A 57,671-nucleotide genomic window follows, 5' to 3' on the forward strand; every position below is an offset into this window, starting at 1 on the left:
AACCGCAAAATCCATTTTGATTATGGCAAGCTCGCGTCTGAAGCACTTCATGCTGGACGAGATTGCGGATATGACGATGGAAGATGAAATGGATTTAGCATCGCTCGGTGAGAAGAAACGCGCTATTTTCGTCTGCACGCCGGTCAACGACACCAGTTTCAATTACCTTGTTTCCATGATGTATATGCAGGCTTTTCAGCAGCTTTACGACCGCGCAGAACGGGAATACGGCGGCAGACTGCCGCGCCATGTACGGTTTATCATGGACGAGTTTTACAATACACCGCCACCGGATCGTTTCGACAATGTGTTGTCTACCTGCCGCTCCTACAATCTGTCCTGTGCAGTCATTTTGCAGGACATCGGACAGCTCAAGACCATGTTCGAAAAGGAATGGGAATCGCTGATGGCGCAGTGTGACGAGTTTCTGTATCTCGGCGGCAATGATACCGCGACCCACAAATATGTGTCCGAACGGCTGGGCAAGGAAACGATTTTTTCAAAAACGACCTCGCAGACCAGAGGTACGCATGGTTCGTCCAGCCAGAATGACCAGAAGGTTGGTACAGAGCTTATGACGCCGGATGCCATAAGCCGCATGGAAAATCAGTATTCGATTTTGTTCATGCGCGGCGAACGCCCAGTGTTCGACGAGAAATATGTGCTGCAAAAGCACCCGAATGTACAATGGCTTGCCGGTGACGGCAAGGCAAAAGCGTATTCACCACCGGAACATATTCCGTTCCACAAATATCATGTTGAGATTCCCGCCGATGAAATCGACGAGAAATACAAGCCAGAGGAAATCGGAGGTGTTCTCTTTGAATACTTCGTTATTCCTCCACAATCCCCCCAAAAAGGAGAATGAATTATGAAAAACAAGCTTACTCAGAAAGCTGCTGCACTGCTGTGCAGCAAAAAAGCACTCAACCGCGCCCGCATTGCGCACCGACTGCTGTCCATGACGGCAATCATCGCCTGCCTTGCTGTTGTACCGGCATTTGCAGATAATGAAGCGCTGAATGCGGTAAACAAGCTCAGTGACACGATCTTTGCACTGATTAAGGCTGTTGGTCTGATCTGCACAGGCTGGGGCGTGCTTCAGCTCGGTATGTCGGTGCAGTCGCACGATGCTTCGCAGCGCACGCAAGGCGTTCTCTGTATTCTCGGTGGTCTGCTGATTTACTTTGTAAAGGCAATCCTGACCAGCATTGGTGCAGCCTGATCCCCGAAGGAGTTGATTTCCTATGTGGGTAGTAGATATTATTGAAAACTGTATCACCTTATGGAACTCCACACTGTCCTCTATTTGGAGTATGCTCACGCAGTCCCCGGAAACCTTTCACAACGGCGCGGTCTGGGATGCAATTACCAAAATCTTTACCGCATTACAGGGAGCAGGCTACGGCCTGCTCGTCCTGTTCTTTGCCATGAGTTTCTTTAAGCATACGGTTTCGTTTCGTGAATTTCGTCACCCGGAGCAGATCATTGGTTATCTGATTCGTTTTGTCGCTGCAAAGGTACTGATTTCACAGGGCATGGAAGTGATAAAACTGATATTTAAGATCAGCGGCAGCTTTATCGGAGATATTGCAGCGCAGATGGGCGGTCTGACAGAGATTGCCGCCACTTTGCCGGAAAATATACGAAACGCGATAGAAGATGCTTCGATTATCCCACAGATATTCATTTATCTGGTGTCGCTGATTTTGTCAGCAGTCGTTATTGTGCTGTCTATCAGTCTGCTGATGACGGTTTACGGACGCTTTTTCCGTATTTATATGTATGTTGCGCTGGCACCGCTGCCCATGTCCACTTTTGCAGGTGAACTTACCAGCCGACATGGCCGGACTTATATGCAAGGCTTAATCGGCGCGTGCATGGAAGCAATCGTAATCGTTATTGCCTGCATCATATTTAATGCCTTTACATCGGTGGATGGTTCGGATTTTCCAATCAATTTTGGTGACAGCGGCGTTGGACTGGTGCTGACTTATATGCTCAAGGTTATTATTCAGATGGTGATTCTGGGCAGTATGGTCAAGGCAGCAGATAAAACCGTTAAAGAAATGTTTGCGCTGTAACAAGGAGTGTGAAGCGTTATGGAGTCAAATGTAAATCGAGAGATACGCAATTATCACGAGGGCGTAGTCATGGGCCTGAGCGTGCGGCAGACGGTTTGCGGTCTGCTTGCCGCAGGTCTGGCCGCAGCCGCGAACTTCGGCTTACAGCCGTTTCTTGGAACAGAACTTGCGAGTGTCGTATGTATTCTGGCGGCGGCAATTCCGGCAGCAATCGGCTTTGTGTCCTTTCATGGTCTGCCCTTTGAAAAATTCGCTCTTTCATGGCTGCGCACGATGTTTATGCATAACGGCTGGTATGTATACCGTTCTGCTAACTTCTATGCACAGTTTACGCCGGAAGAGCAATCTAAAAAAGGCAGGAGCCGCAAGAAAATAAAGCAGAAAATAAGTGAACACAGTAGCGAGGTAGAACAGAATGAACAAAACCAAACCGATTAAAGAGAAAAAAGAAAAGCAGGAGAAAACCACAAAGCCGGTACGCCTGCCGCGCAGCGTGCAGCAGCTTATTCCTGTTAAGCGCGTATTTCCGGACTCAATCTGGCAGGTCGGCAACAACGAATTCAGCCAGACATGGTCGTTTTCCGATATTAACTATGCCGTAGCCAGTCTGGACGATCAGCGCACCATTCTGGACAGCTGGGGGCGTGTACTGAACGGTCTTGCGGCAGACAGCCGCATGAAAGTCACTCTGGTAAACAGTATATTCGACAAGGAAGCCAACGCAGGAACGCTGTTCCTGCGCAAGCAGCATGACGGTATGGACAAATACCGCGCAGAACTGAATCAGGTGATTATGTCCAAGGCGCAGGGCAGTAACGGCATCGTTCAGCAGAAATTTATGACCCTCACTGCCAAGCGTAAGAATATTGCCGATGCCCGGCAGTTTTTCGGTCGTGCCGGCAAAAGCCTGAGCATCGGTATGCAGCGCCTTGCGTCCTCTATCCGCTTACAGGACAACAGCAGTCGTTTCCGTATTCTGCACGACTTTTTCCGTCCAGATCACCGCATGACAAAGGCAGATCTGGACGAAATGATTGCGCGCGGGCAGAACATTGCTGATGTTTTCTGTCCTCTGGCACTGCGTTATCATAAAGATTATATCCAGACAGATCAGGGCTTTATGCGCGTGCTCTTCATCGAGGAGTTCGCATCGCGCCTGTCCGATGAGCTGATCCACGACCTCATGGGACTGCCGCGCCAGATGATGCTGTCTATGGACATCGAGCCGGTCAACACCCAAGAAGCACACAAGCTGCTCAACGGTCTTGCACTGCGTGTCGAATCCGATATTGGCCGCTGGCAGCAGCGACAGAACAATAATAATAATTTTTCGGCCGAAATCCCGTATGAGTTCCAGCAAATGCGCAAGGTTGTTGCTGACTACATGGACGATATTACCGAGCATGACCAGCGTTTAATGCTGACCACCATCACCATCGTACACTCCGCAAAAACACTTGAGCAGTTAAATGCGGACACCGAGAGCTTGCAGGAAATTGCAAGCGGTTTCGGCTGCAACCTCACGAAATTAGCCTATCAGCAGGACATCGGTCTGGATACTGTCCTCCCGTATGGTTTGCGCAGCGTACAGCAGCAGCGCACGCTTATTACGGACAATGTTTCTATCCTTACGCCGTTCTCTGCGCAGGAAATTCAGCAGATGGGCGGCATCTGTTACGGAAACAACGCTGTTTCCGGCAACCTCATTGTTGCCAACCGCGCAAATCTGCTCAACGGTAACTGTATCCGACTGGGCGTATCCGGTGCAGGCAAGTCTTTCTCTGTTAAACAGGAAATTGCTTATGTGCTGCTGTCCACGCGCGATGATGTGCTGGTGCTCGACCCGGAGGGCGAGTTTACGCCGATGGTCGGTGCTTTCGGCGGCAGCATGATCGACATTTCCGGTTCGTCCGCAGTACGCATCAATGCACTGGATATGGAAAAAGGCTATGCCGATGATGGTAAAGATCCGTTGCCGGACAAGTCTGAATTTGTCCTGTCCCTGTTCGAGCAGATCATGCAGGACGATCTCAAAGCGCAGCATCGTTCCATTATTGACCGCTGCGTACAGGCTGTTTATCGTCCCTATATCGCCAGTGGATACAAGGGCGATGCTCCGACACTGACCAACCTGCAGGCCGAGATCAAGCGTCAGCCGGAGCCGGAAGCGCAGGAGCTTGCGCTTGCAGCGGAATTGTTTATCTCCGGTTCGCTATCCATTTTCGCGCAGAAAACCAATGTTGACCAGAATAATCGCCTGACCTCTTACAATATCCTCGATCTCGGTGAGCAGCTGCTCCCGATGGGTATGCTGGTTATTCTGGAGAGCATTTATAACCGCGTGATTCAGAACTGGCGTGCAGGTCGGCGTACATGGGTATTCGTAGACGAGTTCTCAATCTTCTTCCGCTATCCGTTCGCCACGAACTTCTTCCTGCGAATGTGGAAGCAGGTTCGTAAGCGCGCCGGTTACATGACCGGCATCACGCAGAATGTGGGCGAAATGCTGACGAGCAAGGATGCCTGCTGGATGCTTGCCAACTCTGAGTTTCTTATCATGCTTTCGCAGTCCGCATCCGATCGCGCGGCACTGGCCGAGCTGCTGAATATTTCGGACACGCAGCTTTCGTATGTCGAGAACGCTGATCCCGGCTGCGGCCTGATGAAGTTCGGCGGCGCGTTTATTCCGTTCGTCAACAGCTTCCCGGAAGATACAGAGCTGTATAAGCTCATGACCACCAAACCGGCAGACCGGGAGCAGGTAAAGCCGCATGGTGTATAAATACAAGAACAAGAGCGATGCTGCCAAGGTTCACTCTGCGCCTACAACCGGGCGTAGAGTGTCTTACAGCCGCAGTGATAACAAGACCTATCGCAATACAGGAGGAGCAAGCACTCGTGCGGGCGCGGAGCTGCGTGCTAAGCAGACTTTCGGAGTACCGGGTACAGACGGTGCCGAAAAGAAAAAGTCCCGTAAAAAGCGCCTAATCAAGCGCTTTGCGATTGCAACAGCCGTCCGCACGATAAACGATAAGAAAGCCGCACAGCACAGTGCGGAGGTAGAGGCAACTGAACAGATTCAGCGGCGTATGCACGATGCAGCCTATGTCGGAGTAAAACTTGCCGCCAAGCCGGTACGCAAGGCGGCACGATCATTATACCGAAGCGCGGACAGCAAGCTAAAAGATTATCGTGTACGCAAGTCCGTCGTTCGTACCGCACAGCGGTATCGCAGTGCAGACGGCAAAGCGCGTATACGACTTACCTACAAGTCCACACGCGAAAATAAGAATATCCGCCGCGTTAGGGTAAAGCAGTATCAGAAATACCGTATCCGCACAGCGCATGGTGCCATTACGCCGCGCGGTGCAGTACGCGAACAGTTCATGCGCCGTCAGCGCACGACCGCTGCTGTGCGAGCCAAAGCCGCAGCAAAGAAAAAAGCAGCGGTACAGGTCAAGCAGCGGCAGAGTGCGCAGTACCGCACGCCGCAGAGTACGGCATCTAAGGTGTACAGTTCAGCGCGGAATAAAGCAGGTAGCAGCGTATACGGCCCGTCCCATTCTGCACAGACAAAGATACGCACTGTACAGCAGCGTAAAGCCGCAGCCACCGCTTATAATGCGCGTGTGCAGAAAGCTGCTGCGGAGCGCAGCGAAAAAAGTATGCGCTACCGCATCAAGGCGCGCAAAGCCGGTGTGAAGAAAATGAAACGTCAGCAGGCCGCAAAACTCGCCGGAAAGACCTTGCCGACTAATGCAAACGGTATAGTGAAAAAAGGATTTTCGGCAGCAATGAAGTCCGCTTTTCAGTTTACTGTGCGGTTTGCGAAATCTAAAGCGCTGATTCCGATTCTCGCAGGTGTGCTGGTTATGTGCATGATCGCGGCTCCGGCTGCGATGGTCGCATCGGTGCTTGGCCTTTTCTTTGCCGACGCGCAGGCGGCAGAAAACGACAAGCTCTCGACCGTCCAGACGGCCTATGTCAATGCGCAGTTTGCATGGAGCGAAGAAGTGCTGTCCGGCGAAAGTTACGATCAGGTTGTCTATGAGGGTAACTATGCCAACGATGTTGAAGTGTTAGCTGTGTTTGCAGTTAAAACAACCGAAAAAGACGGCCTTGATGTAATCGAAATCGACGATAAGAAAAAAGCGATTCTGGCGCAGGTATACAAAGATATGAACCCCTATACCAAGTGGATTACGGTCGTGAATAAAACCCGTATCCTTCATGTGCAGATCAATGCACTGACTGCTGACCAGGCTGCGGACAAGTACGGATTTACGAAAATGCAGCGCACAACGCTGAAGGAGCTGCTGGATAAGTACCGCAACGATCTGCAAGGACTGCTGAATTCGATATTCGGTTCGGCTGCGGCAAACCTATCCCCGGAAGTTCTCGCCTTGCAGGCACTTGTAGAGAAATACGCCAAGCAGTACGGTATCTCCGATCATGTGGGCACACTGCTGGCGATTATTCAAGTCGAGAGCGGCGGCGTGTTGGCTGATGTTATGCAGTCCTCGGAGAGTGCCGGACTGCCGCCCGGTGCAATCAAGGACAAGGAAGCATCTATCAATCAGGGCTGCAAATACTATGCCGAACTGGTTAAAAGAGCAAAGCAGCTCGGTGTAGACGGTGACAGCATTGTACAGGCGTACAACTACGGCGGCGGTTTCCTTGACTATGTAGCGAAAAACGGTAAGAAATACTCCTTTGAGCTGGCGGAGAGCTTTGCAAAGCAGCACTCTGGCGGTGTGCGTGTTACTTACAAAAACGCTATTTCTACTGCGAAAAATGGCGGCTGGCGGTACAATTACGGCAATATGTTCTATGTTATGCTGGTTCAGCAGTATACCGGCGGCGCAGCTTACGGCAGTGAAACCTTCCAGAAGCTCATGACCGAAGCAAAGAAATACATCGGTATGCCTTATGTGTTCGGCGGTTCTACTCCGCAGACCTCGTTCGACTGCTCCGGCTTTATCTGCTGGGTCTACACGCAGTCCGGCGTATGCAATCTCCCGCGAATGACAGCGTATGGTATCTACTTGCGCTGCACACCAATCTCGGCCTCGCAGGCACAGCCGGGTGATCTGGTATTCTTTGCGAACACCTACGATTGCCCCGAACCGATCTCGCACATCGGTATCTATGTAGGCAACGGTAAAATGTTGCATTGCGGAAATCCAATCGGTTACGCAGACCTATCCAATTCGTACTGGAAATCACATATGTATGGGTTTGCGCGCCCTAAATAAGCAACAGGAGGTATCTATGAACTGGAAAGAAAAACTGCGTAAAGAGTGTGAACATCTTAACGAAGTGAGCGGTTTTTATTCGTTCTCTGTTATGCAGATACAGCAGGATAAGGAATATTTCGGACGATTTGGTGGTCAGGAACTGGCCACCAAACATCAAGAAACATACAAGAGATATAAGTATTTCAAAAGGGATTTATTAGTGTATCTTTTCCTTTTTATCGGTGGGTGTATGATGACTTATCTTATAATTGAAGATGCTCATTCAGCTTATCCCGTATTGGTTGCGGAAAGTTTTTGGGAAATCATTAAGATGTGGGTACTGAAAATCGCGATTATCTGCGAAGTTATTTTCGGTGCAATCTTAACTATTGTGTCGGTATCGCGCGTTCGTTTCTTCCGCAGACGGCTGCGCGTGATTGAGGAGCTTATGAAGTCTGATAATTGCGCAGAAGATAAAATCGTACACTGCCGAAAGCATTGAGATTGCTACCGTTAAGATTAACGGCCAAAAGCGAAAAGTCCCCTCGTTCTGAGCGAATGCTTGGAACGAGGGGTGTTTTTTCATTTTATTCAATATTCTCCGCGACCTTGCGCAATTCATCAGCTGGAATTGTACCGTACAAGTGATACAGCACATCGTCATGCGTCCAGAAGATCGTGGTAGCTCCGTTCTTGCTGAAAAGCGTTGCCGTTTCTCCATGCAGCTCAAACTCGGTCGATTGCACATCTTCGGTATCGAGAATTTTTTCGGTCTGCGTTTCATCGGTAAAGATAGTGCAGGACAGGTCGAAAAAGTTTCCGTCCTCGCCCTCATATGTGACAGTATACAGCTGCTCTCCGGCGTTTTCCTCCGCCTTGCTCATGCCGTCCGGGATATAGGAAAGCGTTGGCGGAAACGCATATGCAATGCTTTCGGGCATATCTGCACTTTTGCTGAACCGATAATCTGTCAGCTCGTTGAACACACGCACGACGGTTTCAATGATTTTCTCGCGGTAAGCGTCTACTGTCATAACGCCGCCGAACGATACGGTGCATACCAGAAGAAAAATTGCGACAATACGCTGCAACAGCTTTATGTGGCGATTGAACTGCGCAGAATGGCGCTGCTCACGGATCAGTTTGCGCATCTTTCGGTCGAATTTCCCGGAGAACTTGTGCTCCGGTATCTGCGGCGGCAGTGTCTCGGATAGCCATTTTTCGCGTGCAGCCTCCGCGTGATGATACAGCATATCATCGGTTATCTTCATCGGTATCTTCCTCCTGTATCTGTAATGTGCGCTGCAAAGCCTCTTTCGCGCGCTGTACGGTTTTGCGCACTGCTGCCTCGGTCATATCCAGTGCTTTGGAAATTTCAGAATAAGAAAAGCCGTTGTCGTAGCGCAAAAGCAGCACTTCGCGGTAACGCGCAGGCAAAGCAGCGATTGCCGCGGCGATCGCATCACTTTCCGCCATATGCTCGATTTCGTTCGCCGCTACGCTGCCAATGTATGTCTCGTCCAACGGCAGGACAGCGGTGCGGCTCTTGGAGCGATAGAGGTCGATTGCTTTCCTCTCGGTAATAGTAACGATGAGTGAGCGCGTTTTGTGACTCTTTATTTCGGAAATCGTATCAAGAATTTCGACTATTTTTAAGAAAGCCTGATGCACGACATCTTCGGCATCACTGCTGTTGTGCAGGATCTGGTTTGCAGCATAGTACATCAGATTACGATATTGCCGGTATATCAGCTCGAACTTGGATTTATCTTCATCGGAACTGATGGCTGCGAGATAAATTAGCATTTGACACCGCCTTAGTGGATTTTAGCAGATTATAGCACAAAGCGTTTCTAAATGCAATTTCAGGGCAATGAAAAAATTTTTTGCGTTGGTGTCACAAATGGGTATCCTCGTTCGTTACCATGTACAAACGAACAGATATTACCCGAAAAATTTTTTTGGCTGATGTGTCACAAACGGGTGCTCTCGTTCGTTACAGTGAATAAGAAAAAATGAAAGGGGCTTTTCTATTATGAACAGCAAAGTAAAAACTCTGATTTCTGGCGTATGTCTGTCTGCTTCTTTGCTCGCAGCAGCAATGCCGCAGGCAATGGCGTTGGAAGATAGTGCGCACACCGAACAGACTTGTGCGGCACAGACCATTGTCGCACCCTGCATGGATTACATCAACGACGCCGACATCACTTTTTCCATCTCCGGTGGCAAGGCGTATGTAGATGGCTGGGTCCGCGGACAGAACGGTATCGCTACCCGATGCAAGATCACTGCGAACCTGCAGGTGAAGAATGGACTGTCGTGGAGTACTGTGAAGACCTGGTCTGATGATCAGAATGGACGCAAGGCATCTATCAGCGGCAGTTATTCCGTATCATCTGGCAAGACATACCGCGTATCAGCTGTGGTAACGGCATATAAGGGTTCGCTGTCGGAAAGCAAGACGATGATTTCCAAGACAATCAAGGCTTAATGCTGATAATAAGATCGGAGGTGATTCCAATGGTTTATTAAAAATCCACATAAAACCGAAAAAGTGCATATCTCACCACGCAAGCGGTGTATTGGGCTTATATGGATAATTATGTTATCCACGGTTTTGGATTTTGATGTAACATAGTTTTCGATAGATATCATAATAACAGAAAACAAAGGTCGGTGTAATTACTTTACAACAATCTTAGAGCATAAACTAAAATGCGGAGGTATACTATGAATAAGTTTAAGAAAATGCTAAGTGTAGCGCTCGCAGGTTGTATGGCTGTTTCTGCTCTGATGTTGAACTCCGGTGCGGTTGCAACCGATATGTCTGATATCGAGGTTTCCGAAGAAAGCTCGATTAGTCCACGTATCTCTTTTCCCTGTGATCTGACAGGTCTTGCGGCTGGAAAGGAAAAAGTGGGATGGACAAAGTTGTCCCTTGATGCGGGAGATAAGATTACCTTCACTGGCGTTTGGAAACCAGATAATGCGGGTTTAATCATCACCATATATCGCCTTAATTCCAACAATCAGTATGTTTGGAACAACAGTTATGCAACGCTGATGACAAACGAATCTTGGACTGCAAATATCAGATCTAATGGTATTTACCAGATAACAGTCAAACCGACTTATATGATTAGTGGCGGAAGTGTGATAGCGGACTTCAAGTAAAACTGCCTTAAAAAGTTGAATTAGCACTGAACATTTACTCATAGAGTGTGGGTGTCATATGCTTGTGGTATGAGGTGATTCCAATGTTTTGTTAAAAATCCACATAAAACCGAAAAGGCTGGACACCTCACCGCATCAGCGGTGCATCGGACTTATGTGGATAGATATAGTATAGCCGATTTTCCAGATCGGCGCAAGTGTCCAATGAAAGGTATGGAGCCGTACATTATCTGTATGGCTATCACAGAAAGCATGAGAACAGGAGGTCAACATGACTAAGTTCAAGAAAATGATGAGCGTAACGCTCGCAGGCTGTATGGCAGCTTCGGCGTTGATGATGAGCGCAGGTGCAACGCGCAGAGACGGAAAAGCCGATGATACGGAACTTTCCTCTGCAGCAATGATTGTTTCTTCTGTCCCGCAATCCGATGAAGAAATCCTTGCTGAATATAACGAATATCAGAAAAATGGTGCATTTTCGTTAGATGAAGACACTACTGATACATATTCGACTGTGACAGAAAATGATGAGAGTGCACCGTATATCGTATCATCTGAACCGATTTCGGATGAAGAAATCGAACAGAATATGAAGAAATACAGTCAGAATTTGTTGGTCGATGTGCAAGCGCGTGGTAATAGTATCCCCACATCCGTATACGACTTGGGAAAAGAAACTTATACTGGAACATTCAATTTTAAGAACTACACATACACAAACTATTGTTTCCTGAATCCATATGGATACCTTAATGTAGAAGTATCTGCTACAACTGGCAATAAGAAAGACACCAGCTATACAGTCGCACTCTATAAAAAAAAGAAAAATACTTTTGTAGATGGAATTGACGTGAATTACGGTGAAAAAGTACATATCGTATTTCCGAGCATTGATGCAAAGGAAAAATATTATATTAAACTGACAAAGGGTGACACTGGAACCTATGCCAAAGGAACCATTTTTCTGTCGTAATCAGGTTGTACATTGGACAAACAAAGGAGCTTGAGTTTTTAGCGCCGACTGTCTGATGCTCAAGATAAATACGAAGCATCATAGCGATATATATTCGGCAGTGCTCCGCAAGACATACCGCGTATCTGCCGTGGTAACGGCGTATAAGGGTTCGCTGTCGGAGAGCAAGACTATGATTTCCAATACAATCAAAGCCTAATATAGACATAGATTAAGAGGTGAGTCCACATGAAAACAACTTACTATGTTATCAAAATTTTGTATGTTGTTGAATTATAGGCGTTATTTTGGTGCCATGGATGATCATCTGTGATCTATTTTCTATTGATTCTTTTCCGGTATGGATTCTTATTCCATCGTTTATAGCGTCAATATATAAAGAATCTCTGAAAAAGAAAAATGGTGAATTATCAATTTTTAAGCACAATGTCGAAGGCTATTATGGGTTATATATCCTTGTAATGACAATCGTTCTGCTAATAACCGGTGGCTTTTGGATAGATATGGTGAAGTGAAAATAATAAGCTGAGGTTTACCCTCAGCTTATTATTTTTGAGCCAGAATCGTTCGAACTGTTGCAAAGTCTTGTTGTATGTAAATCGCAGAATACCTTTATCTCTATGACTAATACATCACAACTCTGGCTCTGCTAAATCGGCCGATTTCCGTGGAGAACTGTGTCTCGTAAGTTTGTAGTTCAGTTCGTTAAGGCGAGAGATCTTCTGCTGATACTCGTCCTCCAGCGGCCATGGCTTACCGAGGTTGACCTTGGCTTCATCAAGCTGCTCATGCAGGCGAGCAAGGCTCTGCTCGTTGTCACCGATAAACTTTCCGATGTCATTCATAGCGTTGTTCATACGCTGGATGCAGCCGGCCACATTATCACCCGGTTCAACCATACGCTTGGTTGCACCATGAATACAGATACGCACCTCGTCCATGAGCGAACGCTTCAGTTCCAGCTTAAAGCCGCAGTACGAACCGATAGAGCGTGTGTCATCATATGACAGCTTGCCTTCCATGTTCTGCGAAATCTTCCTGCGTTCATCCGCTATCATGGTCAGCAACGCTTCACCGGCCTTGTCCTTAGCTGTGTAAGTTTTTCCGTTCAGTTCGATACGGAAGGTTGCGCCCTCTGTCTGGGCATGATTTGCGTCCAGCGTTGCCTGATCTCTTTTCAGCGCCGCAATCATGTTTTCTTTCTTAACAATGCTGTGCGGCAAGTTCACATTTACATCGTCCTCCAGCTTATACTGGTCATTGTGGTATGCAGTGCGCAGGACGGATAGTTTCTGCACATAAACATCAAGTTCCATGCGCTCCTTGATCTCTGGATCACCGGCAGCAAGCGCCTTAACCTCGGCATAAGACAGCGCAGCATCGTCAATATCATCACAGGTGCGCGCCGGAGATTTGCCGGTTACGACCTGCGAGATAAACTTCTGCTTGTTCTCGACCGTCTGCCAGTTGTAGCTGTCGAATGTACCCTCAGTAACATAACGATAGATATGTACCTTTTCATTTGTATTGCCCTGACGGAGAATACGACCATCACGCTGCTCTACATCACGCGGACGCCATGGGCAATCGACATGATGCAGTGCAATCAAACGCTCCTGCACATTAAAACCAGCGCCCATCTTGGCAGTCGAGCCAATCAGCACGCGGATTGCACCAGATTTCATTTTGCTGCTGAGTGCGTTCTTTTTTGCGGGAGTGTCCGCATCGTGAATATATGCGATCTGGTCAGCCGGTACACCCTTGGCGATCAGCTTATCCCGAATATCGTCATACGCACAGAAACGACCGCTGTCCTTGCCTGCCGCAGAGGGTGTTGCAAGGTCGCAGAAGATAAGCTGTGTGCCTTTGGTCGGCTTGCTGCTTTCCCATGTATCGAACACGTTTTCCACGACCATATTGAGCTTGCTGCCCGGATTGTCCAGCAGGGACGGGTCAGCCAGCCGCTGATCGAGCGCGAGCTTGCGTCCGTCATTGGTGATAGCGAGCATATTGTCCTCGTAGGGTGCGACTGCACCGCTGCGAACGCGATCGGCGCGTTTGCCGAGTTCCTGCACCATGGCTTGCTGTGCCGCTGTCGGCTGTGCCTTTACATTGTGGTATTCCACTTCCGGGCGTTGGAGATCAAGCATATCGGCGGTCTGAATATCTGCCGCCTGCCGCCAAAGGTTAATCAGTTCCGGCAGATTGCAGAACTTTGCAAAGCGCGTTTTCGTGCGGTAACCGGTTCCCTCTGGTGCCAGTTCCATCGCTGTAACGGTTTCGCCAAAGTTAGACGCCCAACTGTCAAAGTCGGCCATGTTGACACTTTCCAGCGTATCGTTCTGAAGATAGCGCATCATTGTGTACAGCTCGGTCATGGAGTTGGAAACCGGCGTGCCGGTTGCAAAACATACGCCATGATAATCCGTTTTCTCGTTCAGATATTCGCACTTGGCGAGCATATCTTCACTTTTCTGCGCTGCACTTGTGTTGATACCGCCGACATTGCGCATTTTTGTAAACAAAGCAAGGTTCTTAAACTCGTCTGCTTCATCGACAAACAGCCGGTCAACACCGAGTTCTTCAAAGGTAACAACATCGTCTTTTTCCTTTGCGTCCATCAGCTTTTCCAGACGAGTTTCCAGCTTCTTTTTCGAGGATTCCAGCCGCTTTACAGTGAAGTTTAAGTCCTTGTTCCGCTTTGCATCGGTCAGACTGAGTTCCAGAGTATCAAGCTGCCGCTCGATGTGCCTGCGCTCGTTTTCCGGCGATAGCGGTATTTTTTCGAACTGTGTATGGCCGATAATGACCGCATCGTAATCGCCAGTGGCAATGCGTGCGCAGAACGCCTTGCGGTTCTCCTTAGTGAAGTCCGCTTCTGTGGCAACCAGAATATTTGCACCGGGATAGAGCTGCTGAAATTCTGTGCCCCACTGCTCGGTCAGCGAGTTCGGCACGACGAACATCGGCTTGTGAGAAAGTCCGAGCCGCCGCAGCTCCATTGCTGCCGCAGCCATCGTCCATGTTTTGCCAGCACCGACACAGTGCGCAAGCAGCGCATTGCCGCCGTAAAGGATACGGGCAACTGCATCTTTCTGGTGAGAATATAGCTGAATACTTGGATTGATACCGGGCAAAGTGAGGTGACTGCCGTCAAATTCGCGCGGACGGGTGGTATTAAAATGTTCGTTGTAATAACCCACAAGTTGTTCGCGGCGCGCAGGATCATCAAATACCCAGTCCTTGAACGCCTGACGAAGTGCGTCCTGTGCGTTTCTTGCCTTAATGGTTTCCTTGGTATTCGGAATACGCTTTTCCTTGCCGTCTATGATTTTTACATCACTGACCTGCACATCGCGCAGATTGAGTGACAGTTCCAGAAGTTCGTAAGCATTCACGCGGGAAGTGCCGTATTTCGTATATGCCAGCGAATGAGGGTCTTTATCTACACTCTTATTGGATACATACCAGAGCTTTGCAGCATCAGAATACGAGGTTTTAATCTTGTTCAGTGCATAGAACGGCGGATGCAGCACATCGCGGATGAAATGATCGATGTCCTCCGGCGGTATCCATGTTGTGCCGAGCTTTACATTGATGTCCGCAGCGGTCAGCGGCTCCGGCTGGACACGCTCCAGCATTTGCACATTAACAGCAAAATCCGGGTCGCTCTGTGCGGCAAGGCGTGCAATATCAAGTTTGGCGCGTACATTGCCCGAAAGATACTCGTCCGCAGGCTGCCATTCCTGTGTTTGTGGGTCGAGGAAAATCTGCTGACGCAGTGCAGTGGTAATCTGCTCCTGCGGCATACCGTCAAGCAGTGCGGACATATATGCAAAGTCGATTTTGCCGCGTTCTGCCAGCGACAGTCCGAGCGCGTCCTCTGGCGTATCGGCGTGTGTTGCAACAATATGCGGACTGATTGTGCGCTTGCTGAAAATGGCGGTCTTGCCGATTACATTCTGCTCATCGTCCAGTTTTTCCAGTGCAAGCAGCAGCGGATACCCAGCATCTTTTCGAAAAGCCAGTTTATTGCCGCGCTTATGAATATTGCCGAACTCCTTTACGAATGTATCGTAGTTCTGCGTGAGGTCTGCCTGCAAAGCATGAAGTTGCTCATCGTCACAGCCGTCACGCTGGGCTTCGATCAGATTACGCACAGCATCTCGAATACCGATCATGCTGATAGCACGTTTAACAGCAGTAGCGTTCATTTCGGACGGTACAAGATTGCCGTCTGCTTCTTTGAACATTAGTTTACCGTCCTGCACAGCATAGGAGAACGGACGCAGCGCTGCCATCGGCGTGTTCGACTGGAACACATCAGCGGTTTCTGGTGCAGGCGGTTCTTGCGTGTTCGATTGGAACACATCGTCCTCAATGAGCGTGTTCGACTGGAACACATTCTCGTGACCGAGGTGAAGAACTGCTGCGGAGAGCAGATCTTCCAGTTCGACATTCGGATCAGGGACGCAGGCGGTATCCTTACCGTGTTGAGTTGTGACCTCCTGCATCGTACCCAGAATCATTTCCGGGTGCTGCAAGAAATAATTGTTCAGCTCCATGCCGTCTGCATTTTTGCCGGTTTCCGTCCATGCGGGCAGCTGCTCCGGCGGCGTGTCACGCTTTTGCAGGAACAGAATGTCGGTGGTGACGCTGGCTCCGGCATTTGCCTTGAATGCCGTATTGGGCAGACGAATTGCACCGAGCAGGTCGGCACGCTCGGCCATTAAGCGGCGTGCGGCAGGGTTTGCCTTGTCGAGCGTACCCTTTGAGGTGACAAAGGCCACAATGCCGCCCGGACGAACCTTGTCCAGCGTCTTAACAAAGAAATAATCGTGAATTAGCAGGTGGTCTTTGTCATACCGCTTATCGTGCAGGCTGTAATCGCCAAACGGCACATTGCCGATGGCAACATCGAACGAGTTGTCTGCAAACTTGGTATTCTCGTAGCCGGTAATCTTAATATCGGCGTTCGGATACAGCTTGCGGGCAATCCGTCCGCTGATGCTGTCCAGTTCGACACCGGTGAGCTGACTGCTTACCATGCTCTCCGGCAGCATACCGAAGAAGTTGCCGACACCCATGGACGGCTCCAGCACCTTGCCGCCCTCAAAACCCATCTGGCCGAGCGCAGTATACATTGCCTTGATAATGACCGGCGAGGTGTAGTGCGCGTTCAGAACCGACGCGCGTGCGGCCTTGTATTCGTCCTCAGTGAGCAGACTGCGCAGCTGCTCGTAGCGGCGGTTGTTGGGACTGAATGCGCTTGCCATGCCGCCCCAGCCGACATACTGAGAGAGCACCTGCTGTTCCTCGGCAGTCGCAGGACGGTCTGCGGCTTCCAGACTTTTCAGCAGGCGGACAGCCGCAAGGTTTCGGTCAAATTTTTCTCCAAGCGTGCCGATGCCGAGGTTGTCATCGGTAATATGGAAAGTGGGCGGATTGCGGCGCAGCGCATTTCGGTATTCCTCAAGCGAGGCTTTTTCTGCCTCCTGCACCGAGGGAAACTCTGTCCACTTGCCGTCGATCATAATGGATACCGGCTGTGCGCTATCCGTTTGAGCAGTTTCCTGCGTGTTCGATTGGAACACATCGGGTGCCGCATTGCGTTCGTCCTGCGCCATCAGCCGCGCAAGGCTTTCTCGGTTTTCCGACCGGAAAATCGGATAAGGCTGCGCCGGGTCGCGGAGCTGTATATTGAGTTTGCCAATCTCGGTGATTTCGAACGGCCTGCCATCCAGATAAACGGTATCGCCTGCATGGTAGTCCTGCGTGTTCCAATGGAACACATTCTCCGGTTCCGGCATACTTCCTGCTGCTTCACGCAGCATCGGCATAATATCATTATAAGCCGGATACTGACTAAGGAAATCCAGCAGGCCGCCGTCACCGTCACCAATATCCTGACGCTCGGTGAATGTTCTGCCATCCGGCAGCAAAAGCGTAAACTTGGTTTTACTGTAACCGGCATACTGGTATGCTTCTTCATATCCGGCATCGAAAGCATTTTCCAATGAACCATACTTTTGCTCGATGTTTTCCCGACCGGAAACAAAATCCTCGTCCGCTTTTCTCATTAAGCGGTCAAACTCAGCAAGGGGATAAACCTTGCCGTCCTCAAACGCACTGCTTTCACTCCATTCACAGCGCACCATGATAGAGTTGTCGGCTGGTGTGTTCGACTGGAACACATTCTCCGTTTTCTCATTCGGGTGCAGTTCGTAATAGTGATATTCTGCATCGGAGATCATCGCGTCGAAATAGAGGCTCGCAAAATGATCGTTGAGTTCATGCAGATTATCAAACGAAACGCTGTGAACCGTTTCACCATCTACGGCGTAATTGATGCAATAAGTGTTCAGATCGGCGCTGACCTGTATTTCATGCTCATCGTCCTCCGTTGTGCTGTATGCCAGACCAACATCAGAAAGGTTGGAGAAGTCAGCCATTGTATCAAATTCCTCGATACAGTAATCGTTGATCAACTGCTTTGCGGTTTTGAGATCGCTGTCCTCGGCAGTATGCGCTTCGGCGCTCTGTACCGCTTCAGTCAATGTGTTCCCATCGAACACATCATTGTCTGGGTCAGACGCGGCCAGTTCTGCGCGTTCTGACGGAGAATTGCCCTCGAACACATCGCGCTCCGGCGGCGTGTTCCTTTGGAACACATTCTCCTGTGTCTGTTCGGTAAGAAACTCCGGTACATCGGCAAAGCCGATGCTGTCCACATAGTGCGCGGTATCCTGTCCATTTCGATGCAGCACCACAATATCCGAAACTGACAGGCTGTGACCGGTGAAGTCGGCAGGACGGTTGATATTGAACTGATCATAAATGCTGTCCAATGTGGTATCCGGGGTGAGCGGTGCGGAATATTTCAGCTCGTAGTTGCTGCGGTTTATCGTCATGCCGTCCGCATGAACCCCGTCGTAAGAAGTAAACAGCAGTTTTGCATTGGCTGGATCAGCCGTAAGCTGGTAGATCTCATAGCGGTCGCTGTCCGGTTCTTCCGGCGTGTTCGATTGGAACACATTCTCCGCAGGAACAGACACAGCTTCTCTGGTGTTGAGAGATCGTTCGATCTGAGCGATACTGTTAAGGACTTCGGCGTTCTGCCAGCCTGCCACCTTAGTATAATCCTGAATAATGGTGTCCTTGCCGTCTACGCACTGCACAAAATCCAGACTGCCCGGAAGATCTTCGGTATTCATTGCTCCCAGCGCTTTTCTCTGGTTGTTCGGGAGTTTATGGTAAGCGTTCAGAGCATCTTCAAGAGAATGAAATTCCTTGATGTCCAGAGCGCCGCGTTTCTGAATATCCTCTGCAACATAGAAATGGGCAATGAACTGCTTAGGCTGCGTCGGCTCAGCACTCCGCGTGTTCGATTGGAACACATTCGCCTGTGTTTCAGCAGAAGTATCGCGGAATGCCCGCAAGCCGTCTGCACCGAATTCAGTTTCGTAAGCGTTTATAGCATCTTCTGCTTCATGGTCAATGGAACGCATAGTATAGACATGGCGCTCGGTGCTGTTACCTTTGGTGGCGGCAATCGTTACATCATGCTTGTCGCGCAGCTTCTCCACATACCGCTCCAAGCTGTGCGCCGGGATGCCGCACATCTCCACACGACCAGTACCGGGAAGTTCGCGCGTGGTAAGATTCAGTTCCAACAGAGCCGCAGCCTGTTTGGCATCCTCACCAAACATTTCAAAGAAATCGCCTACTTGAAACAGTACGATACTGTCTGCGTAAGACGCATTCAGTTTAATGGAATTATAGTCGTTCAGTGTGTCAACCGGCGCTTGCTGCTTTTGTGTGTTCGATTGTAACACATCGGCTTGCGGCGTTTGTCCCACATCCGCCATGACACGCTGAATGAACGGGTCACGGTTCAGCTTTTCCGGGTCAACCACTTTGCCGTTGACAATGCCGCGTTCAGCAAGCGCCTCGCGGATTGCGATTGGGTCAATATCCGAAAAATCGTCTGGCTCGGCGGCAGGCGGCTCGTTCTGTGTGTTCGACTGGAACACATTTTCCGGTTCGGAAATCGTTACGGTATCTGTTCGCTCCTGCGCATACCGGCGCTGTTCCTCCGGTGTCAGATAGCGGTTCTGCCGGATGAGCGTACTAATCTGGTGATCGACCTGACTCCACGACAGCGTTATCCTGTCGTATACCTTTCTGTCGATACTGCGCTCGAATGCAATACCCTTGCCATCGTGATTTTCGCTGTAACCACCGTAAGCACGACCGCCCCAGCCGTACTCGTTTTTCAAAAATTCAATACGTTCTTTCTGCGTATGATTTTCCGCATAAAACTCAGAAATGCGCTTTTTGCCGTGCTCTATGCCGCTGCCGCTGCGCAGCATTTCGTCTATTTCGTCCTGCGTAATAAAAGCAGCGCGCACCGGTTCAAAACCGTCTGCGGCAGCATAGAGCGCTGTCATGTGCTCAGTACGCTGCAAGCGTTCTGCCGCATCTTCGGAACGCTGCACATTGAAGCAAAAGCGGCAAAGATTGCTGTTTTGCTGCACAGCGCGTGCGTAGTCCGTCATTTCACCGGTCAGTACAGTGCGCTGTGCAGGGTCACTCAGCGCTGCGGTCAGCTTCTCGACAGCCGGAGGGAAAACATCGTTAGCAAATTCCTTTGTCTGCGCAAAAAAGCCTTGCTCCCGCGCTTCCTCGCTCATATCGTGATAGGTGTGCCAGATTTCCGATGCAAGCTCGAGATATTCGTTAGGCTTTGCATCTGTCAGTTCTGCTGCACTCGCATACTGACCGTTCTTCAGCAGCGTGGAGATACGATTAGCTGCATCTTCATAAGTCAGTACAGCAGCACGCGGCGTGCGGGTATCGTGACCGCGTGCAATACGCAGACCGTTGCTGTCAAACCAGAGGGAATGGTCAATGTTATGGACGCGCACGCCCGCACCGCCTACGCGGTATTCCCGCCGCAGGAATGCAGCAGCGTCCGCTATGCTGATATTCGGCTGCATGAAAAAAGCCGCGATACGCTCGCGGCTATGGGTACTGTTGCTACCTGCGGTCAGCACGCGGTTGATTACCTCATCGGAAACATCGGGCGTGTTCCAATCGAACACATCAGAAGCAGGTGCGGCAGGCTGTGTGTTCGGCTCGAACACATTGCCGCCATCGTCCGTCAGCGACATCTGCTCAAAAGCAACAGCAGCAGGCTTTTCCGGCTCTGCTGCTGTTTGGCTGTTTAATAAATGAAGGTTTCCTCGATGATCTGCGTCACTTCGTGCTGAATGTTGCCCATCAGACCGATCCACTGCATCGGGTCGCGTTCTTTCAGTTCCTCTGTCACGCCATGATGCTTCGCTTTCTGTGCTACCAGCGACTCGAATTTGTCCATCGCGCGGCGATCCAGCTTGTTCAGATAGTGGTTCAGCTCGCAATTCCGAAGCAACTCCATCAGTTCCTCCGGCAGGTACTGCTTCATGTACCTCAGACGCGCTGCGCCCCATTCGCCGTACTCCGGCTTTACCAGATCGGGGTGCATCTTGCCGTCCGGTCCCTCGTGGTAATATACTTTCTTCGGCAGTTTTGCCATCTATAACAGCTCCTTCCTTTGTCGGTTCAGATACTCTTTCGGTACCTTTATTATACAACATAGAAGGCTGTTCCGCAATACGCTTTCGCGTTGTAAATCGAAAAAGTTTACAACCGTCCAAGTTCTTCATAGACTGCTCAATCGAGCGTAATGCCGTTTCAGACGCTTCCTGCGTAATCTGTCCAACAAGCGCAAGCTCGTCCGGCGAGAGGTTCCCAGTCGAGATGTCCGAGCTATACTGCGCCGGATCAAAGCCGCAGCGCCGCAAGACACAGTAAGCAGTTGACTTGACCGCAATACGGATCAGATCGGTGTTGTCAGTGTATTCACTGGCTTTCTTATCTGCAAAGCACTGGGCGGACAGATACAGGTTAATAGGGAAATCAAAATCGGTCTGCATATTCTCGCCCAATGCGGCAGAGATACCGTCCAGAACTGTATCGTATGCATCGTTCCGCATCTGCCAGATATACGGCGGTGCGACAGACTGGTCACGCGGCGAAGTATCCGAAATATCGAACAGATACTTGATACGCGGCTGATTGCTGCTATTATCAACGATACCGATGCCGTTTGAGCCACGATTGACGCGGCGGTGCAGACGATCATTCCAAAGCGGCAGCTCGGCACAGGCTGTTGCATCCGGTCGCTGTGACCAGATCAATACCTGCGATTTGAAATCATACTTGTACAGTCGTGCTGCTGTGTCGAGAAAGCTCGTCCATTTCTCTGGGGATGCAGCAAATTCCGCAAGCGTCTGGTGATAAAGCTCATCAAGCTGCTGCGGTGTGAATTTTGGCATGGTGTTCACTCCTCATTTCAGAAAATAAAAAAAGTGTTCCAATGGAACACATATCAAACGGCGTCGCGCAGGGCAGCTTCTAAGCGGCGAATATGCCGCCAGATTGTCATGCGGTAGGTTTTTTCGTCATGCGCAATTTCGGCTACGGTTTTACCCTTGATGAAATATGCAATAAAGCAGCGGCGCTGTACAGCTGTCAGCTTGCCGCTGTGCAGCAGGCGCGCAGCTACACGAAAAGCAAAGCGAAGCTGTTCTTTTCGCAGCAGGCTTTCCAACGGCCCCGGTTCTGGAGATGGAACCAGAGCAGCCAGTCCGCTGAAATCTTTATCAGCTTTCCAGTATCCATGATAATTGTCCGAATGGTAATCATGGTACAGTAGTTCATCCGAAAGCTCTTTGATAATCCGAAAATCTTCAGCGCTATGCTCCGGATGAGCGCGCAGATATTCTGCCATTGTGATTTCCTTGGTCGTGCCATCTTCAAAGCAATAAATAATGCTGGTGCTATCCTTGTTGGCGTTCCATTCCTCTTTGCTTAACATATGTAAATTCGATACCTCCTACACAGCGGCAAGGGATTTTGGGTACAAAAAAAGAGCGTCGGAAAAACCGATGCTCTTAAAAATAGCGTCTTACTGTATGTAACTCTCGTAGGCTTTCGCCCAGTTTATATTGTAGCACAGATTGAGCGAACAAAACGAACAAATTGCTTTTTCTTCGCTTTTTCTCTCACAAACAGAGTATGATATAGAGAGTATAATTAAAAGAGTATAAATGGAAGAAGTCTAATTATTTTGCACCATTTTGCATAATGCCGTTTGTGCAGTGTGACCAATTTGCAAAGCGCCTTTTTTGTACCCACCCCATGAAAAAAGGTATATGGTGAGGAAAAACAAAAAATCTGGTCGAAAAACGACCGGAGATGCGAGAAACAGCCTATAAGAAAGCCGGAAATCCTGATTAAGAAAAGAAAAAGGCAAGGGCAATAGCCGTATCTCCGAATGTTGGAGTTACGGCTGATTATGCCTTTACCGGTTCGCTGGCGGATTGTTCAGATTGCTTTGCTTCCTCAGCTTTGCGGCGCTTTTTGATTTCTTCTTTTTGTTTAAGCCAGATTTCCTCCCACAGAGGGATTATATCGGACTGTTGCGGCTGTGCATCGTCTTTTGCCTGCTGCTGTACCAGGTAATCATACAACACAGTGCGGCAGTAAGCGACCGAATTTTGCGTGCTGCGCGCGAGAACATTCTCTTTTTCACTAAGGAAATGAGAAATATTGGGACGAGCAACACGCGCAACAACCGCTTGACGATCTTCCAGCGGAATATCGTTGTTTTTAATCTTGATGTCTTTCTCATATTTCAATTCAGCCAGCGCTTCGACTGCCATTTCCACATTTCCCTGCGCGTAATGGAGTTCCAGCGTGTCCGCATCAATCTGTTCACGAATATCTTTGATGCGCTCCTCATGCGACACAGGCGGCGCGTTCTTTGTTAAGCCGGAAGATTTACGGACGGCGTTCTTGCGGTGCTTACGCGGCGGCTGAGAGCCGTCTGCGCCGAACAGACGCTTGATCTTTGCACTGGCCTGCGCTATGTAGTCGCTGATCGTGCGCTCGCTGGATACCGAGCCGTCCGCATGATGGTTCACGAGGTACGGTGCTTCGCTATCCGGCTGGTCGAGCAATTCGTACTGATATTCAAAGCTGTTCTCCTCGCCGGTCGGGTAACGATGCTGTTTGAGCAGGCCAGCCAGCTTGAGCTGCCGCCAGATGGAGGAAAAGCGCTTAATGTGCTCCATGCAAAACGCCTGTACACCAGCCGGGTTAAGAGAAAAATCCGGGATATTGATAAGATGCGCGACCACGCCGAAAAGACCCTTAACAGCCAGCGGAATACGCTTGCTGCGCAGGATCAAGTTTGGAATTTGCGTGAAATCACGCTTGCTCTCGCCGGACAGAATGATACGGCAGTCACCGGTTACAAAGTCTGCACCGGCAATAAAAGCGTGCGGCGCAGCCGCAGACGGCTCCTGCATCAGCTCATAACGATGAATAAACGCACCGGAAGATGCGCGCGCAGTATAATGTTTGAGATAACCGGCGGTAAGCAGCTCACACCATGCCTTGTCCATGGCGTAGTTAGTGCCGCAGACCTTTGCCAGCTCGCGCTTAGTCAATGCCCAGTCCGGCATACCGACATAGCTGGAAATAACGAGATAAAGCCCCTTTGCCGTCAAAGACAGGGACTTATCTCGCAGTATGCAGTTGTAGCCGATGGTAAAGCCGGTGTTGGACATTAAGGGAAACCTCCTTGCTACCCTGCGTTAGCTGCAAGGTAGCGATTGAGTAAAATACGCGCATGATCGGCAGAAATACCGCCGCCGATATTGTTAGCAACCTGCTGCCAGGGCAGGCCATCTATGTAGCGCAAAGCTATGATTTGACGCACGAGGGGATCGTGAATTGTGTTGATATATGACCAGATTTGAATGTAAAGCGCTGCACTATCTAAGACGCGCTCTTTGATCTGCTGCTCCAGCACATCAATCATGGATACAAACTTGTCTGTGCGGTCGCTGCCGCGCAGCAAACCGATATGAGGTAAACCGCTGATGGACGATGTGCAGCCGGTAAGAAGTGCGTACAGCTCTTGCAGACGCTCTAAGTCGCGGGAGATTTCAGAGTTCAGCAGTGTAAGCTGTTCTAAATCGCTTTTCGTCACCGGCGTGCACCTCCTTTGTGTTCCGATAGAACACACATTTTAGATCATAACATCACGATCATCATCGACATAACCTGTCGGCATATCATTATAGACTGGGATAGACGGCTGCGGCTGCTGCGCGGGTTCAGCACTGTGAGGGAAGGTAATGCTGTGATTGATGCCCGGTTCCAGATTTACATTGACCGAACGAGCAACCGGGCGGAAGCCAGTCGGCGCAGTTACCTCAGTGATAATGTAATCACCTGCGGACAGACCGACAATAGATGCAATGCCGTCTGCATCGGTGCCGTTATGCAGGCTGACCGTTGCACCGTCCATCGTATACAGGTCGTAGACGGCGTTTGCAAGTACATTGCCCGTAAGGGTATCTACGGCCACAATCTGCAATCCACTGCGTTCCTGCTCGTTCTGCGGCGCGGCCTGCGGCACTGGTGTTTCCTCCGGCTCTGCGGTCTGCGGCGGCTGTTCCTGCTCACGCGCGATACGCTGCTTTTTGGTTTCGCCAAACTGCACATTGTCACACTGGATTTCATAGTCTACACGGGTCTTGCCAGTGTTCTTATCTGTCCACATATGCGAGGTGAGCTGACCGATCACGATAGCCAGCGTACCTTTCTGAAACCACTGTGACACAAACTCTGCTTGCGCGCCATAAGTCACGCAGGGGATAAAGTCGGTAACATCTGCGCTGGAACGGCGGCTGACAGCAATGCGAAAGGTTGTGACCGGCTTATTGCTGCGCGTGTAGCGCATTTCTGGTTCGCCGGTTAAGCGGCCCATGAATACGCAGTTGTTGATAGAAATACTGCTCATTTCGTCCTCCTTATCTGATGAAAAGCCAGAAAATTCGTAAAAATACCATGATTAAAAGAAAAAACGGTGGGAAAAGCTGCACTAAGCGTTTCGGCAGCGGCATATCGTCGTGCGCGATCAACCAGAGCGCATAGCTTGCCATTAAAACAGTGATGAGGGACGCGAGGATCATGTAAAACAGTTTCATTGATTTACCATCATTTCACGATATAGGTGATCAGACTGATCTTTCATATTTTGTAGTTCATCTCTGCTTTGCTGGAGTTTGTGTCCATCTACGTAACTCACACTATTCACAATAAAATGTGTGTGCAAATATTCCGTATCAGTGTGTGTAGCAATCAGCACCTCAAAGTCCGCCCATTCGGGAAGTGCTTCGGCCAGTTGATACGCAATCTGATGAGCCTGTTCAGGCGAAATGTTTTCGTCTTTGGCGAAACTTTGAATGAAATGTTTATACGTTCGCCCACCATTTTTCCCCCATAGACGTTTTGTTACTTCCATTTCATCTTTAACCGTAAACGGTGTACAATTCCAACCGCTCAACAAATTTTCACTGGTTTTTCGTTTGTCCATTACACGGGTAAGTACGGTTCTAATGGGTGATTTACCGGATATTGCTTTGATAATAGGCAATGTTATTCACCTCGATCATTGTTGAGGAAACAGATTAGATGCGGCTGGCGATGCAGCATGATACACGCGGGATCGTAATCTGTAATACAGCGGAACGCAAAGCGTATATCGCGCTCTTGTCCATATGAGAAACGCAATATGACCAGATCGCCATTATCCTCGTGGTACGCGATTACAGCGAGATCTTCCGGTGCAAGGCAGGTGCGAGGGATTTTACGCATCGTTCACACCTCCGTTCGCTTTGCGGCAAGAAGCAAGCTGCTCGATCAGCTCCGACCGGCGCGCAGATGCGATACTGTGCTTGATGCAGTCCGGTGTAGCACTGGACTGCTTTTCAAGATCGGACGATGTTGCAGGCACGCTGTAAATGATAGATAACTCAGTCATCAGGGTTATCCTCCTTGTGCAGCAGCATAATATTGCGGATAATAACAGCGATATGTGCGGTTGGATTTCGCAAATAGCGTGAATGATATGCTTCACTCTTGATAAAATCCCGCGCCAGCGCTGCTTTAAGCTGCTCAATATCATTAGCGTTTTGCAGCTTGACCGGTAGCTCTACGCAGCAGTCCAGTTCGGACGGCGTGCCGCCATCAGGAATACAAAGATAATTTAAGTGATAAGTATAAGTCATAGCAATATTACTTGATAATCTTCATCATGTTGTAGCAGTACAAAGTGGCTTTGGCATCTGCAAGGCTGTTGTGTGCTGCACCCTCCCACTGGTAATCAAAATGTTTTGTACAGGTAGAGAGCGAAGCGCGTCTGCGAGTACCGCCGTTGGCGTTGAGGTAGTCCACAAACATCTGCATGACATCAATTACGGTTAGATGCTCGGTCGGTATGCCAATGCGGTCAAGAAAACCGAGGTCGAACGATGTATTATAACCGATGCAGACAGACATCTCGGAGAAAATCTCTACAAGCTGCGGTAACAACTCGTGTGGATACGGCGCGCCTGCGACCATTTCCGGCGTAATACCATTGACTTTCTGCGCTTCTGGCCACTCCGTATGAAAGTACGGGCGCACCAGACTGTCGAACAGAACGGTTCCGGCATCGTCGATCACGCTGATTTGCAGCAGTTCATCGCTGTCGGTTAAACCGGTCGTTTCGGTGTCGATTACGATGGCCTGCGCTTCGGGTACTGCGGCCTGCGGCATTGCGGCGGCAAGCAGCGAGAGCACCTTTTTTATACCGCGCTGCTGGGCGCTGTCGCTGATCCGCTTCTCGCGTGCAATGAGGCGTTCTTCTTTTTCGCGCAGACGAGCAACGCGAGAGGCTTCGGCTTTCTTGCGGAGCGGCTCCAATACCTCATCCAATTCGGTCTGTGTCCCGTTGTGTACCTCATCGACAGTGTAAAAGATTGCGCTGTTGATCTGGCAGGAATTGACCCACATTTCGATTCCTACTGCATCAGCATTGAGAGCCTTGCCAAGTTGCGCCCACTGAAGTTTCGTGTGGTACATACTTGAAGGGAAATCGGTTCGTACTTCCATAGGTTGTTGTCCTCCTCATAGTATTATAGTCTTGCACATGGTCATACGCCGGGCTTGGAAAACGCAGTCAACAAGGGGATAGATCGTTTCCTGCGCTCCCGGCGCATGACCACGAGCAAGGCTCGTGGTTTAATATAAATTGTTCAGTGCGTTGAGGTCAGCGGTAAGCTGCGCGGTGCTGGTGCCGAGCAGTTTTGCAAGGCGTGGCAGCTTGTTATCCGGCAGACAGGTAAGCTGCTGGACAAGTCGTGCTGCATCACCAGGCAGCGTGTTCGATGGGAACACATTGTCCGTCTGCGGCGTTGCCGGTGTGCTCTCCGACTGCGGAGCAGATACTTCCGGTTGTGCGGTGGTGTCAGGCGTGTTCGACTGGAACACATCATCGCCGGTCGGCAATTTACCGGTTTGCACAAAGCAGGTAAATGTAGCCTGCTGTTGTTCTGTATTCAGCTTACTCAGCTCATAGGCAGTGGAAATCGGCAGATTGTCAGCCTTAATTTCTTCCATTAAAGAGGGAATGAGGTTGTTCAGTATACTGTCATACTTGGCTACGCGGCTGGAACTGATGTTAAGACTGCGTGCGACCAGATCGCGTACACGACCGTTCAGGCCTCGCTCTGCCTTAGCCTGTCGTTGCAAGTCGCGCATACGGCGGACTTCTTCGAGCTTGTCCCATGCGGTTTTCACGCGCTGGGAGTTGGCGGCGATGAGCAACATCGGTTCGCGCACGGCGCGGTCGGCGTCCTCGATCTGTTCTACGGAGCAAGGCAGAAACTCGTACTCTGTCTTGCCCTCGTCCAACAGCATACCGACCGCTCTGTGGCGGCGGTGGCCGGACAGGATTTTATATTTGCCATCTTCCAACGGAGTAACGACGAGGTTGTTCAGCACGCGGCCTGCAAGCTCGATAGCGGTTTTCAGTTCCTCGATCTCCTGCATTGAGTAAAAATTATCCTCGCTGGGGACGAGCTTGGAGTAGCTGATACGCTCAATGGTATGTTCTTTAACAGGTGCAGCTGCCATAGAGGTATCCTTGTTCAGCATATCGGTAATAGAAAATCCCATATCACTCAACCTCTTTTCTCTGCGGACAGAAACTCGCTGACGAAATCGAGGTAATCACGCGCGGCGGCGCTGGTCTTGCTGTATTCGATAATCGGCTTGCACTCAAAGCTGCTGCCAACTACCTTGCCGCTGTACCGGATATGCGTCTTGTAGACGGGACAATCCAGATTTTCACGCAACCAGTCCTCGCCGGTCTGCTCTCCGGCCTGACGCTGGAAGCAGGTGATAAGGCAACCGGCAAGCCGCAGTCCCGGATTAAGTTCCTCGCGGGTGATCTCAATCTGGTTCTTCAGCTCGATCAGGCCGTCAAAGGCGTAGCTGTCAATCTTGACCGGAATAACAGCTTCATCAGATGCAACAAGAGCATTTACCGTCGAAATGTTGATGTCCGGCGCGTTGTCGATTAGACAGTAGTCGTACAGGTCTGCAACCTTGCGGAGTGCAGTGCGCAGGCGTGTCTGCTGCGGACGAGAGCTGTCCATCATCACCTGCATATTTGCGGTGAGCAATGTCATATTCGCCGGAATAACATCAATGCGGTCGTACTTGGTGTGCTGAATAACCTCTGCCAAATCGGCATCGCGGTCAAGCATCAGATCGGCAATGCTCTGGCGGTCATAGCTGTGTACGCCAAAGGTCTTGGAGCAGTTTCCCTGCTTGTCGTTATCTACGACCAGTACACGCGCATTATACTGCTGCGACAGCGCATAGGCCATGCTGACGGTGGTCAGTGTCTTAGCAACGCCGCCTTTGAGGTTGATGATAGATACGGTTTTCATAAAATTATCCCCTTTGTAGTCGTGTGTTCCATTGGAACACATGGTTTCAGCAGTTTCCACGCTGCTGTTCCTGATTAAAAGAAAAATTAGTTTAGTGTGTTTCGACCAAACGACGGTCGAGCAGTTCGTCAAAGGTGACGGGAATTTCTTTGCGGTATGGGATACCGTTCGGTACGCTCATTTCAAGGCAACAAAACGGCTGACCCTTGAAGATGCTTAAATGTATAGACACGCCATTAGGCCATTTCATCCAGAGAATATCATACTCTCTGGAGAAAAAGGTCTGGTTAAAGGGCGGAAGCGAACAAATTCGCTGCTCTTTGAGTTTTTCGGCTACCAATTCGTAAAAAGCCAGATTCCGGGCACGAATGGATAAGCTATCGGAAAGTTGATAAGGCATCAATCGTCCTCCTGTCAGTCTGCGTGTTCCATTGGAACACATTCAGTTTTGCACGATGAAATTTCTTTCGCTATGCCGCGTTCAGTCAGCTCGGCTATTGTAAATCTAAATACCCTGCGATTACGCTGATGCTTGGTATCGTCAGACGGAGCGTAATCGTACTGCGTGACGGTCAGCAGCGGTGTGCCGGGAATGAGGGTCGTAAAGTAAACCTCGTGATACGGCCAGCGGAGCCAATAAGACGTCCTGATATGCTCAAACAGAACATCGCTCATCTTGGGCAGCTCGCACCACGGCAGGTTTGCGATCTTTTCTGCGGCCAGCTTGTACAGGCTGCGCTTTGTAGCGTGTAAACGATACGGCATAAGTTTCTCTCCTTAATCGGCCTGCTCAGCGATGGCTTGCAACTTGCTTACGCACTTAGCTGCGCAACTGGGGCAAATACGATACTCCTTAATGTGCTTCTCGGTAGGCTCACCGCAGAAAATGCAAGATGGCTCATATTTTGTGATAATGACTTTCTGCCCCTCAGTGTAAATCTGCATTTTTGTGCCGGTTTCCCAGCCGAAAGTGTCGCGCAGCTCTTTAGGAAAAACAATACGTCCCAGTGCATCAAGTTTACGGATGATACCAGTATCAGTCATGGCGCGGCTCCTTACCTAATACAACGGGCGGCACGATGCGCACTGGAGGACGCCCTGCCTTTACCATCTTTGCAATTGCGGATGCACGATCAGGGTCATAAACCTTGCGTCCACCGATGTAAATGTCACCGGTGTAGCCGCGCTCCAACTCACTCTTTACTGTGTGAGCATTAACACCGATGTCCGCTGCGATGTTCGCTACCTTATATCCGGAAATCCACATCTCGTAAATACGCTGACGCATTGCATCGGTAATTGCTCTTTTTACTTCGGACATTTTTGCACCTCCATTCGGATTTTTTGTAATAAAAAAACTTACCTCGAGGACTACTCCTTTGCGGTAAGTTAATTATTGCATTTTAGGTGAAAAATATAACCAAAAATGAAGGATTGCCAAAAGCCTCCTGCAAAATGAGAAAAAGGCAGGTTACCCTGCCTTTGCTCAGATATTCTGATAGAACAGTCCGTCCCTCGTGCAGTACCACAGCAGCATGCCGTGTCGAATATAGGGCAGACGCACGTCTAATCCCCATTCCGGGTACTGCTTTTTGACGATCATCGTGTCTCCGCTGAGAAATGCAACGAACGAGATATAGTGCTCGCGGTGCATTTCATGCGGTGCGGTGATATACCATTCTCCGTCGCTGTGCTCAATTTGCAGTGCATTTTCCTCGTCCGGTTTGTGCATAACGAGGTTGGTCAATTTTGCACCGCAGCAGGTCACATCTGCGTCATCGGTCGAGAACAGCAGATTGCCGCAGGTCGGACAGCGGTAAAACCGCATTTTCTTCATATTGCCGTTAGTCATATCGTTTTCCTCCAGATCGCCTCTCAGCAGGGCTTCGGTGTCCACGCCGAGAGCCTGTGATAACAACGGGAGGAGCGAGATGTCGGGAGCACCGCCGCCGCGCCCCCATTTGGATACCGCCTTGTCGCTGACGCCAAGCTGTTCAGCCAGCGCAAGCTGTGTCAGTCCCAGTTTTGTCCGCATTGTACGGATTAGTCTGCCGGTTTTTACCTGATCCATTCGGATCACCTCCCTTGCGTTCTATTATACGGAAAACGGAGGAGAATACAATGAACGCTCCGTAGAGTTGCGGAAAATTGAGAATGGAAACATAAAAATCCCGCGTGAAATTCAACGCGGGATTTGCTGTCTTATCGGAAGACAGACTGCGGAAACGCTTCCGGGTCGGCTGCCTTTGCGGCGGCATCGTCGATGCGGACCTCTCCGCTGCGGACGAGTTCACCGAGCGAATCGTCCATCAGCATCATACCCTGATTGCGGCCGGTCTGCATGGTGCTGATGAGCTGATACGACTTGTTCTGGCGGATCAGGTTGCGCACGGCAGGGGTGCCGGTCAGAATCTCAAATGCGGCTACGCGGCCGCCCATGGTGCGCGGTATGAGCGTCTGGCAGACAATGCACTCAAGCACCTCGGCAAGCTGAATGCGAATCTGCTCCTGCTGCTCTGGTGGGAATACATCTACGATACGGTCGATCGTACCGGCAGCTCCCTTGGTGTGCAGTGTGCCGAATACAAGGTGACCGGTCTCAGCAGCCGTGATAGCGGTCGAAATGGTCTCCAGATCGCGCATCTCACCGACGAGAATAACGTCTGGGTCCTGCCGCAGAGCTGCTCGCAGGCCACTTGCGAAGCTGTCCGTATCCGCACCGATTTCACGCTGGTTGATCATTGAGCGAATGCGCGGGTGTACATACTCGATCGGGTTTTCCAGCGTGATGATATGGCGTGCCGCGGTGCGGTTGACGTGGTCGATCAGTGCCGCCAGTGTGGAACTTTTGCCGGAGCCGGTCGGTCCGGTCACGATAACCAGTCCGCGCGGCTTTTCGGCCTGCTGTATAATGATATCCGGCAGGCGAAGCTGCTCCGCAGTCGGGATTTCCATCGGCAGCAGACGCAGCGCCAGCGCCGTGTGGTGTTGCTGGCGAAACAGATTGCAGCGCATGCGCACGGAATCGGCAAACGTCACTGCAAAGTCGGACTCGCCGATGGTTTTCAGCTCGTGCAGCTGATGCTCATCCGCAAGCTGCTGCGCCGCATCCTGCACATCCTGCTCGGTCAGAGGTACGTCACCGTGGGTACGCAGCTCACCGTCGATACGCAGCATCGGCGGGAGACCAACGGTTAAATGCACATCGGAGGTGTTTTTCTCCTTGGCGTAAAAAATCAGAGTTTGTAAATCGTACAAGGCGTGTCTCTCTCCTTGGTGTCCCAAAGCAGGGGACAGAGTTTATATGGGTATTGTACCGCAAATTGCCTGCCGCTGCAAGTAAGGATAAATGAAAACGGCTTCGGAAAACCGAAGCCGTTGAGACCGTCGAAAAACTTTGTTTTTTCGACAATCTGCGAGAATGCTTATGCGTTCTTCTTTTGTTTTCGCGTGTTATTTCGGCGGGTCGTTTCCTTTATTTGAACTGCAGTGCGCTATGACTTCGTTCAGATAGACCGACATGCCCGCACATAGGACACCCTGCACAACACCTTCAAACAGAGCGGCTGCCCAGTTGCCGTAGCTGGCATAGCGCGATACGACCGACAGACAGGCCAGTCCAATCCCGCAGAACGTGAGTGCCAGAGGGATAAATTGATTGGGAAACCGCTGTATTGCCTTGAGTCCGCGTCCGATGCAGTATAAAACCGCCACCAGAACCGCGAAATCCGCCTTGATATACTGCGTCAGTTCTTCCATGGGTTCACCTCCCCTTAACAGCCTATGCGGAAAGAGAACGATGTTTGCCAAGGCATATCGCAGGGCGGCATGACCTCATGCCGCCGTTCACAACGATCTGCACGTACTTACAGGCGGCGGGCCGGGGGCAGCCCACCCTGCATGATACGTTTATCGCTATCTACTTCTCACTCTCTGCAAGCTGGACTTGCAGATTTTAGTCTGCTGCTGTATAATACAATAGATTAGGAATGTTTACCGCCAAATAAAAGGCTGGAAAATATGGGAGATACGAAGATGAATACTGCTTCTATTCTGGGCGTGCAATTTCACGCCGTTACCAAGCAGCAGGCTGTTGAGCTTGCAATGAGCAAGATCCGTTCCCGGCAGAAGGGCTACGTTGTTACCCCGAATCCGGAGATTGTCGATCTCTGCCGCCATGACGAAAAATTCATGGGCGTTGTCAACCATGCGACGCTTGTCCTGCCGGACGGCATCGGCATCATCTATGCTGCGAAGATCCTCGGTGAAAAGCTGCAGGGCAAGGTAGCCGGCATTGAATTTGCCGAGAGCCTTGTTGCCGCGATGGCCAAGGAGAACATGCGCCTGTATCTGCTGGGTGCGAAGCCCGGTGTTGCCGAAAAAGCAGGTGCGAACCTGTGTGCAAAGTATCCAGGACTGGTGCTGGCCGGCACGCATGACGGCTATTTCTCCGACCCGCAGGAGGTTGTTGACAGCATCAACGCCGCAGGCGGTGCGGATGTTGTGTTCGTCTGTCTGGGTGCGCCCAAGCAGGAGAAATTTATCGCGGACAACATGGACGATATCCACAGCACACTGTTCTGCGGTCTCGGCGGCTCGTTGGATGTGTTTGCAGGCGTTGCCAAGCGCGCGCCGGATATTTTCATCAAGCTGGGTCTGGAGTGGTTTTACCGCCTGCTCAAGCAGCCCAGCCGTATCGGCCGTATGATGAAGCTGCCGAAATTTCTGCTCATCGTTATCAAGGAACGGCTGTTTGGCAGAAAGGGGAAGTGACAAGAATGAAAGTAAAACTGCTTGCTTACACGCCGGACCCGGAAAAGTTGGTCGCGGCTGCAGCAAAGAACTGCTATTCCTCCACGGACGTTGACAGCGTGCTGGATGGTCTGACCGAGGAAAAGACCGAGAGCTTTGTCAACATGCTTTCCGAGATCGGCCACGAAAGCCCGATCGAGCATGTGTCGTTCACCTTTGCAATCGAGGGTGTATCACGTTCTCTGCTGGCACAGATCACGCGCCACCGCATTGCATCGTTCTCGGTACAGAGCCAGCGCTATGTGCGTGAGAAGGGCTTCGAGTATGTTGTTCCGCCGGAGATTGATAAAATTCCGGCTGCCCGGGCAAAATTCATTCAGGCGATGGAGGACGACCAGCGCACCTACGAGGAACTGACGGCCGCGCTGATGGAAGGCTATCTCAAGGATCTGCTCGAGCAGGGCGTTCCGGAGAAGACCGCCCGCAGCAAGGCTGAAAAGCACGCCATTGAGGACGCACGCTACGTTCTGCCGAACGCCTGCGCGACTCGCATTGTCATGACGGCGAACGCCCGCAGCCTCAAGAACTTTTTCCGCCTGCGCTGCTGCAATCGCGCCCAGTGGGAGATCCGTGCGCTTGCCGAGGAGATGTACAGGCAGGTATACGCTGTTGCGCCGACGCTGTTCGGTCACTGCGGACCGGCCTGCGTGGACGGTGTCTGCACAGAGGGCAAAATGTCCTGCGGCAAGGCCGCAGAAGTGCGCGCGCACTATCAGGCGCTGCGCGAGGGCAAGTAACCCCCAAATCAATCTTGAGAAAGGTATTATATGTTACCGTTTAGAGAAATTACTTTAGAAGATAAACCAATGGTCGAGCACTGCGGCTCGCATTACAACTATCATCTGTGCGAGCGCTGCTTTGTCGATCTTTTCATGTGGCGCGGCCACTACAACACGCAGATCTGCTTCAAAGACGGCTTTATGCTGGTGAAAATGTCTCCGTTGGACGGCGGACACGACTGCTATCTTGCGCCTGTCGGTCAGGGCGACCTCGGCGCTGCGCTGGATGCGCTCGAGCAGGATGCCGCTGAACGCGGTCTTCCGTTCGTCATTGTCTCGGTCGCTGAGCCGATGATCGAGCGTATCGAAGCCGTTCGTCCGGGCAAGTTCACGTTCGCGCATGACAGCGAGGACGGTGACGATTATATCTACCTCGCGGAAAAGCTGCGCACGCTGTCCGGCAAAAAGCTGCAGAGCAAGCGCAACCTCGTTAACCGCTTCAAGACCGCCTATGAGGGGCGGTGGAGCTACGAGGACATGACCCGGGAAAACAGCAAGGATGCGTTCGCCTTCCATGTGCACTGGTGCAACCTGAACGGCTGTGCACGCGAGCGCGACTTTGAGGGCGAGACCTGCGCAATCGTGCAGGCACTCCACAACTTTGACTACTTGAATTTGCGCGGCGGACTGCTCCGCTTGGACGGCGAGGTTATCGCGTTCACATTCGGCTGCAAGGCTACGCCGGATATGTTCGTGGTACAGATTGAAAAGGCCGACCACACGATTCAGGGCGCGTACCAGATGATCAACCAGCAGTTCGTACAGCGCAACTGCAATGATGTGGAATACGTCAACCGCGAGGAGGATCTGGGACTCGAGGGTCTGCGCAAGGCGAAGAAGTCCTATTATCCGGTGATGCGCGGCGTGAAATATGTGGCAACACCGAAAGGTTGATTGAAATGATGCGATTTGCCGAAAAAGGAGATTTTCCTGCCGTTCGCACCCTCTGGGAAACCTGTTTTCCGGATGAGGGCGGCTTCAATGACTACTTCTTCGCGCACTTCTATAAAGAGAAATATACGCTGCTGTATCTCGAGGGTGAAACGCTCGTGGCGATGGTGCAGATGCTCCCGTACCGCATGACGGTGGGCGGCGTATCCCGCGAGGTGACGTATATCTACGGCGCGTGTACCGACCCGGCGCACCGCCGCAAGGGTTATATGGCGCGGCTGCTCGAGCGCTCGTTCGAGTTGGACAGGCAAGGGGGACGCATTGCGTCCGTGCTCATTCCGGCAGAAAAGTGGCTGTTTGATTTTTACAAACCGTTCGGCTACGAGCCGTTCTTCCATATTTCCCGCCGGGAGATTATCCGCACGGCAGGGGAGCGCGAAGCGCCTCGGCGGCTGACCTCGGCGGATGTGCCTGCACTGGCGGCGCTGTATGACAAACTGGTGCCGAAATGCCGCATCGAGCGGGACAAGGCGTACTGGAACGCGCAGCTTGCGCTGTTCGACACGCTCGGCGCGGGCGTGTATGGCTGGTTCAAGGACGGAACGCTCACCGGCTATGCGTTCTGCTGGGAGGACAATGCGCAGGAGCTGCTCGGTGCAGATGACGCGCAGCTGCAGGGTCTGCTGGACGTGCTGCGGCGCGATATGCTCGCCGTGACGGAGATCGGCGCGGAAACTGCACTCGGCGTATGCAAATGGCATGAGAAAGCGGATGAAACCGCTGGATATATGAATTTAATGCTCAACTGAAAGGTGTGACAAACATGGTATATGTATTACTGGCAGAGGGCTTCGAGGAAGTCGAGGCGTTGACTCCGGTCGATCTTCTGCGCCGCGCAGGCGTGGAGACCAGGCTGGTCGGTGTGACCGGTGCAACCGTGTGCGGTGCACGCGGCATCAATGTCGTAACCGACCTGTCCATGGACGAGGTTGACCTTGCAAAGGCCGATATGCTCGTTCTGCCGGGCGGCATGCCGGGCACGACCAATCTGTACGCGGACAAGCGCGTCACCGATGCGGTTCGCACGATGGCAGATGCAGGCAAGTACGTTGCGGCAATCTGCGCGGCTCCGTCCATCATTCTGGGCGGCATGGGTCTGCTCGAGGGCAAGAAAGCCACTTGCTATCCGGGCATGGAGGACGGCATGAAGGGTTCGACCCCGGAAAAGAAAAACGCAGTCACCGATGGCAGGATCATCACCGGCTGCGGCGTCGGCGGCGCACTGGATTTCGCGTGCGAGCTGATTACCGCGCTGTGCGGCAAGGCCAAGGCGGACGAGATCGCAGAGTCGGTCGTACATCATGTGTACGGATAAGAAAACGCTGCGGGGGCGATATCTTGCGGAACGGGCAAGCCTGTCCGCTGAGGAAAAGCAGGCGATTGATCGCGGTATTGCACAGAACATTCTGCAAAGTGGGTTCTATCAGCAGGCAGACTGCATTTTCTGCTATGTTTCGACTGCTGAGGAGATTGATACCCGTACGGTGCTCGAAAACGCGCTTGCGTCCGGCAGGACGGTCTGCGTGCCGCTGTGCGGCAAGGGAGGCAGCATGACCGCGCGGAAAATCACCGCGCTCTCCGAGCTGCAGACCGGTCACTACGGTATCCTGGAGCCGTCCGACACGGCGCCTGAGATTGCACCGGAGAACATCGACCTGATTCTTGCGCCTGCGCTCTCGTGCGACAGAAAAGGGTACCGTCTCGGCTACGGCGGCGGCTACTATGATCGGTTCCTCAGCCGGACAAACGCGGTCTGTGCGGCGCTGTGTGCATCGCAGCGCATGAGCGCAGCCCTGCCGCACGAGGCGTTCGACCGCTGCTGTCATTACATTATCACCGAAAGAGAGGTGCTGCGCACCGATGAATCAAGATAAACGCACACTGCTGCCGGGTCTCAGCCTGTTTGTGTGCTTCTGCCTGCTGACAGGCATGGAAAAGCTGATCACGCACTTCAATCTGCCGCCGTCGCTGATGGCGCTCGGTGAGATCGTGTGCTTCGGTTTGGCGCTTGCAATGGCGCTGCCCGGTATGGATCGGGAGCGCTTTAAGCAGCGTCTTGCATTCAAAATGCCGCGTAAGGGCGGCTGGCTGCTCATTTTGTTTATGGGCGCGGCGACCGCATTTGCCGCCCTCAGCCTGAACATGCTGGAATATCGTCTGCTGGCGCATACCGGTCTCCGGCTGACGATTGCATCCCTGCCGATGCCGCTCGGCGGTATGTCGTTTGCATGGCGGCTGCTGATCGGCGTTGTGATAGCAGCTCTGGTCGAGGAGCTCTATTTACGAGGTGCACTGTTCAGCGTGTACGGTGAAGAAGTCGGTACCTCGGCGTGCCTGCTGTTCGGCGGCATCGTGTTCGCACTGCTGCACGGCAGTCCGCTTGATCTGGCGGCAGGCTTCTGCGCCGGACTGGCGTTTACCTATCTGACCTATGTGTTTGATACCGTATGGGCGGCGGTACTTTCCCATGCTGCGGCGGCATTTGTCACCGTGGTGATGCAGTGGATAGCAGATACCTATGCACCGTTCGGCATTTGGAACATCCTGCTGCCGCTGACTGTGCTCTTTTTCCTGCTGTTCGCGTTCTTAACGCTGGACACACTGGGAAAAATGCTGGCGCGCGGTTCCATTCCGCACTTTGAGGTCAGCGCCGGCTGGTACGACCTGTGGCTGCTGGTGAAAGAGCCCGGATTTATTGTGTTCGTGCTGGCATTTGCCGGTAAAATCATTCTGAATTACTGGATCGGCTGAGGCCGACCCGCAGAGAGGTGAATTATGGATAATCATTTTAACAACGATGAAACGCGGCGCGTACCGCTGCCGGGTTCGGAATCGCCGGTGCCTGAGCAGTTCACGCCGGAGCATTTCGATGACGATCGGGAGCCGGAGCAGCCGCAGAAGCAGCCCAAACGCCGCCGCAGCCGCCGCCAGATGAACGCAGGCTGTGCAGGCTCGATGGTGTACATGATCGCAGTAGTCGGCGTTTCGCTGGTGCTGTCGATTGCCGCGCTGTTCATGGCAAACGACATTTTTGCCTTTGTCAAGGCGGATGCGGTCAAGGAAATCACGGTTTCGGAGAACACCTCGGTATCCTCGCTCGCCAAGGAGCTGGACGACCAGGGCGTTATCAATTATCATTCGGTGTTCAAGCTGTATCTGACGCTCAAGCACCAGACCGATACCTCGGTTCTGGCAGGCGCCTATCAGCTGAACCCGTCGATGGACTACGGTCAGATCGTAGATGCGCTGGCCAACACCGCAAGCACGGAGACCGTGCAGATTACCATTCCGGAGGGTTATTCCATCTCGCAGATCCGTCAGGTGCTGCTGGACAACCATATCTGCACCGAGGATGCGCTGGATGAGGTGCTGAATGACTATTCCTTCAAGCACGATTTCCTTGAGGATGAAAAACCGGCCGCGGAAGGCTGGCTGGAAGGCTATCTGTTCCCGGATACCTATGAGGTATACAAGGGCAACGCTGCGGTTGTCGATACCATCAACAAGATGCTCAACAACTTCGGCAACAAGTATGACGCGGACATCAAGTCCGGCGCGGAGAACCTCGGCCGTTCGATGCACGATATTGTCACGATCGCCTCTCTTGTCGAGCGTGAGGCACAGCGCGACGATGAGCGCGCACGCATTGCGGGCGTTATCTACAACCGTCTGAACAATTCCTCCGAGTTCCCGTATCTGCAGGTGGATGCATCCGTTCTGTATGGTCTGGGACGCACCGGCGGCAAGCTGAGCGACGAGGATCTCAAATCGGATTCCGAGTACAACCTGTACAACCACGAGGGTCTGCCGCCCGGACCGATCTGCAACCCGGGTTATGCTTCGCTGTACGCAGCAAGCCATCCGGAGGACAACAATTACTACTATTACGTTGCTATGCCGGACGGCTCGCACCTGTTTGCAAGCAGCTATGAGGAGCACGAGCGCAACATCGAGGCTTCTAATCAGGCACAGGCGCAGGCTGCAAACGCTTCGGCAGATACGACGACAACGGAGGCAAACGGTGAATAACACACCTGAATTACTGTCGCCCGCAGGCGATCTGGACAAAATGCGGTTTGGCATTGCCTACGGCGCGGATGCGGTCTATATGGCCGGAACGCGCTTCGGCATGCGTGCCGCTGCAACCAACTTTGACGATAACGCGCTGCGCGAGGGTATTGCCTACGCGCACGCGCACGGCGTCAAGTGCTACATTACAGTCAATATTATGCCGTCCAACCGCGACCTTCCGGCACTTCCGGCCTATCTGGAGCTGCTGCAGGACGCAGGCGCGGACGCACTCATCATCGCGGACGTAGGCGTGCTGCGCATGGCGCGCAGATACGCGCCCAAGGTTCCGGTGCACATCTCGACCCAGACCAGTATCCTTAACCACGAGGCGGCAAACTACTGGGCGGATGAAGGCGCCGAGCGTATCGTGCTCGCGCGCGAGCTTTCCCTTGAGGAGATCGCCGAAATCCGTGCAAAAACCCCGAAGGAACTCGAGATTGAGGCCTTCGTTCATGGTGCTATGTGCATTTCGTACTCCGGCCGCTGCCTGATCTCGCAGTACATGACCGGCCGTGACGCCAACCATGGTGCATGCGCACAGCCGTGCCGCTGGAATTACTCTCTGATGGAGGAGAAGCGTCCGGGGCAGTTCTTCCCGGTCGAGGAGGACGGACGCGGCACCTACCTGTATAACTCCAAGGATATGTGCATGATCGAGCACGTTCCGGAGTTGATCGAGGCCGGTATTACCTCGTTCAAGATTGAGGGCCGCAACAAAACTGCGTACTATGCAGCCTGTGTCACCGGTGCATACCGTGCCGCGATCGACACCTATAAAAAGGACCCGGAAAACTTTGTTCTGCCGCAGTTCTGCCGCGATGAGGTCAATAAGGTCAGCCACCGCGAGTATTACACCGGCTTCTACTTCGGCAATCAGGAAAACGGACAGCATTACGGCGACAGCCAGTATATCCGCGAGTACGAGGTTGTCGGCATGCCGGTCGAGTGTGACGACAGCGGCAAAGCCGTGTTCGCACTCAAGAACCGCTTTTTCGATGGGGAAGAGCTGGAGCTGATTCAGCCGGGTCAGGCGCCGTATGTGTTCCGCGCAGAGAACGTCACTGATGACGAGGGCACGAAGCGTGAGCTGTTCAACGTGCCGCAGATGCGCGTAAACTTTGCGTTCCCGTTCAAGGTGAGCGAGTGGGCCATTTTGCGGAAGGTCAAGGAACGGCCGGAGTAAACAATCAATGAGGAGTTAGGAGGCAGGAGTTTCCTGCGTGCCGGCTTACCGTAGGGGGCGCACATTGTGCGCCCTTTTGCGGTGCCCCCTTGCAAATCGCTTGAACAGGCGAACACGGTTCGCCTCTACGGCATGGTTTCTCCTGCCTCTTATCTCCTGCCTTTTTATGAATGGTTGCAACGTATGATAAATTGTGGTATCATTACAATTAAGTATGGAAACCTTTCGGGGTGAATTGAACCGAAAAATTCTAAGCAAGGGAAGTATATACATGAGCGATAACCAGAAGAAAACGATTTTCTCCGGCGTGCAGCCGTCCGGCAAGCTGACGCTGGGTAACTATTTGGGTGCTATCCGCAATTTCCCAATCCTGCAGGAGCAGTACAACTGCATTTACTGCGTGGTCGATCAGCACGCCATCACGGTCCGGCAGGAGCCTGCGGCGCTCCGCCGTGCAACGCTTGAACTGATCGCGCAGTACATTGCCTGCGGTCTGGACCCGGAAAAGAGCATTCTGTTCATCCAGAGCCATGTGCCCGCGCATGCGGAGCTGGCGTGGGTGCTCAACTGCTTCACCATGTTCGGCGAGGCTTCCCGCATGACCCAGTTCAAGGACAAATCCGCCAAGCATGCGGACAACATCAATGTCGGTCTGTTCACCTATCCGGTTCTGATGGCGGCAGACATTCTGCTGTACCAGACCGATCTTGTTCCGGTTGGCGTGGATCAGAGCCAGCACATCGAGATCTGCCGCGACATTGCAAACCGCTTCAACAATCTGCATCCGAACACCTTTACCATTCCGGAGGGCTACTACCCGAAGGTTGGCGAGGGTGCCAAGATTACCAGCCTGGTTGACCCGAACAGCAAAATGAGCAAGTCCGACCCGAATCCGAACGGCTACATCCTGCTGATGGACAAGCCGGAGGATATTATGCGCAAGTTCAAGCGTGCGGTTACCGACTCGGATTCCCGCATTATCTTTGACCCGCAGAACAAGCCGGGTGTTTCCAACCTGCTGCAGATTTACGCACTGGCGACCGGCAAGACCATCGAACAGGCGGCAGCCGAGTTTGACGGCAAGGGCTACGGTGAGTTCAAGCCCGCAGTCGGCGAGGCCGTTGTCGAGCTGCTGCGTCCGATTCGTGAAAAGACCACCGATCTGCTGAACAACAAGGATTATCTGGAGCAGGTCTACAAGGAGGGCGCACAGAAGGCCTCTTATCTGGCGCGCAAAACGCTGGATAAGGTTTATCGAAAGGTAGGCTTTGTCGCACGCTGAGCCAAAAGGGAGTAAACCATGTCTGAATATATTGTCATCGGCACGATCATTGCAGCGTTTGCCGTAGCTGCCGTGCTGAGCTATTTTTTCACACCGCCGGTCAAGAATTTTGCACATAAGGTCGGCGCGATCGACGTGCCGAAGGATGCACGCCGCATGCACAAAAAGCCGATCCCGCGGCTGGGCGGTCTGGCCATTTACGGCGGCTTCCTGTGTTCGATTCTGATTTTCGGGCAGCTCGATGAGACCATGCTGTGCGTCTTGCTCGGAGCGGCCATCATTGTCGCACTCGGTATTTTCGATGATGTGCTGGCGCTCGGCGCCAAGCTGAAATTCGTGGTGCAGATTGTAGCGGCAGCTATTCCGGTCTGCATCGGCGACCTGCAGATTGGTCTGTTCACCAATTTGAATCCGCTGTCGGATACGCCGTTTGTCCATCTCGGCATTCTGGCAGTGCCGGTCACGATTATCTGGATTGTCGGCATCACGAATGCGGTAAACCTGATTGACGGTCTGGACGGACTTGCGGTCGGTGTTTCGTCCATTGCGGCGATTACCATGCTTGCTGTTGCGCTGCTGACCGGCAACATGCCGATTGCCATCACGATGGCGGCGCTCGCCGGCGCGTGCATCGGCTTTATGCCGTACAACCTCAACCCGGCTAAGATCTTCATGGGCGACACCGGCTCGACCTTCCTCGGTTACATGCTGGCAACCGTGTCCATCATGGGTCTGTTCAAATTCTACGCAGTCATCTCGTTTGCGGTGCCGTTCCTGATTCTCGGCCTGCCGATTTTCGATACAGCCAATGCCATCATCCGCCGTGTGGCGGCAGGCAGAAGTCCGATGAGTCCGGACCGCGGCCATGTGCATCACAAGCTGATCGATATGGGCTTCAACCAGAAGCAGGCGGTTGCTATTCTGTACGCTATCAGCGCAACGCTCGGTCTTACCGCCGTGGTGCTCACCTCGTCCGGCGAGGTTAAGGCGATCGTGCTGCTGCTGGCGGTTTTGGCTGCAATTCTGGTAGGTGCATGCATCATTTACGGTGCGGAGCACTGGAGCAAACACGCATCCGAAAACAAGGAGGATAAAGACGATGAATAAAATCAAGGTAATGACGGTTTTCGGCACCCGCCCGGAGGCCATTAAGATGGCGCCGCTGGTGCACGCGCTCGAGCAGAATGAAAACACCGAATCCATTGTATGTGTTACCGCGCAGCACCGTGAGATGCTCGATCAGGTGCTCGATATTTTCGACATCAAGCCGGATTACGACCTGAATATCATGCAGCCGCGTCAGACGCTGGCGACCATTACCGAGAAGAGCCTGCACGGTCTGGATGAGGTGCTCGAAAAGGCACAGCCGGACATCGTGCTCGTCCACGGTGATACCTCGACCACCTTTGCCGGTGCGCTTGCGGCGTTCTATCACAAGGTGCCGGTCGGTCATGTAGAGGCCGGTCTGCGTACCTATGATAAGTACAGCCCGTTCCCGGAGGAAGTGAACCGTAAGCTGACCGGTCAGATTGCAACGCTGCACTTTGCGCCGACTCCGCGCAACCGTGATAATCTTGCGAAGGAAGGTATCACAGACGGCGTGTTTGTCATGGGCAACACGGTTGTTGACGCGATCCACATGACCGTAAAGCCGGATTTCGAGTTCCGTGATGAGCAGCTCAAGACGCTGGATTTTGAGAACAACCGCGTTGTCCTCGTTACCGCGCACCGCCGCGAGAACTACGGCGAGCCGATGGAGAATATCTGCCGCGCCATTGCCGAGCTGAGCGAGGCATACCCGGATGTACATTTCGTTTATCCGGTGCACCTCAGCCCGTATGTCCGCGAGACTGCGGAGAAATTCCTCGGCGGCAATAACCGCATTCACCTCATCCATCCGCTGGCCGTGGACGAGATGCATAACCTGATGGCACGCTGCTATCTCATCATGACCGACTCCGGCGGACTGCAGGAGGAGGCGCCCAGCCTCGGCAAGCCGGTTCTGGTGCTGCGCCGCGAGACCGAGCGTCCGGAGGCCATCGAGGCAGGTACGGTCAAGCTGGCAGGCGTGGAGCAGGCCAATATCGTTAAGCTCGCGCGCGAGCTGTTCGACGATAAGGACGCTTACGAAAAAATGGCGCACGCTGTCAATCCGTACGGCGACGGAAAGACCTCGCAGCGTATCGTGCAGGCGATCGAGCAGTATTTTGGTCTGCGCGAGGACGGTCCGGCTCCGTTTAACCCGTGAAACCCGTAAAAAAAGAGAAGCACACACCGAAACACTATCTGCCGGACACTACGCCGAAGATTGCGGCTGCGGGCGCTACCGTGCTCGTGCTGTTGGTGGTGCTCAGCTTTGTGCTGTCCTCCGGCTGGATGCACGGCAGCAGCACCGGCATTATCCTGCCCGGCAGTGAGGGCGATTCGCCAACGGTTGGCACAGGCAGTGCGCTGCTCACCGGGCAGAGCGTGGATGATATTACCATCGATATCAATAACGCCAAGACCGTCATTGCGACGCTCGCACGTCCGACAGCATACAGCAGCAGGATCGAGAACACGATCTACTATGATGGCGGCTCGGCGGCTCTGTACTGCCATCGCTATGCGCGGGATAATGTTATGCGCACGGATACACTCGGTAGTGACAATCAGGTGCAGTCTACGCTGATTCGCGTTCCGGACGGCAAGGTGTATGCGTGGAATGCAGGGGACAGCATTGCATATCAGGGCAAAGCCGGCGATTTTACCGATGATGCAGCTGCTATGCTGCCGACTTACGAGGATGTTCTGGCTGATGAAGTACAGCTGACTGCTGCCGGTCGGCAGGACATTAACGGTGAACCGTGTATTGTCGTTACATTTGAGCAGGACGGCTACCGCTGTGTATATGGCATTTCAACGGTCAGCGGTTTGTTGGCGCAGGCGTCGTTCTATGACGGCGATACCCTGACGCGCAAAGTCACCGTCAGCGAGATCAGCACGGAAACGCCGGACAGTGAATTGTTTACGCTGCCGGACGGCGAAAGCGTTATATAGAAAAAGTGGAGAGTGGAGATTGCAGAGTGGAGAGACAGCGAAACCGTTTCGCTATCTTCACTCTTAACTCTCCACTCTTCACTCTGATAGAAGGAGATTGCACATAAATGTCTGAATATATTAAGATTTCACCGGAGATTCGTGCGCTCGGCCGTGAGGCTGAACGCGAGATCCGTCCGTATTTCGAGCGTCTCGAGGAGATCTGTGACCGCAACACCGAGAAGGTGCTGGCGGCATTTGCGAAGAACCGTGTATCCGACAACCTGTTTGCCGGTACGACCGGCTACGGCTACGACGACTACGGCCGTGACACGCTCGACAAGATCTACGCCGATATTTTCGGCACCGAGGCAGCACTCGTGCGCATCGGCTTTGTAAACGGCACACACGCGCTGTCCTGCGCGATGTTTTCCGCCGTCAAGACCGGCGACACCGTGCTGTCCGTCACCGGACTGGCGTATGACACGCTGCAGAACACGATCACCGGCGATTACTGCGGCAGTATGAAAAGCTACGGCATCGGCTACAAGCAGGTTGACCTCAAGAACGGCGAGCCTGACCTGCCTGCCATCAAGGCAGCGGCGGCAGATGAGAATATCAAGCTGGTATTCATTCAGCGCAGCCGCGGCTACGGCGTCCGCAAGACGCTTTCCGTCGAGGAAATCGGCGAAATCTGCAAGACCGTGCGTGAGGTCAATACGACTGCGGCCATCATGGTCGATAACTGCTACGGCGAATTCACCGAGGAGATCGAGCCGACGCAGGTCGGTGCGGACATCATCGCAGGCTCGCTCATCAAGAACCCGGGCGGCGGTCTGGCCCCGACCGGCGGCTATATTGCAGGCCGTGCGGATCTGGTCGAGAACGCCTCCTATAAGCTGACCGCACCCGGCATCGGCGGTGAATGCGGCTGCACGATGGGTCAGAACCGGCTGCTGTATCAGGGCCTGTTCATGGCGCCGCACGTTACCATGCAGGCCATCAAGACCGCGATGTTCTGCGCAAAGGTCATGGAAAAGCTCGGCTACGAGGTAAGCCCGAAGGCAGAGGAGCCGCGTTACGACATCATCCAGACCATCGCGTTCGGTGCGCCTGACCCGCTGCGCCGCTTCTGTGAGGGCATTCAGGCCGGTGCGCCTGTCGATTCCTATGTAACGCCGGAGCCGTGGGCAATGCCGGGTTATGATGATCAGGTTATCATGGCTGCAGGCGCGTTCGTGCAGGGCGCGTCCATTGAGCTTTCCGCCGATGCACCGATGCGCGAGCCGTATGTCTGCTATATGCAGGGCGGCCTGACGTATGAATCGGGCAAGCTGGGTATTTTGCTTGCTGCGGATAAAATTACCAGGGCAAAGGCACAGTAATGGAGAATTGAGAATGGAAAATGGAGAATGATGCTATTCTGCATTTTTCAATTCCTCATTTTTCATGCGAAATCGGTTGACAAAGTGCGGATATGAGCGTTATAATAAGTCTGTATTTATTAAGTTATAGGCAATGACGGAAATCCTGTTTTCCGAAAAGCATTTGGCAGAGAGCGTGCGCCACGGCTGCAAGCACACGCAATGCGGAGAAAACAGTACCGATTCCCGAGCCGCACAGCGGAAAAACGCAGTATGCTGTGCCGTGTCGTTCGCGTTAAGAACTCCGAGCGGCAGTCCTGCAAGGGCTGCAAGCAGGGTGGAACCGTGGGCAAGCGCTCACCCCTGAATTTACCAGGGGTGAGCGCTTTTTTGTTGCTGTGCAGCAAAATGTAATGTGTTACATCTAATTAGTAATTACTAACTACTAATTCACAAGAAAGGTCTGAATAAAAGTGTCCGAAGATAACAAGTACACGTTTGAGAACAAGGAATACCGAGACACCTACCGTCACACGGTATCGCACATTCTCGCGCAGGCAGTAAAGCGCCTGTATCCGGAGGTCAAGCTGGCCATCGGTCCGTCCATCGACAACGGCTTCTACTACGATTTTGATGCGCCGTTTTCCTTCACGCAGGAGCACCTCGATGCTCTCGAGGCAGAGATGCGTAAGATCTGCAAGGAAAAGGAGAAGCTTGAGCGCTTCGAGCTGCCGCGCGCGGAAGCCATCAAGTTCATGGAAGAGCGCGAGGAGCCGTACAAGGTAGAGCTGATTAACGATCTGCCGGAGGACGCTACCATTTCCTTCTACAAGCAGGGCGAGTTCACTGACCTGTGTGCAGGCCCGCATCTGGACTCCACCGGCCGCGTAAAGGGCAACGGCATCAAGCTGATGAACGTTACCGGCGCTTACTGGCGCGGCGATTCCTCCAAGAAGATGCTGCAGCGTATTTACGGCACCGCATTCCCGAAGAAGGACGAACTCGACCAGTACCTCAACATGCTGGAGGAAGCGAAGAAGCGCGACCACCGCAAGCTGGGCAAGGAGCTCGGCCTGTTCATGCTGACCGAGGAAGGCCCCGGTTTCCCGTTCTTCCTGCCGAACGGCATGACCCTCAAGAACACCCTGATCGACTACTGGCGCGAGGTTCACAAGCGCTACGGCTATGTTGAGGTCTCCACTCCGATGATCCTCAACCGTAAGCTGTGGGAGCGCTCCGGTCACTGGGATCACTACAAGCAGAATATGTACACCACCGTCATCGACGACGAGGATTACGCAATCAAGCCGATGAACTGCCCGGGCGGCATGCTGGTCTACAAGGCTCAGCCGCACTCCTACAAGGAGCTGCCGCTGCGTGTCGGCGAGCTGGGTCTTGTACACCGCCACGAGCTGTCCGGCGCACTGCACGGTCTGTTCCGTGTGCGCTGCTTCACGCAGGATGACGCGCACATCTTCATGACCTGGGACCAGATGAAGGACGAGATCAAGAACGTTGTCCGTCTGTTCGATGAGGTTTACTCCACCTTCGGTCTGACCTATCAGATCGAGCTGTCTACCATGCCGGAGGATCACATGGGTGACCTCAAGGACTGGCAGTTTGCGGAAAAGACCCTCGCAGAAGCGATTACTGAGATTGGCAAGGACTACGTTGTCAACGAGGGCGACGGCGCGTTCTACGGCCCGAAGCTGGACTTCCATCTGGCAGACTCCATCGGCCGTACCTGGCAGTGCGGCACCATCCAGCTGGATATGCAGCTGCCCGAGCGTTTCGAGCTTGAGTACACCGGCGCAGACGGCGAGAAGCACCGTCCGGTTATGATCCACCGCGTTGTCCTCGGCTCTATTGAGCGCTTCATCGGCGTTATCACCGAGCATTTTGCAGGCGCATTCCCGACCTGGCTGGCACCGGAGCAGGTTCGCGTTATGCCGATGACCGACCGCAATATTCCGTGCGCACAGGAAGTTGTTAAGCAGCTGACCGATAAGGGCTTCCGCGTAACCATGGACGAGCGTAACGAGAAGATTGGCTATAAGATCCGCGAAGCACAGGTTCACAAGGTTCCGTATATGATCGTCATTGGCGACAAGGACGAGGAAAAGGGTGTTATCTCGGTTCGTACCCGCAAGACCGGCGAGACCACCGCTATGGAGACCGGCGAGTTTATCGAGAAGCTCGCATATGAGGTTGAGAATAAGCTGAAGTAAGCAGCAAAACGGAGAGCGGAAGCAGTATTCCGTTCTCCGTCACAATAGAATAAAGGTACATAGAGTTTTGTCATGTATGCAGGGAGGGTGCAACATGAAAAAATTTGTTTTCGCGTGTCTGATGGCAGGTCTGATGACTTGTGCCGCCGGTGCGGCACAGGTTGGTACGATCAACAACAGCTATCCCGGCGATACCGAAGCGCAGGCGCGGATGCTTTACGATCTCGGGCTGTTTAAAGGCACCGACAAGGGCTTTGCGCTGGAGAAATCCATGACCCGCGCAGAGGCCTCGGTGATGCTGACCCGCCTGCTTGGCGCAGAAAAGACCGCGCTGGCAGGAAACTGGAAGCATCCGTTTACCGATGTACCGCAGTGGGCGGACAAATACGTCGGCTGGCTGTATCAGAATGGTTTGACCAAGGGCGTTTCCGCGACACTGTACGGCTCGCAGCGCAATGTCACCTGCGACCAGTATTGCATTTTTCTGACGCGGGCACATTTGGATGCGGACAGCTATCAGGGTACGGCTTTTGTCGATAACGATGAGGTACGGCAGACGGATGAGGAGGGCTTTATCCGCGGAGATGCGGTTTCGCTCTCGGCGCGGCTGCTCAGTACGAACTACGCGAAAAATGGCGATGAAAGCGACCGCAGTGTGGCGGAAAAGCTGATCGACGACGGCGTTTTCACGGCGGAACAGTTCAAAAATGCGGCATGGGACGTTCTGCCGCGTGATTACAGCAATGATTACCAGTACGATGGCAAATGGAACCTGATTGCTTCGCCATTCGTCTGCCAGATTGCAGATGTGACAGTGGCGCAGTGTCCGATTGATGGCGTGCAGCCTGTCAGCGGTACAGACCGTTATGCGCAGAGTGATATGAGGCAGTCGGACTTGATCCTGTACTTCATGGACAGCAAGACGATGGCGCTGACGCAAGTGCTCTCGCTGCCGAAAGAAAGTTCTGTGGAATATCTCGGCAGCGCCGGAGAAACCGACTATCTGTTGATATTCAACAAGGAAACGGAAACGTATTCGCTGTGCTCGGTACGCAGCGATACGGTCAAAACCGAACTGACTCTGACCGAAGCACAGCAGCAGCGGGCAGAACGCACTGTTTATCAGAGCGCACACGGCTGCATCATCTGCACGGACGAGACGACCAGTTATAAGCTCACTGAAACAGGGGTGGAGCCGTTGGGCGTGGCAGCGGGTATCTGCCGGCTGACGGATGACGGCATGACTGTTACGCAGAAATGTACGGCGGACGAGACCGTGCTGACGGCGTATAACTGGGACGGTCAAAAGACAGACCGCTATACCATCTCGAATGCGTATCAGTCGGATGATGCCGAGGTGCGCAAGCATTTTGCACCGCAGATATTTGGCAGTGACGGTGTGCTGTTCTGGGGCACAGCCGGGCTGTACCGCGAAGAGAACGGCCGTCTGGTACAGGTGACAGACTCTCCGGTCATCGGCGTAAAGCAGGATGCCGATGGGGCTTATTATGCTGTTTCCTGCGATAAATCTGAGCGGACGGAATACTATTCGGATGGTATCGGATACATGGCCGGTGATATGCTCGTGCGTATCGCGCCGGATGGAACGCAGACCACGCTTGCAACACTCGATGACATTCTGATCGACGAGGTAAAGACGGTCAAAAGCGGTGCTGTTCGCTTCACAATCGCTATTCCGACAGAGGGCCATAGAAGCGGACACTATACCTGCCTGTTGAAAGACGGAAATATTACCGTTCGGTCGGCAACCGATGATGTATTCTACATCTGGGGCAACGATGCGCTGGAAAACGAACAAGAGAAAATAGATAAGATTATTGCGAACCAGAAAGGTGAAGAATAATGGCAGAAAAGAAAAAGCTGGTCAGCGAGATCACGTCCATGGACGTGGACTTCGCGCAGTGGTACACAGATATTGTTAAAAAGGCTGAAATGGCCGATTATTCGTCTGTAAAGGGCTGTATCATCATGCGTCCGTACGCACAGGCGCTGTGGGAGAACATCCAGCACACGCTGGACGGCATGTTCAAGGAGACCGGTCACGAGAACGTGGCAATGCCGATCTTTATCCCGGAAAGCCTGCTGCAGAAGGAAGCCGACCACGTTGAAGGCTTCGCGCCGGAGTGTGCATGGGTAACACACGGCGGCAACGACAAGCTGGAGGAGCGTCTGTGCGTTCGTCCGACCTCGGAGACGCTGTTCTGCGAGCATTACGCAAAGATCGTTCGCTCCTGGCGCGACCTGCCGAAGCTGTACAACCAGTGGTGCTCGGTTGTCCGCTGGGAAAAGACCACCCGTCCGTTCCTGCGCAGCCGTGAGTTCTGGTGGCAGGAGGGTCATACCGTTCATGCTACCGCTGAGGAGGCTATGGAAGAGACTCTGCGCATGCTGAACATCTACGCGAAGTTCTTCGAGGAATGGCTGGCCATTCCGGTCGTTAAGGGCGAAAAGACCGAGAAGGAGCGCTTCGCCGGTGCAGAGAATACCTACACCATCGAGGCTATGATGCACGACTGCAAGGCTCTGCAGTCCGGTACCTCGCACTACTTCGGTGATGGCTTTGCACGCGCATTCGGCATGCAGTACACCGATAAGAACAACACCCTGCAGTATATGTATCAGACCTCTTGGGGCGTTTCCACCCGTATCATCGGCGCGATCATCATGACGCACGGTGATAACGAGGGTCTGGTTCTGCCGCCGCGCATCGCTCCGACCCAGCTGGTTGTTATTCCGGTTGCGGCTCACAAGGAAGGCGTCAAGGAGAAGGCAACCGAGCTGTACGAGCAGGTCAAGGCAGCGGGTATCCGTGCCAAGATCGACCTGAGCGACAATACCCCGGGTTGGAAGTTTGCCGAGTACGAGATGAAGGGCATTCCGCTTCGTCTGGAGGTTGGTCCGCGCGATATCGCTGAGGGTCAGTGCGTACTGGTTCGCCGCGACACCCGCGAAAAGACCGTTGTTAAGTTCGAGGATCTCGAAAAGACCATTCCGGCACTGCTGGAGGATATCCAGAAGTCGCTGTATGAGAAGGCGCTCGCAAACCGCGAGGCGCATACCTATACCGCAAAGTCTCTTGACGAGATGAAGTCCATCCTTGCTGAGCACACCGGCTTTATCAAGTCCATGTGGTGCGGCGACCTCGCCTGCGAGGAGAAGGTCAAGGAAGAGACCGGTATGCCGAGCCGCTGCATGCCGTTCGAGCAGGAGCACATCGCAGATACCTGTCCGGTCTGTGGCAAGCCTGCAAACAAGATGGTTGTCTGGGGCATCGCGTACTAAGCGAAGTCTCAGAACCAAAAAACTGCACAGGAAAAGTCCCTCATCAGTCGATGAGGGACTTTTTGCACCAATAGAGAAATTTTTCAGCAGATCGAACGGTTTGTGCGGCAGTGAAAGGCTATTTACTGGTTCTGATAGTAACACAAGTAGCGGCTCAAATATTCATTGACATTCATAGTTTCGGTCAAGAGACCCGAACCGGAGTATCTCGAGCTGTACGCTATCCATCAGCCGCATGTCAACTGCTGCGCGTAAACGGGTAAAGATGATTATCTGCAGGAATTATTGCCGCTGCAGGAATTGTTATTGCCGCAGCCGCAGCCGCTGCGATTGTCATTTACGCCGGCACTGCCGGTGAACAGGCAGCCTGCCTTGTCGCTCTGCGGCGGGAAAAAGGCGTCGATAGGGAAGTCAAAGCTCGAGAAGATCTCGCACGGGTCCTGCTCACCGCCGACACCGCTGTTCGAGCAGTCGCGCCGCGGCAGACATACGTCGTAAGCGGGCATGAGCAATTGGATGTCGCGCTCGAGCCGGATGATCGAGAACTGACCGAGGGTTACGAACAGCTGATAGCCATCGTTGCTGAGCACGAGATCGTCACCGCCGAAGCACGAGCAGATTGAACGGGGTACTTCGTGCAGAGCGCAGCAGCAGCAGTTGCAGCTGGTTTCCGGCGCTACCACACGCGCGTCCAGCATGATCGGATCAACGACTTCTACGACTGCAGTCGGCTTGTTGCTGTCAGGCCGCAGCTGCACATCGCGGCCGTCCTCGATATACTGCGAGGAAAAGATGCGCGCGCCGCCTTCACCGCCGAACAGTACAACGCGTTTGTCAAATACCGCCAGACCGTCCACGATACGCGGACGACCGATTACGCAGCTGATTTCACATTCAATGCGGTAGAAAAAGCGGATATCAACGCTGTAGAAACCTCGATTAAACTGAATCCGCTCAACATCAATAGAAACGCAGAGCAGTTCTGCTTCACGTGGCTTTACAGATGCAATGCCGCCGGCATTGATCAGCTCCTGCGCATCGCGGGTGAGATACACGCGAATGTCACGCAGGCACTCCTTACTGCGGCAGGAGTCATAAACCTTTTTGGTGTGGACGCAGACCGCTTCGCGGAAGCCGCCTGCACTGTTGCCGTTATTGCCGCCGATAGGACCCGGGCAGCAAACTTTTTCAGCCATGTATATTACCTCCAAACAAAAATTGAAGCAACTTCAGTATCAATCTATTCGGAGATTTTCCGGGGTGTTACATTAAGAAGTCCCTCTGTACCTTCAATACAGGGGGACTTCCGTCAAAGAGGGATGGGGCTGTTTATACGTCCATCCAGACGCCTCCGGCCGTATGGCTGCGCACACAGGCCTCGACAAAGCGAACGCCGAGCACGCCTTCCTCCACAGTCGGAAAGGTGTCGGTCGTGTTCTCACGACCTGCCTTGCGATCGGAGAGCACATTGCAGAACGAACGGTAAATATTCGAGAACGCCTCGATAAAGCCTTCATTATGGCCTGCACCGACGCGGGAAAGCCGCGTGCTGGCATCGAGCAGATAGTCTGCACCGGCGGACAGCCGCTGACTCGGCTGGCTGCGCGGCGTGTAGATCAGGTGGTCGCAGTCGGTCGCGGTCCATTCGAGCGAGCCTTCGGTGCCGATGACGTAGATGCCGCTGTCACACTCGTGTCCAATCGCAATCTGGGATGCCCAGAGCGTACCGGTTACGCCGCCCCCGAAATCCATCAGCACATTTACATTGGTATCGAGCGACAGATCACGCGGATAGGTATCCATCATCGCCAGAACGCGCTTGACGTGCAGACCGGTAAACTGCGTTACCATCTGCTCTGCATGTGTGCCGAGATCGTTTGCACACAGCGAGGAACCGACCTTTTTCGGCTGAAAACGCCATGCCGAGGTGTCCACCTTGCCGTCAACCGCACCGGAAATGACCCAGTCCTCCGGATGCTGCACGCGGACGTGCAGAATATCACCGATTACACCTGCGCGAATCATCTCACGCGCCTGACGGATGAGCGCATAGCCGGTGTACGAATACGTTATGCCGAACAGCAGACCGCGCTCCTCTGCAATGCGGGCAAGCTCCTCGGCTTCCTCAGTGCGGAGCGCAAGCGGCTTGTCGCATATAACGTGGATGTCATGCTCAAGAAAGCACTTTGCAATCTCGTAATGCGTATCGTTTGCCGTCATGATGGAGACAAAATCAATACCGTCCTCACGCGCGGACTCCTTGTCTGCCATTTCGCGGAAATCTGCATACACGCGGCTGGTGTCAGGCAGGTGATACGCCTCAGCGGTCGCGCGGTTCTTATCCATGCTGCGGGAGAAGCAGCCGCAGACCAGCTCGGCGGAATCGTCCAGCATAGCGCCCCAGCGGTGGAATTTGCCGATGTATGAACCAAGCCCGCCGCCAATCATACCAAATTTCAGCATAAATAATTGCTCCTTACATTTTACATATCAAAGTTTACGGCCGCTACCTTTCCCGAGGTCTGCGATGCGATCATTGCATCCGCGATGCAGCAGGCTGCAAAGCCGTCCTTGCTGCCCGGACCTGCGGTCGGCTCAATGCCGCGCAGATGGTTGATCCAGTGCTGCAGCTCATTATCATAAGCCTTCGGGAAACGTTCTGCCCAGTTGTCTATAATCTCATTGCCGACCTTGAGACGCGAACGGACGATTGGTTCTGCGGGCAGCGGCAGACGGATTGTGCCCTTTTCACATACAATTTCCATGCCGATCTCGTAGCCGTAATAGCTGTTGACCGAGCATTCCACGTCAATCAGGATGTTGCTCTCGGTCCACATGAGCGCCAGCTGTGGGTCATTCAGACCGTCAGCAGCGAACGCGGTGTTGCGTGCCGCCAGCATTTGACCGCGGACAAGCTCCTCGCCAAACAGCCAGCGAAACTGGTCGATCTCGTGGATGAGCACATTAGTTACCTGCATGGCGTTGGTAAATCCGGCTGCGATGCGCGGCGTGCGGCTGATGCAGTGCGCCATCAGCGGCTTGCCCAGCTCACCGGAATCCAGAATGGCCTTGATCTTACGGTAATCCGGGTCATAGCGGCGCATAAAGCCGACCTGCACCAGATTCCTGCCGGCAGCCTGCTCAATGCGGACAATCTCGGCGCAGTCCGCATTGGTGGTTGCCAACGGCTTTTCGCAGAATACCGGCTTGCCGGCTGCGATGGCCTTGTTAGTCATCTCGGCATGAACGCCGTCCCACGCAGTGATGACGATAGCGTCAACCTTGTCGGATGCGATGAGCGCGTCCACGCTCTCCATACTCTCCGCACCGTATGCAGCAGCGAGCGCATCCGTCTTTTCCTTATTGATATCGTACAGCGCGGTGACAGCAACGCCGTCGATCCGCTTGGTCAGTCGCTTGAGGTGCTCCTGACCGATAGAGCCGCCCGCACCGATGATACCTGCCGAAATCGTTTTCTTCTCCATGATCTGTGCCTCCTTTTGTTCTGCGTGGCTCACTTTATGCCTCTATTATAGAACAAAATTGCATAAAGTTACGTCAGAAAATTAACCTGTTCTATGCAGAAATTAACATCAGAAGTTTATGGAGCGGAATTTACTCGGCGTCATTTTCTCGCGGCTGCGGAATACGCGGGAAAAGTGGCTTGCGCTGTTGAAGCCGCTCTGCTCGGCGATCTGCTCGATGGAGAGCGCCGAACCGGTCAGCAGCACCTTTGCGTGACGCAGACGCTGCTCCTGCAGATAATCATGCGGACGGAAGCCGATGTACCTGGCAAAACAGCGAATGAGATGCGTGACACTTACATGGCACAAATCGGCAAGTGTTTCGAGCGTGGCCTCTTCCCGAAAGTGCTCGGCGATATACTCGACCGCCGGACGAATCACCTTGGGAATATCCGGCTTGGTGTCCGGCGCGGCAAGACAGCACAGTACGGATTGGATGCCGACCGAAATGCGGTGCTCATGGTACACCTGCTGGTCTACGTAGTAGAAAATCTGCTCAAAATACGGGAGAATCTCATGATTCCCATCAAAGCAGATGCCGGTGCCGCCGGTCAGCAGCCGGACATAAGCCGTGCTTTCGTCGCCGGAAAAGTGAAACCAGAGGAGCTCGGTCGACCCGGTGACGTAATACCGGTGGGGAAGGCGGCGGTCCATGGTAGCGTCCGTACTGGATAAGGTACTACAGATGCTCCCGCGCAAACGGAGATGGAATGGTAAAGTCCACACGCGACGAAAGCAGCAGGCCTTTGTCGGGTGGTTTCACAGGCATCACCTTCATGAGAGTATACAAAAATTGTAGTGCGGATTTGCTCAAAGAGTAAGAACCTATCCGGCAGATTGTCTGAAATGCACATGGAAAACGGGGAATTAACCCATCAAATCCTCATCGGTGACGAAAAACTCGTTGTCGAGTTCCGCGCACCGACGGTCTAGCTCAGAGGTCGTGCCGAGCGTGCGGCGCACGGCATCGTACTCGGCTTTCGCGCGGTTGTTTACCTTGCCGGTTCGCGTTGCGCGGATGAGCAGGTTTTTCGGGGTATCGAGCGGCGAAATATACTCAACGACAGACACCTTGTAGCCTTCGGCTTCCAGTTTGAGCGCACGCATGCTGTCGGTCAGCACATCGTTAAAGCGCGCCTTGAATACGCCGAATTTGGTCAGCGGCTCGAGTCCGGGCATGGTGTACTGATCGAGCAGTTCCTTGTGGCAGCACGGCACGCACGCGATGTATTTCGCCTTGGCGCGGATTGCCGTACCGAGCGCGAGGTCGGTCGCAATATCGCACGCGTGCAGCGAAATCACAGCAGTAACGTTTTTCGGCGGCTGATACGTCCGCAGATCCGCACAGATGAATGTCATGTTGTGGTAGCCAAGACGCTTCGCCATCGCACGGCTCTCGTCAATAACGTGCTCCTTGATATCCACGCCGATAACGCGGCAGCGACGATGCAGCACCTCGTGGATATAGTAATTCATGACAAAGCTGAGGTAGGATTTGCCGCAGGCGCAGTCCAGCAGCACAATTTCGTCGCTGTCGTCCTGCTCGAACATGGGTGCAACCAGTTCGACGTAGTGGTCGATCTGATTGTACTTGCGGATCATGTCGTTTTTCAGCTTGCCGTCTGCGGTCAGGATGCCGATCTCGCGCAGCAGCGCTGCCGCCTGATCGACACGAATGAGGTACTGCCGGCCGCTGTCGAGCAGCGGATTGGCGGCAGCCGCCTTTTCCTCGGCGGTCGCTTCGCGCTCGGCCTGCTTCATCTGCACGCCGCGTGCCGTCACGGACAGCGT

The 57,671-nt window shown here is 52.8% G+C and carries 54 protein-coding genes (1 of these 54 only partly in view); 27 read left to right on the forward strand and 27 right to left on the reverse strand.

The features are described from left to right. The 7 genes from DW806_RS06290 to DW806_RS06320 all read left to right on the forward strand — a co-directional run. On the forward strand, positions 1-868 hold an 868-nt coding region (locus tag DW806_RS06290), incomplete at its 5' end, for a VirD4-like conjugal transfer protein, CD1115 family (RefSeq protein WP_158578309.1). A 3-nt stretch (positions 869-871) separates the two neighbouring features. Beyond that, positions 872-1,225, forward strand: coding sequence for a glutamyl-tRNA amidotransferase (locus DW806_RS06295; RefSeq protein ID WP_243022661.1), 354 nt, complete (start codon positions 872-874; stop codon positions 1,223-1,225). Positions 1,226-1,247: 22 nt separating this feature from the next. Continuing rightward, positions 1,248-2,084, forward strand: coding sequence for a hypothetical protein (locus DW806_RS06300; RefSeq protein WP_116705631.1), 837 nt, complete (start codon positions 1,248-1,250; stop codon positions 2,082-2,084). A gap of 18 nt (positions 2,085-2,102) precedes the next feature. Further along, positions 2,103-2,522, forward strand: coding sequence for a PrgI family protein (locus tag DW806_RS06305; RefSeq protein ID WP_116705630.1), 420 nt, complete (start codon positions 2,103-2,105; stop codon positions 2,520-2,522). Beyond that, complete coding sequence (locus DW806_RS06310; RefSeq protein ID WP_118667843.1) at positions 2,500-4,866, forward strand: VirB4-like conjugal transfer ATPase, CD1110 family; 2,367 nt, start codon at positions 2,500-2,502, stop codon at positions 4,864-4,866. Before DW806_RS06305 ends, DW806_RS06310 begins: the two co-directional genes overlap by 23 nt. After that, positions 4,856-7,339, forward strand: a complete 2,484-nt coding sequence (locus DW806_RS15670) for a bifunctional lytic transglycosylase/C40 family peptidase (RefSeq protein WP_243022665.1) — start codon at positions 4,856-4,858, stop codon at positions 7,337-7,339. Before DW806_RS06310 ends, DW806_RS15670 begins: the two co-directional genes overlap by 11 nt. A gap of 16 nt (positions 7,340-7,355) precedes the next feature. Then, positions 7,356-7,823 (forward strand): hypothetical protein, encoded by a 468-nt coding sequence (locus DW806_RS06320; protein ID WP_117488206.1) that lies wholly within the window; start codon positions 7,356-7,358, stop codon positions 7,821-7,823. Between the two features lie 85 nt (positions 7,824-7,908). On the opposite strand, the gene DW806_RS06325 is transcribed toward DW806_RS06320, so the two are convergent. Both DW806_RS06325 and DW806_RS06330 read right to left on the reverse strand, forming a co-directional pair. Further along, positions 7,909-8,592 (reverse strand): DUF4367 domain-containing protein, encoded by a 684-nt coding sequence (locus tag DW806_RS06325; RefSeq protein WP_117488208.1) that lies wholly within the window; start codon positions 8,590-8,592, stop codon positions 7,909-7,911. After that, positions 8,576-9,127, reverse strand: a complete 552-nt coding sequence (locus DW806_RS06330) for an RNA polymerase sigma factor (protein ID WP_117488210.1) — start codon at positions 9,125-9,127, stop codon at positions 8,576-8,578. Before DW806_RS06330 ends, DW806_RS06325 begins: the two co-directional genes overlap by 17 nt. A gap of 229 nt (positions 9,128-9,356) precedes the next feature. On the opposite strand from DW806_RS06330, the gene DW806_RS06335 reads away from it, so the two are divergent. The 3 genes from DW806_RS06335 (at position 9,357) to DW806_RS06345 (ending at position 11,468) form a co-directional block, all read left to right on the forward strand. Next, a complete protein-coding gene (locus tag DW806_RS06335; RefSeq protein ID WP_117488212.1) occupies positions 9,357-9,812 on the forward strand; it encodes a hypothetical protein in 456 nt (151 codons plus the stop codon). Between the two features lie 239 nt (positions 9,813-10,051). Next, entirely contained in the window at positions 10,052-10,495 is a 444-nt protein-coding gene (locus DW806_RS06340; RefSeq protein WP_118648242.1) for a hypothetical protein, read from the forward strand. Positions 10,496-10,766: 271 nt separating this feature from the next. Beyond that, complete coding sequence (locus DW806_RS06345; protein ID WP_117488216.1) at positions 10,767-11,468, forward strand: hypothetical protein; 702 nt, start codon at positions 10,767-10,769, stop codon at positions 11,466-11,468. A 632-nt stretch (positions 11,469-12,100) separates the two neighbouring features. Here the strand turns inward: DW806_RS06345 and DW806_RS06350 are convergent. From DW806_RS06350 to DW806_RS06440, 20 genes are all read right to left on the reverse strand, one after another. Next, entirely contained in the window at positions 12,101-20,641 is an 8,541-nt protein-coding gene (locus DW806_RS06350; protein WP_118729461.1) for a YodL domain-containing protein, read from the reverse strand. A gap of 53 nt (positions 20,642-20,694) precedes the next feature. Continuing rightward, positions 20,695-21,045 carry a TnpV protein gene (locus DW806_RS06355; protein ID WP_118564398.1) on the reverse strand — a complete coding sequence of 117 codons (351 nt, stop codon included), beginning with the start codon at positions 21,043-21,045 and terminating at the stop codon, positions 20,695-20,697. 855 nt (positions 21,046-21,900) lie between these two features. After that, positions 21,901-22,389 carry a sigma-70 family RNA polymerase sigma factor gene (locus DW806_RS06360; protein ID WP_116705671.1) on the reverse strand — a complete coding sequence of 163 codons (489 nt, stop codon included), beginning with the start codon at positions 22,387-22,389 and terminating at the stop codon, positions 21,901-21,903. Positions 22,390-22,867: 478 nt separating this feature from the next. Then, positions 22,868-24,145 (reverse strand): hypothetical protein, encoded by a 1,278-nt coding sequence (locus DW806_RS06365; RefSeq protein ID WP_118729462.1) that lies wholly within the window; start codon positions 24,143-24,145, stop codon positions 22,868-22,870. A 17-nt stretch (positions 24,146-24,162) separates the two neighbouring features. After that, positions 24,163-24,570, reverse strand: coding sequence for a hypothetical protein (locus tag DW806_RS06370; protein ID WP_116705717.1), 408 nt, complete (start codon positions 24,568-24,570; stop codon positions 24,163-24,165). A 39-nt stretch (positions 24,571-24,609) separates the two neighbouring features. After that, the gene (ssb, locus tag DW806_RS06375; RefSeq protein WP_116705716.1) at positions 24,610-25,386 is read right to left on the reverse strand and encodes a single-stranded DNA-binding protein; all 777 of its coding nucleotides are present in this window, start codon (positions 25,384-25,386) and stop codon (positions 24,610-24,612) included. Between the two features lie 183 nt (positions 25,387-25,569). Beyond that, positions 25,570-26,022, reverse strand: a complete 453-nt coding sequence (locus DW806_RS06380) for a relaxase/mobilization nuclease domain-containing protein (RefSeq protein ID WP_116705715.1) — start codon at positions 26,020-26,022, stop codon at positions 25,570-25,572. Between the two features lie 2 nt (positions 26,023-26,024). Further along, positions 26,025-26,243: a hypothetical protein gene (locus tag DW806_RS06385; RefSeq protein ID WP_116705714.1), complete on the reverse strand. Its 219-nt coding sequence runs from the start codon at positions 26,241-26,243 to the stop codon at positions 26,025-26,027. Next, complete coding sequence (locus tag DW806_RS15165; RefSeq protein ID WP_158557299.1) at positions 26,236-26,409, reverse strand: hypothetical protein; 174 nt, start codon at positions 26,407-26,409, stop codon at positions 26,236-26,238. The genes DW806_RS06385 and DW806_RS15165 overlap by 8 nt, the downstream gene beginning before the upstream one ends. Then, complete coding sequence (locus DW806_RS06390; RefSeq protein WP_117488243.1) at positions 26,402-26,656, reverse strand: hypothetical protein; 255 nt, start codon at positions 26,654-26,656, stop codon at positions 26,402-26,404. The genes DW806_RS15165 and DW806_RS06390 overlap by 8 nt, the downstream gene beginning before the upstream one ends. Before the next feature lie 7 nt (positions 26,657-26,663). Next, positions 26,664-27,521, reverse strand: coding sequence for a 3'-5' exonuclease (locus DW806_RS06395; protein ID WP_117488245.1), 858 nt, complete (start codon positions 27,519-27,521; stop codon positions 26,664-26,666). 129 nt (positions 27,522-27,650) lie between these two features. Continuing rightward, positions 27,651-28,586, reverse strand: coding sequence for a ParB/RepB/Spo0J family partition protein (locus tag DW806_RS06400; protein ID WP_118729463.1), 936 nt, complete (start codon positions 28,584-28,586; stop codon positions 27,651-27,653). Between the two features lie 5 nt (positions 28,587-28,591). Continuing rightward, the gene (locus DW806_RS06405) at positions 28,592-29,365 is read right to left on the reverse strand and encodes a ParA family protein (protein ID WP_117488249.1); all 774 of its coding nucleotides are present in this window, start codon (positions 29,363-29,365) and stop codon (positions 28,592-28,594) included. A gap of 91 nt (positions 29,366-29,456) precedes the next feature. Next, positions 29,457-29,765, reverse strand: a complete 309-nt coding sequence (locus tag DW806_RS06410; protein WP_116704779.1) for a hypothetical protein — start codon at positions 29,763-29,765, stop codon at positions 29,457-29,459. 14 nt (positions 29,766-29,779) lie between these two features. Further along, positions 29,780-30,130, reverse strand: a complete 351-nt coding sequence (locus DW806_RS06415) for a hypothetical protein (RefSeq protein WP_116704780.1) — start codon at positions 30,128-30,130, stop codon at positions 29,780-29,782. Between the two features lie 12 nt (positions 30,131-30,142). Continuing rightward, on the reverse strand, positions 30,143-30,409 hold the full coding sequence (locus DW806_RS06420) for an AbrB/MazE/SpoVT family DNA-binding domain-containing protein (protein ID WP_116704781.1): 267 nt from the start codon (positions 30,407-30,409) through the stop codon (positions 30,143-30,145). Further along, a complete protein-coding gene (locus DW806_RS06425) occupies positions 30,402-30,686 on the reverse strand; it encodes a hypothetical protein (RefSeq protein ID WP_117488251.1) in 285 nt (94 codons plus the stop codon). Before DW806_RS06425 ends, DW806_RS06420 begins: the two co-directional genes overlap by 8 nt. A gap of 165 nt (positions 30,687-30,851) precedes the next feature. Further along, positions 30,852-31,436 (reverse strand): helix-turn-helix domain-containing protein, encoded by a 585-nt coding sequence (locus DW806_RS06430; RefSeq protein WP_118729464.1) that lies wholly within the window; start codon positions 31,434-31,436, stop codon positions 30,852-30,854. A 131-nt stretch (positions 31,437-31,567) separates the two neighbouring features. After that, positions 31,568-32,623, reverse strand: a complete 1,056-nt coding sequence (locus tag DW806_RS06435) for a type IV pilus twitching motility protein PilT (protein ID WP_118729465.1) — start codon at positions 32,621-32,623, stop codon at positions 31,568-31,570. A gap of 195 nt (positions 32,624-32,818) precedes the next feature. Continuing rightward, positions 32,819-33,124: a phage holin family protein gene (locus tag DW806_RS06440; protein ID WP_110436857.1), complete on the reverse strand. Its 306-nt coding sequence runs from the start codon at positions 33,122-33,124 to the stop codon at positions 32,819-32,821. Between the two features lie 276 nt (positions 33,125-33,400). Between DW806_RS06440 and DW806_RS06445 the strand changes: the two genes are divergently transcribed. The 17 genes from DW806_RS06445 (at position 33,401) to proS (ending at position 52,356) form a co-directional block, all read left to right on the forward strand. Then, positions 33,401-34,138, forward strand: a complete 738-nt coding sequence (locus DW806_RS06445) for a WecB/TagA/CpsF family glycosyltransferase (RefSeq protein ID WP_117751751.1) — start codon at positions 33,401-33,403, stop codon at positions 34,136-34,138. Between the two features lie 5 nt (positions 34,139-34,143). Beyond that, positions 34,144-34,914 (forward strand): FAD-dependent thymidylate synthase, encoded by a 771-nt coding sequence (gene thyX, locus DW806_RS06450; protein ID WP_118729466.1) that lies wholly within the window; start codon positions 34,144-34,146, stop codon positions 34,912-34,914. A gap of 30 nt (positions 34,915-34,944) precedes the next feature. Further along, positions 34,945-35,850, forward strand: a complete 906-nt coding sequence (locus DW806_RS06455) for a DUF2156 domain-containing protein (protein WP_118729467.1) — start codon at positions 34,945-34,947, stop codon at positions 35,848-35,850. Between the two features lie 5 nt (positions 35,851-35,855). Further along, the gene (locus DW806_RS06460) at positions 35,856-36,656 is read left to right on the forward strand and encodes a GNAT family N-acetyltransferase (RefSeq protein WP_118729468.1); all 801 of its coding nucleotides are present in this window, start codon (positions 35,856-35,858) and stop codon (positions 36,654-36,656) included. A gap of 14 nt (positions 36,657-36,670) precedes the next feature. Then, on the forward strand, positions 36,671-37,222 hold the full coding sequence (locus DW806_RS06465) for a DJ-1 family glyoxalase III (protein WP_118729469.1): 552 nt from the start codon (positions 36,671-36,673) through the stop codon (positions 37,220-37,222). Next, entirely contained in the window at positions 37,209-37,781 is a 573-nt protein-coding gene (locus tag DW806_RS06470; RefSeq protein WP_118729470.1) for a 5-formyltetrahydrofolate cyclo-ligase, read from the forward strand. Before DW806_RS06465 ends, DW806_RS06470 begins: the two co-directional genes overlap by 14 nt. Further along, complete coding sequence (locus DW806_RS06475; RefSeq protein WP_118285527.1) at positions 37,768-38,658, forward strand: CPBP family intramembrane glutamic endopeptidase; 891 nt, start codon at positions 37,768-37,770, stop codon at positions 38,656-38,658. The genes DW806_RS06470 and DW806_RS06475 overlap by 14 nt, the downstream gene beginning before the upstream one ends. Before the next feature lie 24 nt (positions 38,659-38,682). Beyond that, positions 38,683-39,936, forward strand: a complete 1,254-nt coding sequence (mltG, locus tag DW806_RS06480) for an endolytic transglycosylase MltG (RefSeq protein WP_118729471.1) — start codon at positions 38,683-38,685, stop codon at positions 39,934-39,936. Further along, positions 39,929-41,161: a peptidase U32 family protein gene (locus DW806_RS06485; RefSeq protein WP_243022666.1), complete on the forward strand. Its 1,233-nt coding sequence runs from the start codon at positions 39,929-39,931 to the stop codon at positions 41,159-41,161. The genes mltG and DW806_RS06485 overlap by 8 nt, the downstream gene beginning before the upstream one ends. A gap of 271 nt (positions 41,162-41,432) precedes the next feature. Continuing rightward, positions 41,433-42,443, forward strand: a complete 1,011-nt coding sequence (gene trpS, locus DW806_RS06490; RefSeq protein WP_110436847.1) for a tryptophan--tRNA ligase — start codon at positions 41,433-41,435, stop codon at positions 42,441-42,443. A gap of 18 nt (positions 42,444-42,461) precedes the next feature. Next, positions 42,462-43,550 carry an MraY family glycosyltransferase gene (locus DW806_RS06495; RefSeq protein WP_117491700.1) on the forward strand — a complete coding sequence of 363 codons (1,089 nt, stop codon included), beginning with the start codon at positions 42,462-42,464 and terminating at the stop codon, positions 43,548-43,550. Continuing rightward, positions 43,543-44,691 (forward strand): non-hydrolyzing UDP-N-acetylglucosamine 2-epimerase, encoded by a 1,149-nt coding sequence (gene wecB / locus DW806_RS06500; RefSeq protein ID WP_118729473.1) that lies wholly within the window; start codon positions 43,543-43,545, stop codon positions 44,689-44,691. The genes DW806_RS06495 and wecB overlap by 8 nt, the downstream gene beginning before the upstream one ends. Then, entirely contained in the window at positions 44,688-45,482 is a 795-nt protein-coding gene (locus tag DW806_RS06505; protein ID WP_118729474.1) for a hypothetical protein, read from the forward strand. Before wecB ends, DW806_RS06505 begins: the two co-directional genes overlap by 4 nt. 107 nt (positions 45,483-45,589) lie before the next feature. After that, on the forward strand, positions 45,590-46,846 hold the full coding sequence (locus DW806_RS06510) for a methionine gamma-lyase family protein (RefSeq protein WP_118729475.1): 1,257 nt from the start codon (positions 45,590-45,592) through the stop codon (positions 46,844-46,846). 452 nt (positions 46,847-47,298) lie between these two features. After that, positions 47,299-49,053, forward strand: a complete 1,755-nt coding sequence (thrS, locus tag DW806_RS06515) for a threonine--tRNA ligase (RefSeq protein ID WP_118358849.1) — start codon at positions 47,299-47,301, stop codon at positions 49,051-49,053. A gap of 94 nt (positions 49,054-49,147) precedes the next feature. Next, positions 49,148-50,917, forward strand: a complete 1,770-nt coding sequence (locus DW806_RS06520; protein ID WP_158578308.1) for an S-layer homology domain-containing protein — start codon at positions 49,148-49,150, stop codon at positions 50,915-50,917. Next, complete coding sequence (gene proS, locus DW806_RS06525; protein ID WP_110436840.1) at positions 50,917-52,356, forward strand: proline--tRNA ligase; 1,440 nt, start codon at positions 50,917-50,919, stop codon at positions 52,354-52,356. Before DW806_RS06520 ends, proS begins: the two co-directional genes overlap by 1 nt. A 269-nt stretch (positions 52,357-52,625) precedes the next feature. On the opposite strand, the gene DW806_RS06530 is transcribed toward proS, so the two are convergent. The 5 genes from DW806_RS06530 to DW806_RS06550 form a co-directional block, all read right to left on the reverse strand. Beyond that, the gene (locus DW806_RS06530) at positions 52,626-53,552 is read right to left on the reverse strand and encodes a hypothetical protein (RefSeq protein ID WP_118285535.1); all 927 of its coding nucleotides are present in this window, start codon (positions 53,550-53,552) and stop codon (positions 52,626-52,628) included. A 133-nt stretch (positions 53,553-53,685) separates the two neighbouring features. Beyond that, complete coding sequence (locus DW806_RS06535) at positions 53,686-54,819, reverse strand: Gfo/Idh/MocA family protein (protein WP_118729477.1); 1,134 nt, start codon at positions 54,817-54,819, stop codon at positions 53,686-53,688. A 20-nt stretch (positions 54,820-54,839) separates the two neighbouring features. Beyond that, the gene (locus DW806_RS06540; RefSeq protein ID WP_118729478.1) at positions 54,840-55,841 is read right to left on the reverse strand and encodes a Gfo/Idh/MocA family protein; all 1,002 of its coding nucleotides are present in this window, start codon (positions 55,839-55,841) and stop codon (positions 54,840-54,842) included. Positions 55,842-55,949: 108 nt separating this feature from the next. Next, entirely contained in the window at positions 55,950-56,534 is a 585-nt protein-coding gene (locus DW806_RS06545) for a helix-turn-helix domain-containing protein (protein ID WP_118729479.1), read from the reverse strand. Positions 56,535-56,747: 213 nt separating this feature from the next. Further along, positions 56,748-57,671 carry the 3' portion of a class I SAM-dependent methyltransferase gene (locus DW806_RS06550; protein WP_118729480.1) on the reverse strand. Its footprint extends 198 nt past the window's final position, so 924 of the gene's 1,122 nt are visible here — the last part of the coding sequence; its start codon lies beyond the right edge, outside the window; its stop codon occupies positions 56,748-56,750.

It is taken from the genome of Butyricicoccus sp. AM32-19 (genome assembly GCF_003480365.1).
Classification (GTDB): Bacteria; Bacillota; Clostridia; order Oscillospirales; family Butyricicoccaceae; genus Agathobaculum; species Agathobaculum butyriciproducens.

Excerpts from the sequence above, each read along its gene's own strand:
- DW806_RS06310 (WP_118667843.1), top strand. The coding sequence starts at position 2,500 with ATGAACAAAACCAAACCGATTAAAGAGAAAAAAGAAAAGCAGGAGAAA.
- proS (WP_110436840.1), top strand. The coding sequence starts at position 50,917 with ATGGCAGAAAAGAAAAAGCTGGTCAGCGAGATCACGTCCATGGACGTG.
- trpS (WP_110436847.1), top strand. The coding sequence starts at position 41,433 with ATGAGCGATAACCAGAAGAAAACGATTTTCTCCGGCGTGCAGCCGTCC.
- DW806_RS15670 (WP_243022665.1), top strand. The coding sequence starts at position 4,856 with ATGGTGTATAAATACAAGAACAAGAGCGATGCTGCCAAGGTTCACTCT.
- DW806_RS06415 (WP_116704780.1), bottom strand. The coding sequence starts at position 30,130 with ATGCCGTATCGTTTACACGCTACAAAGCGCAGCCTGTACAAGCTGGCC.
- DW806_RS06295 (WP_243022661.1), top strand. The coding sequence starts at position 872 with ATGAAAAACAAGCTTACTCAGAAAGCTGCTGCACTGCTGTGCAGCAAA.
- DW806_RS06535 (WP_118729477.1), bottom strand. The coding sequence starts at position 54,819 with ATGCTGAAATTTGGTATGATTGGCGGCGGGCTTGGTTCATACATCGGC.
- DW806_RS06475 (WP_118285527.1), top strand. The coding sequence starts at position 37,768 with ATGAATCAAGATAAACGCACACTGCTGCCGGGTCTCAGCCTGTTTGTG.
- mltG (WP_118729471.1), top strand. The coding sequence starts at position 38,683 with ATGGATAATCATTTTAACAACGATGAAACGCGGCGCGTACCGCTGCCG.
- DW806_RS06445 (WP_117751751.1), top strand. The coding sequence starts at position 33,401 with ATGAATACTGCTTCTATTCTGGGCGTGCAATTTCACGCCGTTACCAAG.
- DW806_RS06540 (WP_118729478.1), bottom strand. The coding sequence starts at position 55,841 with ATGGAGAAGAAAACGATTTCGGCAGGTATCATCGGTGCGGGCGGCTCT.
- DW806_RS06335 (WP_117488212.1), top strand. The coding sequence starts at position 9,357 with ATGAACAGCAAAGTAAAAACTCTGATTTCTGGCGTATGTCTGTCTGCT.
- DW806_RS06305 (WP_116705630.1), top strand. The coding sequence starts at position 2,103 with ATGGAGTCAAATGTAAATCGAGAGATACGCAATTATCACGAGGGCGTA.
- DW806_RS06385 (WP_116705714.1), bottom strand. The coding sequence starts at position 26,243 with ATGCGTAAAATCCCTCGCACCTGCCTTGCACCGGAAGATCTCGCTGTA.
- wecB (WP_118729473.1), top strand. The coding sequence starts at position 43,543 with ATGAATAAAATCAAGGTAATGACGGTTTTCGGCACCCGCCCGGAGGCC.
- DW806_RS06430 (WP_118729464.1), bottom strand. The coding sequence starts at position 31,436 with ATGGATCAGGTAAAAACCGGCAGACTAATCCGTACAATGCGGACAAAA.
- DW806_RS06405 (WP_117488249.1), bottom strand. The coding sequence starts at position 29,365 with ATGAAAACCGTATCTATCATCAACCTCAAAGGCGGCGTTGCTAAGACA.
- DW806_RS06495 (WP_117491700.1), top strand. The coding sequence starts at position 42,462 with ATGTCTGAATATATTGTCATCGGCACGATCATTGCAGCGTTTGCCGTA.
- DW806_RS06455 (WP_118729467.1), top strand. The coding sequence starts at position 34,945 with ATGTTACCGTTTAGAGAAATTACTTTAGAAGATAAACCAATGGTCGAG.
- DW806_RS06300 (WP_116705631.1), top strand. The coding sequence starts at position 1,248 with ATGTGGGTAGTAGATATTATTGAAAACTGTATCACCTTATGGAACTCC.
- DW806_RS06355 (WP_118564398.1), bottom strand. The coding sequence starts at position 21,045 with ATGGCAAAACTGCCGAAGAAAGTATATTACCACGAGGGACCGGACGGC.
- DW806_RS06470 (WP_118729470.1), top strand. The coding sequence starts at position 37,209 with ATGTGTACGGATAAGAAAACGCTGCGGGGGCGATATCTTGCGGAACGG.
- DW806_RS06440 (WP_110436857.1), bottom strand. The coding sequence starts at position 33,124 with ATGGAAGAACTGACGCAGTATATCAAGGCGGATTTCGCGGTTCTGGTG.
- DW806_RS06530 (WP_118285535.1), bottom strand. The coding sequence starts at position 53,552 with ATGGCTGAAAAAGTTTGCTGCCCGGGTCCTATCGGCGGCAATAACGGC.
- DW806_RS06465 (WP_118729469.1), top strand. The coding sequence starts at position 36,671 with ATGGTATATGTATTACTGGCAGAGGGCTTCGAGGAAGTCGAGGCGTTG.
- DW806_RS06410 (WP_116704779.1), bottom strand. The coding sequence starts at position 29,765 with ATGCCTTATCAACTTTCCGATAGCTTATCCATTCGTGCCCGGAATCTG.
- DW806_RS06420 (WP_116704781.1), bottom strand. The coding sequence starts at position 30,409 with ATGACTGATACTGGTATCATCCGTAAACTTGATGCACTGGGACGTATT.
- ssb (WP_116705716.1), bottom strand. The coding sequence starts at position 25,386 with ATGAGCAGTATTTCTATCAACAACTGCGTATTCATGGGCCGCTTAACC.
- DW806_RS06350 (WP_118729461.1), bottom strand. The coding sequence starts at position 20,641 with ATGTCGCTGACGGACGATGGCGGCAATGTGTTCGAGCCGAACACACAG.
- DW806_RS06365 (WP_118729462.1), bottom strand. The coding sequence starts at position 24,145 with ATGTCCAACACCGGCTTTACCATCGGCTACAACTGCATACTGCGAGAT.
- DW806_RS06425 (WP_117488251.1), bottom strand. The coding sequence starts at position 30,686 with ATGTCCGAAGTAAAAAGAGCAATTACCGATGCAATGCGTCAGCGTATT.
- DW806_RS06325 (WP_117488208.1), bottom strand. The coding sequence starts at position 8,592 with ATGAAGATAACCGATGATATGCTGTATCATCACGCGGAGGCTGCACGC.
- DW806_RS06545 (WP_118729479.1), bottom strand. The coding sequence starts at position 56,534 with ATGGACCGCCGCCTTCCCCACCGGTATTACGTCACCGGGTCGACCGAG.
- DW806_RS15165 (WP_158557299.1), bottom strand. The coding sequence starts at position 26,409 with ATGACTGAGTTATCTATCATTTACAGCGTGCCTGCAACATCGTCCGAT.
- DW806_RS06520 (WP_158578308.1), top strand. The coding sequence starts at position 49,148 with ATGAAAAAATTTGTTTTCGCGTGTCTGATGGCAGGTCTGATGACTTGT.
- DW806_RS06510 (WP_118729475.1), top strand. The coding sequence starts at position 45,590 with ATGTCTGAATATATTAAGATTTCACCGGAGATTCGTGCGCTCGGCCGT.
- thyX (WP_118729466.1), top strand. The coding sequence starts at position 34,144 with ATGAAAGTAAAACTGCTTGCTTACACGCCGGACCCGGAAAAGTTGGTC.
- DW806_RS06330 (WP_117488210.1), bottom strand. The coding sequence starts at position 9,127 with ATGCTAATTTATCTCGCAGCCATCAGTTCCGATGAAGATAAATCCAAG.
- DW806_RS06360 (WP_116705671.1), bottom strand. The coding sequence starts at position 22,389 with ATGTTAAGCAAAGAGGAATGGAACGCCAACAAGGATAGCACCAGCATT.
- DW806_RS06460 (WP_118729468.1), top strand. The coding sequence starts at position 35,856 with ATGATGCGATTTGCCGAAAAAGGAGATTTTCCTGCCGTTCGCACCCTC.
- DW806_RS06320 (WP_117488206.1), top strand. The coding sequence starts at position 7,356 with ATGAACTGGAAAGAAAAACTGCGTAAAGAGTGTGAACATCTTAACGAA.
- DW806_RS06400 (WP_118729463.1), bottom strand. The coding sequence starts at position 28,586 with ATGGGATTTTCTATTACCGATATGCTGAACAAGGATACCTCTATGGCA.
- DW806_RS06345 (WP_117488216.1), top strand. The coding sequence starts at position 10,767 with ATGACTAAGTTCAAGAAAATGATGAGCGTAACGCTCGCAGGCTGTATG.
- DW806_RS06340 (WP_118648242.1), top strand. The coding sequence starts at position 10,052 with ATGAATAAGTTTAAGAAAATGCTAAGTGTAGCGCTCGCAGGTTGTATG.
- DW806_RS06390 (WP_117488243.1), bottom strand. The coding sequence starts at position 26,656 with ATGACTTATACTTATCACTTAAATTATCTTTGTATTCCTGATGGCGGC.
- DW806_RS06395 (WP_117488245.1), bottom strand. The coding sequence starts at position 27,521 with ATGGAAGTACGAACCGATTTCCCTTCAAGTATGTACCACACGAAACTT.